The organism is Janthinobacterium sp. J1-1 (genome assembly GCF_030944405.1).
Classification (GTDB): Bacteria; Pseudomonadota; Gammaproteobacteria; order Burkholderiales; family Burkholderiaceae_D; genus Janthinobacterium.
Genome location: NZ_CP132339.1, coordinates 2,846,314 through 2,902,812 on the forward strand (window position 1 = coordinate 2,846,314; position 56,499 = coordinate 2,902,812).

Below are 56,499 nucleotides of genomic sequence, written 5' to 3' on the forward strand. Positions count from 1 at the left end.
GAAGATCATCGACGCGGCCAAGAAGGAAGGCAAGGTGGTGATCTACAGCGCCACCGACAGCAAGGCCGCCGCGCCGCTGATCAAGGATTTCAGCGCCCTGTACCCTGGCATTTCGGTCGAATACAACGACATGAATTCGACCGAAGTCTACAACCGCTTCATTTCCGAAGTGGCCGCCGGCGGCAACACGGCCGACGTGATGTGGTCGTCGGCGATGGACTTGCAGATGCGCCTGGCCTCGGACGGCTATGCATTGAAATACAAGTCGGTCGAAGCGGCCAAGATCCCCGGCTGGGCCATGTGGGACGACCAGGCCTACGGCACCACGTTCGAGCCGGCCGCCATCGTCTACAACAAGCGCTTGCTCGATCCGAAGGAAGTGCCGAAGAACCACGACGACTTCGCAAAACTGATCGCCACGCCGAAATTCAAGGACAAGGTCACCACCTACGATATCGAAAAGTCGGGCGTGGGCTTCATGTTCATGTCGCAGGACGCCAAGGAATACCCGCAGTTCCTGGCGCTGCAGAACGCCTTCGGCACGGCCAAGGTGCGCGTGCAGTCGTCGACCGGCACCATGATGGAGCGTATCTCGTCGGGCGAAAACCTGATCGGCTATAACGTGCTGGGCTCCTACGCCCTGGTGCGCGCCAAGACCGATCCGTCGATCGGCGTGGTACTGCCCAAGGATTACACCCTGATCCTGTCGCGCGTGCAGTTCATCAACAAGAACGCGAAGAACGTCAACGCCGGCAAGCTGTGGCTCGACTACATCCTGTCGCACCGCGGCCAGACCATCATCGCGAACGGCGCCAAGCTTTACGCGATCCGCGCCGACGTCACGGGCGAGACCACCTCGGCCGACCTGATCAAGGAAATCGGCGCCGCCAACATCAAGCCGATACCGGTCCATCCGATCATCCTGCAATTCCTGGGACCGGCCAAGCGCATGGCCTTCCTGAAGCAATGGAAAGAAACAGCCGGCAAGAAGTAACGCCGTCCTGGCCAGCCGCGGGCGTTCGCCGGCGGCTGGATGCCGCACCCCTCATTCATTGGATTCATCATGCAAACTGCCATCTTGCCGCTGCCTGCACGGTCGCGCTCTCCCTTGTCGCGCCTGAACTGGCCGCGCGGCGTGGTCGTGGCGATCACCCTGGTCGCCATTTTCCTGCCGCTGTTCCTGATTTTTTATCAAAGCTTTTTGTCCGCGCCGTTCTTCATGCCGGTGCGCGAATTCGGCTTCGATTCCTACCGTTTCATCTTCGATGATCCCGATTTCTCGATGGCCTTCAAGAATGGCCTGATGCTGGCCTTCGGCCTGACCGTGATCGCCGTGCCGCTGGGGGGCATGCTGGCGTTCCTGATGGTGCGCACCGATCTGCCGGGCCGCGGCTGGGTCGCGCCGATGCTGCTGGTGCCGATCTTCGTGTCGCCGATGGTGATGGGCTTTGGCTATGTGGTGTCGATGGGGCCGGTGGGCTTTTACTCGACCTGGGCCAAGGAGCTGCTCGGCTTCGTGCCCTGGAATATCTATTCCTTCACCAGCATCGTCATCATCGCCGGCCTGACCCACGTGCCGCATGTGTACCTGTACGCCTCGTCGGCGCTGAAAAGCCTGGGGTCGGATGTCGAGGAAGCGGCCCGCGTGGCCGGCGCCTCGCCGGTGCAGGTGATGATGAATGTGTCGCTGCCGATGATCATGCCGGCGCTGGCGTATGCTGGCGTGCTGGTGTTCTTCCTCGGTTTTGAAGTGTTCGGCCTGGTGCTGGTGCTGGGCGACCCGGAAGGCCACCTGGTGCTGCCGACCTATCTGTACAAGCTGACCAATAAACTGGGCACGCCGTCCTACCACCTGATGGCCGCCGTTGCCGTCTGCCTGGTGATGGTGACCATGCCGCTGGTGATGATACAGCGCTGGCTGCTCAAATCGGCCAACAAATACGTGTCGATCAAGGGCAAGGGCGCGCGCAGCAAGGCGATGCCGCTGGGCCGCTGGAAGTGGCTGGCATTCGCGCTGCTGGCCGGCTGGCTGATCTTCACCATCATCCTGCCGTTGACGGGCATCGTGCTGCGCTCGTTCGTGCAGTACTGGGGCGAGGGCGTGCACCTGGCCGACGTGTTGACCCTGCAGCACTTCCGCGATATTTTCGACCAGCCCTCGCTGGTGCGCGGCATCGTCAATACCATCCTGATCGGCGTGGTCGGCGGCGCGCTGGCGGTCGGCTGCTACAGCTTCATCGCGCTGGCCATGCACCGCAAGCAGGACGGCATCACCCGTTTGCTCGACTACAGCGTGCTGGTGCCGCGCGCCGTGCCGGGCCTGCTGGCCGGCCTGTCGTTCCTGTGGGTGTTCCTGTTCGTGCCGGCCTGGCTCGACGGCGTATTGAAAGGCATGGACAACGGCGTGGCCCTGTGGCTGAGCGGCCATGTGATCCCGGTGCTGCGCGAAGTGCGCTCGACCATCTTCGCCCTGTGGCTGGCGTATTCGGTGGTGTGGATGGCCTACGGCATGCGCCTGATCTCCACCGCGCTGCTGCAGGTGGGGCCGGAGCTGGAAGAGGCGGCGCGCGCCGTCGGCGCGAACCGTGGCCAGGTCACGCGCGACGTCACGCTGCCGCTGATCAAATACGGCCTGCTGGGCGCCTGGCTGATGGTGTTCCTGATTTTCGAACGCGAATACTCGACCGGCGTGTACCTGCTGTCGCCGGGCACCGAAGTGATCGGCGCGATGCTGGTGTCGCTGTGGGCCGGCGGCTCGACCGACCTGGTGGCGGCGCTGTCGTTCATCAACATCACCCTGGTGGCCATCGGCCTGGGCATCGCGCTGCGCTTTGGCGTGAAGTTACATAACTAAAAAGAGATTGAGACCATATCATGAATGAACTGACCGTCAATGAGCTGTACCTGGACTACGGCACCGGCGCCGCCGCCAACCAGATCCTGAAAGGTGTCTCGATGCACCTGAAAAAAGGCGAAGTGGTCGCCTTGCTGGGGCCTTCGGGCAGCGGCAAGACCACCTTGCTGCGCGCCGTCGCCGGGCTGGAAAGCCCGAAGGCGGGCACCATCGAAATCGGCGCGCGCAATGTGTTCGACGGCGCGAAACATTTCGAGATGCCGGCCGAGCAGCGCAACCTGGGCCTGGTCTTCCAGTCGTATGCGCTGTGGCCGCACAAGACCGTGTTCGACAACGTCGCCTACGGCCTGAAACTGCGCAAGATGGGCACGTCCGATATCGCCGGGCGCGTCAAGGAAGTGCTGACGCAACTGGGCCTGGGCCATCTGGGCGAGCGCTATCCGCATCAATTGTCCGGCGGCCAGCAGCAGCGCGTGGCGATCGCCAGGGCGCTGGTGTACAACCCGCCCGTGATCCTGCTCGACGAACCGCTGTCGAACCTGGACGCCAAGCTGCGCGAGGAAGCGCGCGCCTTTCTGCGCGAACTGATCGTGCGCCTGGGCCTGTCGGCCCTGATGGTGACGCACGACCAGGGCGAGGCTATGGCCATTTCCGACCGCATCCTGCTGCTCAATAACGGCAAGATCGAACAGCAGGGCACGCCGCAAAGCATGTATGAAACGCCGGACACCTTGTTTACGGCCGAATTCATGGGCAGCAACAACCGCCTGCCGGGCAAGGTAACCAGCCGCGACGGCAGCCGGGTCAGCCTGCGGATCGACGGCACGCCTATGCAGGGCGTGGCGCGCGGCGTCAATACGGGTCTTGACGTGACCACCATGATCAGGGTCGAGGAAGTGAAGATCAGCGCCACCCAGGTCGAAAACGCGATCGAGCTGCCGCTGTTGACCTGCATGTACCTGGGCGACCGTTGGGAGTGCCTGTTCGAGCGCGGCGGCGGCGCCGATAACCTCAGCCTGCGCGCGTATTCGCGCCATAAACTCGAGGCCGGTAAATACTGGCTGCATATGCCGGCCGATAAACTTTGGGTGTTTTAAATAGCACGGCGATGCGCGCTATTGTTGCGTATCGCCCGCTCGCATGATAATCAGGCAATGTCGGCTTTATTTTCAGCCGGTATTGCATCAAGCGCATCGTTGCTTATCCGCAACATCATTTTCGGGCAGGCGGTTTGTACCGCGCTTGCCTGTTTCCCCGCTCGCGCAAGGGGCTGGCCGCAGGCTGCCAGCGCATTAAATCCATAAATGTTACTAATAGTAACAATGTGGCCTTGGCAGCGCATTTCCCTGATTTGATTTTTGCCTTCTAAAAAGTTTCCCCACGACCATTTATCTTAGTTGTTTTGACTCCCTTCGTTTATAATTTGAAAAGAACGACGGCGGGGCTTTTCCATGCAGTTCAGACGCGAGTTCAACTTTTTATTCTGTTCGCGGGAAAATGCATATGTGCGCCGAGGGTGTCCGTTTTTCAATTGCCAATCAGGTGGCGTGGGCGCCTGGACTGGAAACGCCGCAGCAATGGCAGGCGTGGACGCACACCCCATTTCACATCGCCGCCAACGGCGAGCCTGGCGTGCGCCAGATGGCGCCGCTGTTGCGCCGCCGCGCCGGCCAACTGGGCAAGATGGCGCTCGAAGTCGCGTACGCCTGCCTGGGCGAGGCGCGCAATATTCCGATTGTCTTCTGTTCGCGTCATGGCGAGGTGGTGCGCGCCATCGATTTGCTGTCCAGCCTGGCGCTTGGCGAACCGCTGTCGCCGACGGCCTTCGGCATGGCCGTGCATAACGCCAGCGCCGCCCTGTTTTCCATCGCCCGCAATGATCAAGCCAATCAGCTGGCGCTGGCCGCCGGCGCCGCCAGTGTCGAAGCGGCGGTGATCGAGGCGTGCGGCCTGCTGGCCGATGGCGCGCCGCAGGTATTGCTGCTGGCGGCCGACAGCCCGCTGCCGGAGCTGTTTGCGCCGTTCGACGATGAACATGGCCAGGCGCATGCGTTTGCCTGGCTGCTGCAGGCGGGCAGCGGGCAGGGCGGCGACATCAGCCTGGCCTGGCGGCCGCGCGCGGCGCACGACACCATCAGCAACAGCGCGATGCCGGCCAGCTTGGCCGCCCTGCGCTTTGTGCTTGGCGAGGCGGCCGTGTACGAACATGTGGCCAACCGCCAGTGCTGGCGCTGGAGCCGCCATGCGTGAGCGCCGCTCGCTGGCCGTTGCCGTGTCGGTTACCTGGCGCACCCTGGCCACCGCCATCAGCTTTGCCGCCTTCGGCATCGGCGGCCTGCTGCTGCGGGTGCTGGTGTTCCCGCTGCTGCAGCTGCTGGTATGGCGGCGCGAAGCGCGCGTGGCCGCCGCGCGCGCCATCATCCGCTGGAGCTTTCGCGCGTATATCGGCCTGATGCGCGCGCTGGGCGTGCTGCGCTATGAATTGCACGGGCTGGACAAGCTGGAACGGGGCGGCATGCTGATCCTGGCGAACCATCCGACCCTGATCGACACGATCTTCCTGATGGCCCATGTGAAGCGGGCCGACTGCATCGTCAAGGCGGCCCTGTGGAACAATCCGTTTACGGGCGGCCCGGTGCGCGCGGCCGGCTATATCAACAATGCCGGCGGCGCCGAACTGGTCGACGCTTGCGTGGCCTCGCTGGCGCGCGGCAATAACCTGATCATTTTCCCGGAAGGCACGCGCACCCCGCACGGCGGCAACATCACGCTCAAGCGGGGCGCGGCCAATGTCGCCGTGCGCGGCCGCTGCGACGTCACGCCGGTGCTGATCCGCTGCCATCCGCCGACCCTGGGCAAGGGAGAACCATGGTGGCGCGTGCCGGCGCGGCGCGCGCATTTCGAGATCGCGGTGCAGGACGACCTGGCGATCACGGCCTTCACCGGCGACGGCGCGTCCGACGTCATGGCGGCGCGCCATCTGACCAATTATCTGCAACATTACTTTAGCTCGATACAGGAACAACATGCTTGAACAGGAAGTGAAGGAATTGATCATCGAGGCGCTGCAACTGGAAGACATGAGCGCCGCCGACATCGATACGGATGCGCCCTTGTTTGTCGAAGGCCTGGGGCTCGATTCGATCGATGCGCTGGAGCTGGGCGTGGCGCTGCAGAAGAAATACGGGATTTCCCTGTCGGCCGATTCGGCCGATACACGCCGCCATTTCGCTTCGGTACGGGCGCTGGCGGCCATGGTTGACAGTCACAGAAAGAAGTAAGGAGCTGCAAAATGGTAGACATGAGTGTAATGAGCCGCGATGAACTGACCGCGTGGGTAGTCAAGCTGCTGGCCGAGATGTTCGAACTCGATCCGGCGGCGCTGACGCCGCAGTCGAACCTGTACTCGGAACTCGACATCGACAGCATCGACGCGGTCGACCTGGCCGTCAAGCTCAAGCAGCTGACGGGCAAGCGGCTGCAGCCGGAAGTATTCAAGACCATCCGCACCATCGACGATGTGGTCGAAGCCTTGCGCGCGATGTCGGCGGCGGAGCAGGCGGTATAACGCGCATGCTGCTCAATGTGGTGGCGGTGCTGTTGACGGTGTTGTACCCGCTGGCGATCTGGCTGGGCCAGGGCCAGGTCGAGCCGCGCTGGCTGGCCGGTTTGCTGCTGCTGGCCGTGGCCTGCCGCCTGCCTGCGCTCAAGCTCCAGCGCGCCGCGCGCTGGTCGGTGGCCGGCGCGCTGGTGCTGGCCGCCTGCGCGCTATGGAGCAATCTGCTGCTGCCGCTGAAACTGTATCCGGTGCTGGTCAACGCCGTCTTCCTGGCCGCCTTCGGCTACAGCCTCTATGCGCCGCCTTCCGTGGTGGAACGCCTGGCGCGCCTGCGCGAGCCCGATTTCCCGCCGGCCGCGGTACGCTATACGCGCCGCGTGACGCAAGTCTGGTGCGGCTTTTTTGTCATCAATGGCGCCATCGCGCTGGGCCTGGCGCTGTGGGCCAGCGATGCCGCCTGGTCGCTGTACACGGGCGTGATCGCCTATGTGCTGATGGGCCTGTTATTTGCCGGCGAGTATCTGGTGCGCCGGCGCTTCAAACGTCTGCATCATGCCTGAATCACTTTCCTCCCTCGCCAGCCTGGCCCAGGCCATCTGCAGCCGCCCGCCCGCCATGCCGGCGGGCTGGCGCGACGGCGCCTGTATCAGCCATGGCCAACTGGCCGCGCGCATGGCCGACTGGGCCGGTTTTCTGACGCACCTGCCGGGCCGCCATGTCGCGCTCTATCTCGATGACAGCCTGGAGTTCGGCGCCGCCTTGCTGGGCGCCTGGCAGGCGGGCAAGACAGTCTGGCTGACGGCCGACGTGCTGCCGGCCAGCTGCGCCGCGCTGGCGGAGCATGTCGACGCTTTCCTGGGCCAGTTCCCGCCCGGGCATGCGCCGTCGACGGCGCCGGCCGGCAGTGGCGCGCAACCGCATTGGCGCGTGCTGGACGACGATTTCCCCGCGCTGGTGGTGCATACCTCGGGCAGCACCGGCGCGGCGCAGGCGATTCCCAAGAAGCTGTCGCAGCTGGGCAGCGAAGTGGCGACCCTGGAACAGCTGTTCGGCCGTCATGCGGCCGGCGCCGCGGTGCTTGCCACCGTCACGCACCAGCATATCTACGGCTTGCTGTTCAAGGTCTTGTGGCCGCTGGCGGCAGGGCGCCCCGTGCATGCGCACAGCGTGGCGTTTCCCGAGCAGCTGGCCATGCTGCTGGCGCAAGGCCCGTGCGTGCTGGCGGCCAGTCCGGCCCACCTCAAGCGCCTGCCCGAGCACCTGGACTGGCGCGCGGCCGGCACGCAGCTGCGCGCCGTGTTCTCGTCGGGCGGCCCGCTGCCGTTCGACAGCGCGCTGGCCGCCGGCGCCTTGCTGGGGCGCGTGCCGTTTGAAATCTATGGCAGCTCCGAGACGGGCGGCGTGGCCTGGCGCCAGCGCGCGGCCGCCTTGCCTGATGACGACAGCTGGCGGGCATTTCCCGGCGTGGCCTGGCGCCTCGATGACGGCGAGGCGCTGCAGGTGCGCTCGGCGCACCTGGCCGACGACGGCTGGCTGCCGCTGGCCGACCGCGCGCGGGCGGTGGGCGAGGGACCGGATGGTGACCGCTTTGTGCTGCTGGGGCGCAGCGACCGCATCGTCAAGATCGAGGAAAAGCGCATCTCGCTGTCCGCCATCGAAGCGGCGCTGCTGGCCATGCCGCAGGTACGGGAAGCGCGCGTGGTGCTGTGCGATGCGCCGCCCGGCGAGCGCCAGAAGGTCGCCGCCTTTGTCGTCTGCAGCGCAGCCGGACGCGCGCTGCTGGCGGCCGAAGGCAAGCTGGCGCTGAACCGGCAACTGCGCCAGGCGCTGCACGGCCAGGTCGACGCGGTGGCCATGCCGCGCCGCTGGCGCTACCTGGAGCAACTGCCGATCAACGCCCAAGGCAAGACCACGCAGGCGCTGTTGCTGGCGCTGCTGGAACGGATAAAACCGCGCCTGCCCGAGGTGCGCGCCATGGAAGGCGTCGGCAGCGCGGTCACGCTGGACCTGTTCGTGCCGGCCGACCTGTTTTATTTTGACGGCCATTTCGACGGCGCGCCGCTGCTGCCCGGCGTGGTGCAGGTGGACTGGGCGCGCCACTTTGCGCGCCTGCACCTGGCGCTGCCGGCACGGTTCCGGGCCATGCACGCCCTGAAATTCCAGCAGCCCGTGTTGCCGGGCAGCGCGTTGCGGCTGGAGCTGCAATACGACGCGCTTAAAGGCAGCCTGCAGTTTCGCTATCTGTCGGACGCCGGCCAGCACGCCAGCGGCCGTCTCTTGTTTCATCCTGACGTTGTGGCCAATACCGGCCCTGGCGAACCTCCACCTGCAGCGAGCGCATGTTAGATAAAAAATTCTCACCCGAGCGCCAGAGCGCCTTTGCGGCCCGTTTCGACGCGCAAAAGATCGCCTTCGGTCCCGTCGTGTTCCAGTGCGTGCGCTACGCGTGGAAACGCGGCATGCTGCAGGCGCTGGCGGACACGGGCCACAGCGGCCTGACGGTGGTGGACATGGCCGCGGGCGGCCGCTGGACCGAGTACGCGCTGAAAGTGGTGCTGGAGTCCTGCCTGTCGGCCGGCGTGGTGTATGTGCGCGACGGCGCCTATGTGCTCGACAAGGTGGGCTATTGCGTGCTGACCGACAGCATCACCCAGGTCAACCTCGATTTCAACCACGACGTGTGCTACCAGGGCCTGTTCGACCTGGACCGCTCGCTCGACGCCGAGCAGCCGCTGGGCCTGGCCGCCTTGGGCGACTGGCCGACCCTGTACCAGGGCCTCTCAAGCATGCCGGAGCCGGCCAAGACCAGCTGGTTCGCGTTCGACCATCATTATTCGGACACCTCGTTTCCCGAGATTTTCCCCGACGTGTTCGCCACGGCGCCGCGCCGCATCATGGACATCGGCGCCAATACCGGCAAGTTCGCCAGCGCCGCGCTGGCGTATCACTCCGGCGTCGAGCTGCACCTGGTCGACCTCGAGCGCCAACTGGCGGTGGCCGATACCACCCTGCAGGATGCCGGCGTGCGCGCGCGCGCCCAGCTGCATCCGCGCGACCTGCTCGACGACGCGGCGGCGCTGCCGGCCGGCATGGACCTGGTCTGGATGAGCCAGTTCCTCAGCTGCTTTTCCGAGGCGGCGATCGCCAGCATTTTGCGCCGCGTGGCGCAATCGCTGGGCGACAATGGCCAGGTACTGATCATGGACACCTTCTGGGACCGCCAGCAATACGATATCGCCGCCTACTGCCTGATCAATACCTCGCCGTATTTCACGGCCATGGCCAGCGGCAACAGCAAGATCTACCAGAGCACCGACTATATCCGCCTGGCCGAAGCGGCGGGGCTGGAACTGCTGACAGCGCGCGACGGCATCGGCTATTGCCATTCCCTGCTGCGCTTTGGCCGCGCCGGAGCGCGCGGTGACTGAGCTGGCCTTCAAACCCTGCATCGTGATTCCCGTGTTTAACCATGAACACGCGATCGGCGCCGTGGTGGCGCGCCTGCTGGCGCACGGCGTGCCGCTGATCCTGGTCGACGACGCCAGCCTGGCCGCCGGCGCGCGCAGGCTCGATGCGCTGGCCGCCGCCCATCCGGCGCAAGTGACCCTGCTGCGCCACCCGCGCAACCTGGGCAAGGGCGGCGCGGTGATGACGGGCTGCCGCCACGCGCACGCGCAGGGCTACAGCCACGCCTTGCAGATCGACGCCGACGGCCAGCACGATACGGACGACGTGCCGCGCTTCCTGGCGCAAGCCCAAGCGGCGCCCGACGCGGTGATTGTCGGCCATCCCGTATACGACGCCTCGGTGCCGGCGGCGCGCTTTTACGGCCGCTACGCCACCCACATCTGGGTCTGGATCAATACCCTGTCGCTGCAGATCCGCGACTCGATGTGCGGCTTTCGCGTCTATCCGCTGGCGCCCCTGATGGCGCTGGCGTGCAAGCGCATGCTGGGCCAGCGTATGAATTTCGATACCGACGTGCTGGTGCGCCTGTACTGGGACGGCCTGTCGATGGTCAACCTGCCCACGCGCGTGGGCTATCCCAGCGATGGCGTGTCGCACTTCCAGCTGTGGCGCGACAATGTGCTGATCACGCGCATGCACACGCGGCTGTTCTTCGGCATGCTGTGGCGCGCGCCGCGCCTGCTGGCACGCCACTGGCGCGCGCGATGACGGCGGCAGCGAAATCAAGCGGCCACTGGGCCGGTTTCAACGAAGTGAGCTTCGTGGCCGGCATGCGATTGCTGTTCTGGATCTGCCGCGTGTTCGGCCGCTGGCCGTTTCGCGTCGTGCTGTACCCGGTCCTGCTGTGGTATGTGCTGAGCAAGCCGCGCGCGCGGCGCGTGTCGCGCGCCTACCTGCGGCGCGTTGCCGCCTGCGGTGGCGCCGCTGACGCCAGCCTGCCCGGCGTGCTGCGCCACTTCGGCGCGTTTGCCGAAACCATCCTCGACAAGATGCTGTTGTGGGGCGGCCTGTTCGATACCAGCACCGTCAGCCTGCATGGCGCCGGCCTGGACGGCATCGAGCGCTGCCTCGACGAAGGCCGCGGCGCCCTGCTCATTTGCGCCCACCTGGGCAACCTGGAACTGTGCCGCGTGCTGTCGCTGCGGCGCGCCGGCCTGAAGCTGACGGTGCTGGTGCACACGCGCCATGCGCAGGCCTTCAACCGCATGCTGGCGCGGCTGAACCCGGACAGCCAGCTCAATCTGCTGCAGGTGACGGAAATGACGCCGGCCACCGCCATGCTGCTGGCCGAGAAAGTGGCGCAGGGAGAGTTCGTCGTGATCGCCGGCGACCGCGTCCCCGTCTCGCCCCAGCCACGGGTGGCGCTCGCGCCGTTCCTGGGCGCGCCGGCCGCGTTCCCGATCGGCCCGTACGTGCTGGCCAGCGTGCTGCAATGCCCGGTCTACCTGCTGTTTTCGATGCGCCTCGGCCAGCGTTCGGAAGTGCATTTCGAGCCGTTCCGCGAGTCGCTGCACCTGCCGCGCAAGGCGCGCGAAACGATGTTGGCCGAACTGGCCGGCGACTATGCGGCACGGCTGCAGCACCATTGCCTGCGCGCGCCGCGCGAATGGTTCAATTTCTACGATTTCTGGCAACTCCCCGCTACTTCACGACTGGATACTTCCGATGCATCTCGCTGACCTGAAAAACACCCGGCGCGCCGTCCGCTTCGACCGCGAACGCCTGCGCATCGAAGACATCGCCGATATCGCGCACGGCCGGGCCAGCGCCGAACTGTCGACCGATCCGGTATTCCGCGCGGCGATCGCGCGCGGCGCCGATTTCCTCGACCGCCTGCTGCGCGAGGACGGCACCATCTACGGCGTGACCACCGGCTATGGCGATTCCTGCACCGTCACCGTGCCGCCGGAACTGGTGGCCGAACTGCCGCATCACCTGTACACCTACCATGGCTGCGGCCTCGGTGAATTCTTCACGCCGGCGCAGACGCGCGCCATCATGGCCGCGCGCCTGGCGTCGCTGTCGAAGGGATACTCCGGCGTCAGCGTGGACTTGCTGGCGCAGATCGCGCGCCTGCTCGACGCCGGCCTGCTGCCCCTGATTCCCTCGGAAGGCTCGGTCGGCGCCAGCGGCGACCTGACGCCGCTGTCCTACCTGGCGGCGGTGCTGTGCGGCGAGCGCGAAGTGTGGCGCGACGGCGAGCAGGTGCCGGCCGCGCAGGCGCTGGAAGAGGCGGGCATCGCGTCGCTGCGTTTGCGCCCGAAAGAGGGCCTGGCCATCATGAACGGCACCGCCGTGATGACGGCGCTGGCGTGCCTGGCGTATGAGCGGGCCGAATACCTGGCGCGCCTGACGACCCGCATCACGGCCATGGCCTCGTTCGCGCTGGACGGCAACGCCCACCATTTCGACGAGACGCTGTTTTCCGTCAAACCCCATCCCGGCATGCAGCAGGTGGCCGCCTGGCTGCGCACCGACTTGCCGACCGACAGCTGGGAGCGCAACGGCAAGCGCTTGCAGGACCGCTATTCGATCCGCTGCGCGCCACACGTGATCGGCGTGCTGGCCGACGCCTTGCCGTGGCTGCGCTCGTCGATCGAGAATGAACTCAATAGCGCCAACGACAACCCCATCATCGACGCCGAAGGCGAGCGCGTGCTGCATGGCGGGCATTTCTATGGCGGCCATATCGCGTTCGCCATGGACAGCATGAAAAACACCGTCGCCAACCTGGCTGATCTGCTGGACCGGCAGATGGCGCTGCTGGTCGACAGCCGCTACAACCAGGGCCTGCCGGCCAATCTGTCGGGCGCCACCGGACCGCGCGCGGCCATCAACCATGGCCTGAAAGCGCTGCAGATCAGCGCCTCGGCCTGGACCGCCGAAGCCTTGAAACTGACCATGCCCGCTTCCGTGTTTTCGCGCTCGACCGAATGCCACAACCAGGACAAGGTCAGCATGGGCACGATCGCCGCGCGCGACTGCCTGCGCGTGCTGGAACTGTGCGAACAGGTCGCCGCGGCGCTGCTGATCACCGTGCGCCAGGGCGTGTGGCTGCGCTGCCAGCTGGCGCCGGACGCGCCGCCGCAGGCACAGATCACGGCCATGCTGGCCGCGCTGGCCGACGATATCGCGCCGGTGGTGGAAGACCGCCGCCTCGACCCGGAACTGCGCGTGCTGCTCGAACGCATCCGCACGCAGGCCTGGCCGCTGTATGGAGCGGAGCATGCATAAGGTGCGCGGCAACAGCGCCGCCCCCAGCCGCTGGCATGCGCAGGTGGAGATGCAGGTGCAGTTCTTCGACCTCGACCCGATGGAAATCGTCTGGCATGGCCGCTACGTGAAATACCTGGAAGTGGTGCGCTGCGCGCTGCTCGACAGCATCGGCTACAACTATGTCGAGATGAAGGCCTCCGGCTACGCCTGGCCGGTGATCGACATGCATCTGCGCTATGTGGCGCCGGCCACCTTCGGCCAGCGCCTGACCCTGCGCGCCGACCTGGTGGAGTGGGAAAACCGCCTGAAGATCGAGTACACGGTGAGCGACAGCGCCACCGGCAAGCGCCTGAACCGCGCCAGCACCACGCAGGTGGCGGTCGATATCGCCAGCGGCGAGATGTGCTTTGCCTCGCCGCCCGTATTGTTTGAAAAACTGGGATTGGACCCTGTATGAAAGTTATGTTGAAGGCGGCGCTGGCCGCCGTGTTCCTGCTGATGGCGCCCGCGCAGGCCGCCGCGCCGGTGGCGAAGATCGAGGCCATGCTGGCCAAGCCACAGCAATTGTGCGGCCGCTTCGACCAGAGCAAGCAGCTGGCCGGCATGAAAAAGCCGCTGGCGTCGAACGGGCGCTTTTGCGTGGTGGCCGGCAAGGGCGTGCTGTGGCGTACCTTGCAGCCGTTCCCGAATACCTTGCGCCTGACGCGCGACGAGATCGTGCATTTCCAAGGCGAGCGCGTGGCCATGCGGCTGGACGCGAAGACCGAGCCGGTGGTGAAAATGATCAACAGCGTGCTGTTTTCGCTGCTGGCCGGCGACCTGGCCCAGCTCGACACGCTGTTTGAAGTGGACGGCAGCATCGACGGCAATACCTGGCAGGTGGCGTTAAAGGCGCGCCAGCCGGCGCTGGCCAAGGCGATCGGCAGCATCCGCCTCGATGGCGGCGCATTCGTGAAAAACATCAGCATCAGCGAAGCGAGCGGCGACCGCACCAGCATCGTGTTTTCGGCGATTGAAACGGGGCCGGCGGCCATCACGGCGCAAGAGGCGGCGCTGTTTTGAGGCTCCTGAAACATCAGGGCCGCCTGCTGGCCATCGCCTGGGCGCTGGTGGTGGCGCTGCTGCTGGCGCATAACGCCTATCTGTGGGGCGTCAAGCGCATCGCCCCCGAGACCGACATCCTGGCGCTGCTGCCGGTGCAGGAGCGCGACCCGGTGCTGCAGGCGTCGTTCACCCACATGGTGGACGCGGCCCAGCAGCGCCTGGTGGTGCTGGTCGGCGCGCCCGACTGGAACGACGCCAGACGCGCGGCCGATGCCTATGGCGCGGTGCTGGCGCGCCATGCCGGCCTGTTCGCCGCCACGCCAATCGACGAACAGACGCAGAACGACTGGCTGGCGCTGTTCCAGCAGCACCGCTTGACGTTGCTGACGCCGCCGCAGGAAGCGCAGTTGCGCAAGGAGACCCCGGCGTTCTGGCGCGACTCGGCCCTGAGCCAGCTCTACAGTCCATTTGGCGGCCCCAAGCTGGGCGCCTGGCAGGACGACCCGTTCGGCCTGTTCGGCGGCTGGGTGCAGGAGCGCGCGCAGGAAACCCCGGTGCGCCCGCGCGACGGCCATCTGTTTGTCGCCGACGGCGCGCGCCAGTATGTGCTGCTGCCGATGACCTTGACCGTGCCGGCCTTTTCGCTGGCGGCGCAGGAAACCGTGCTGCCGCTGCTGGCGCAGGCGCAGGCGGCGGCGCGCCAGGCGGTGCCTGACGTGGAGATCATCAGCGCCGGCGTGATCCTGCATGCGGCCGCCGCCAGCAGCCAGGCGGCCGGCGAAATGTCGACCATCGGCCTGGGCTCGCTGGCCGGCATCATCTTGCTGACCTGGCTGACCTTCCGCTCGGTCAAGCCGATTTCATTGATACTGCTGTCGATCGGCATCGGCTGCCTGGGCGCCCTGTCGGTGTGCTGGCTGCTGTTCGGCCGACTGCACCTGATGACGCTGGTGTTCGGCGCCAGCCTGATCGGCGTGGCGCAGGATTACGGTATTTATTTCCTGTGCAACCGGCTGGGCGCCGATCCCGCGCTCGATTCGCGCGCCTTGCTGCGCCGGCTGCTGCCGGGGCTGTGCCTGACCCTGCTGGCGGCGGTGATCGGCTACATGGGACTGGCGCTGACGCCTTTCCCTGGCCTGCGCCACATGGCCGTGTTTTCCGCGCTGGGCCTGGTGTTTGCATGGTTGACGGTGGTGTTCTGGTTTCCCATGCTGGTGCGGGGCGGCACCTTGCGCAGCGGTGCGCTGGTGCGCCGCTATGGCGCCGCGCGCGCGTACTGGCCGCAGGTACGCGCGAACCGCGCCACGCTGCTGTGCGTGCTGGCGTTTGCGGTACTGGCCGGCGCCGGCATGGCGCGCCTGGGCGTCAATGACGATATCCGGCTGCTGCAGACGCCGCCCGCGCATCTGATCCGCGACCAGCTGAAACTGAGCAAGCTGCTCGACGCGCCGACGCCGGTGCAGTTCTACCTGGTGCGCGGTGACAGCGCCGAAACCGTGCTGCGGCGCGAGGAAGCGCTGAAGCGCCGCCTGCAGCCCTTGATCGAGCAGCGGCACCTCACTGGCGTGCAGGCGATGTCGAACTGGGTACCGTCGCTGCAATCGCAGCAGGCGCGGCGCGCGCTGCTGGACGATACCATCCTGAAACCGGGCGGCGCGCTCGACCTGCTGGCGCGGTCGGTCGACGAAGACCTTGCATGGGCAGATCAAGTGCGTGCGCAGCTGGCGCAGGCCGGCGCACCGTTGCTCATCGATGACTTTCTGAAGGTGCCGGCCAGCGAACCGTGGCGCCACTTGTGGCTGGGTGAAGTACAGGGCGGCTACGCCTCCATCGTCGCCCTGCGCGGCATGCAATATGCGGCCATTCCGCTGCTGGCGCAGGCCGGCGCCGGCATGCCAGGCGTGCAGTGGGTCGACAAGGTGGCCGAGATTTCATCGGTGCTGGGCCGCTACCGCATCTACATGGGCGCGGTGGTGCTGGGCGCCTACCTGGTGGTGTTCGGCCTGTTGATGCCGCGCTACGGCCGCCGTACCTGGCGCGTGCTGGCGCCGACCGCGCTGGCCAGCCTGGCGGCGCTGGCCTTGCTGGGCTATCTGGGCCAGCCGCTGCAGCTGTTCCATGTGCTGGCGCTGATGCTGCTGCTGGGCGTCGGTGTCGATTACGGCATCTTCATGCAGGAGCATCCCGAGCAGCGCAACCATACGCCGTGGCTGGCGGTCGGCCTGTCTGCCGCCAATACCCTGTTGTCTTTCGGCCTGCTGGCCCTGAGCCACACGGCGGCGCTGCAGGCATTCGGCCTGACCATGCTGATCGGCACGGCGCTGGTATGGCTGCTGTCGCCGTGCTTTGTCGCCCCTGACCTACCTGAGCAACCTGACGCGGCCGATGCCGCAGGAGTGGCCTGATGGCTGTGAAACATGTAATGGCGGCCTCGATGCTGCTGGCGCTGGCTGGCTGCGCCAGTGCGCCGCCTTCGGCTCCGGCCCGCCTGGGCCTGAAACTGGCGCCGGCGGCGCTGGGCGCGACGGTCAGCGTGCAGCAGCATCTGCGCGTCGAGCGGGCAGGGCGCATCGACGAACTCGATGCGGCGCTGGAGGTCGATGCCACGCACCTGGACCTGGTGGGCCTGGCCTTCGGCCAGCGCGTGCTGTCGCTTCACTACGACGGCAAGGAGGTCACCTCGTGGCGCCACGTGATGCTGCCGGCGCAGGTGCGCGCCGAGGACGTGCTGGAAGACATGCAGCTGACCCTGTGGCCGCGCGAGGCGATCGCGCAAGCGCTGCCGGCCGGCTGGCGCATCGAGGACAGCGGCTTGCGCCGCACCCTGCTGCTGGACGGCGAGGCCGTCACCGTGATCGACTACAGCGCCATGCCGCGCTGGAGCGGCACGGTGGTGCTCGACAACCTGCGCTACCGTTATCGGTTGACGATACAGAACGCACCGGAAAGCCAATGATGATTGCGCCGACCGTGTACCTGAATCACTGCGGCGTCGTCTGCGCGCTGGGCGAGACGCGCGAGCAGGTAAGCGCGCGCCTGTTTGCCGCCGACAGCGGCGTGGCGCCCACCGCGCGCCACTCGCCTGGGCGCGAGCTGCCGCTGGGCGTGGTCGATGCGGTGTTGCCTTCGGTGTCGCATCACGTACCGCCCGCGCGCAGCCGCAACAACCGCATGGCGCTGGCGGCGCTGGCGCAGATCCGCCCGGCCGTGGAACAGGCCATCGCGCGTTACGGCGCCCACCGCTTGGCGGTGGTGGTCGGCACCAGCACCTCGGGCATCCTCGAATCGGAAGGCGCAATCGGCGCCCATGTAGCGGGCCAGGACCTGCCCGAACGATTTCATTACGGCCAGCAGGAGATGGGTTCGCCGGCCCTGATGCTGGCCGAGGAGCTGGGCATCGATGGCCCGGCCTGGGTCCATTCGAGCGCCTGCTCGTCCAGCGCCAAGGCAATGGCCAGCGCGGCGCGCCTGCTGCGCATGGGCTTGTGCGACGCCGTGCTGGCGGGCGGCGTCGATACCCTGTGCGCCTTTACGGTGGCCGGCTTTTCCGCGCTGGCCTCGGTCAGCGCGCAGCGCTGCAATCCGCTGGGCGAGGGCCGCGACGGCATCAATATCGGCGAGGGCGCGGCGCTGTTCCTGATGACGAAGGAACCGGCCGCGGTCGCCCTGCGCGGCTGGGGCGAATCGTCGGACGGCCACCATATGTCGGCGCCCGATCCGCAAGGCGGCGGCGCGCGGCTGGCGATACAGCAGGCGCTGGCGCGTGCCGGTGTCCAGGCGTCGCAGGTCGATTACGTTAACCTGCACGGCACCGCCACGCAGCAGAACGACGCGATGGAAGCGCGCGTGGTGGCCGACCTGTTCGGCGGGCAGGTCTACGCCAGCTCGACCAAGCCCTTGACGGGCCATGCGCTGGGCGCGGCGGCGGCCATCGAAGCGGCTCTGTGCTGGCTGGCGATGCAGCTTGACAACCGCGAGGGCCTGTTGCCGCCGCACCTGCTCGATGGTGCGCTCGATCCCGCCTTGCCGCCGCTGCGCCTGGCCTTGCCCGGTGCGCGCCTGGGCCGGCCGATCGACTGGGCGCTCAGTAATTCGTTTGCCTTTGGCGGCTCGAACGCCGCGCTGCTGCTGGGGAGGGGAGCATGAGTTTTCCGGATATTGATGACCTGGTGCCGCACTCCGGCGCCATGAGCCTGCTCGACAAAGTGGTGTCGGCCGACGCCGAGAACCTGTGCGCCGAGGTGCGCATCCATGCCCGCAGCGTGTTTTACGATGCGCAGGAAAATGGCGTGGGCAGCTGGATCGGCATCGAATACATGGCGCAGGCGATCGCCGCGCACGCGGGATATCTGGCGCGCCAGGCCGGCGCACCGGTCAAGATCGGCTTTTTGCTGGGCGCGCGCCGCTACGAGGCGCAGCTGCCACTGTTTGGCGAGGGCAGCGTGCTGCAGGTGCATGTGCACCGGGCGCTGCAGGGCGACAATGGGCTGGGCGCTTTTGAATGCCGCATCGAGGCCGCCGGCGTCGTGCTGGCGCAGGCGACGGTGACGGTGTTCCAGCCCGAGAATGCAACACAATTTCTGCAAGAGAGTTCGAATGGAGCGCAGCATGAGTAACAGTGTATTGGTAACGGGATCGTCGCGCGGCATCGGCAAGGCGATCGCCTTGCGCCTGGCGCGCGACGGCTTTGACGTGGTGCTGCATTGCCGCAGCGGCCGCGCCGAAGCGGCGGCGGTGGCGCAGCAGATCGTGGCGATGGGACGCGCCGCGCGCGTGCTGCAATTCGATATCGGCGACCGTGCCGCGGCGGCAAGCGCGCTGGAAGCCGATATCGCCGCACACGGCTGCTATTACGGCGTGGTATGCAACGCCGGCGTGGCGCGCGACAATGCGTTTCCCGCCATGTCGGGCGAGGACTGGGACATCGTCCTGCAGACCAATCTCGATGGTTTCTACAATGTGCTCAACCCGCTGGTGATGCCGATGGTCCAGCGCCGCAAACCGGGCCGCATCGTCACCATGGCGTCGGTCTCGGGCCTGATCGGCAACCGGGGCCAGGTCAACTACAGCGCCGCCAAGGCCGGCATTATCGGCGCGACCAAGGCGCTGGCGCTGGAACTGGCCAAGCGCGCCATCACCGTCAACTGCGTGGCGCCGGGCCTGATCGAGACCGATATGATCAGCGAGGTGCCGCTCGACGAAGCGTTGAAGATGATCCCCGCGCGCCGCGTCGGCACGCCCGAGGAAGTGGCGGCCGCCGTCAGCTTCCTGGTCGGCGCGGAAGCCGGCTACATCACGCGCCAGGTCATTTCCGTCAACGGAGGCATGGCATGAGCCGCCGCGTCGCCGTCACCGGCATGGCCGGCATCAGCCCGGTTGGCAATGACTGGCCGGCCATCCGCCAGCGCCTGGGCGAGTACCGCAACGCCGTGGTGCGCATGGCCGAGTGGGCCGATTACGAGGGGCTGAACACGCAGCTGGGCGCACCGGCCGCGCCGTTCGAACTGAACGACCGTTATCACCGCAAGGCCGTACGCAGCATGGGCCGCATCGCGCTGATGGCCACGCGCGCCAGCGAACTGGCGCTGCAGGACGCCGGCCTGCTCGACCATCCGCTGCTCAAAGGCGGGCAGATGGGCATCTCCTTCGGTTCCTCGGCCGGCACGCCCAGCGCCATCGGCGACTTCGGCCGCATGATGGAGGAGCGCACCACCAAGGGCATCAACGCCACTACCTACATCAAGATGATGGCGCATACGGCGCCCGTCAATATCGGCGTGTTCTTCGGCGTTACCGGGCGCGTGATCACCACGTCGAGCGCCTGCACCTCGGGCAGCCAGGGCATCGGTTATGCCTACGAGGCGATCGCCGGCGGCAAGCAGCTGGCGATGATCGCCGGCGGTGCCGAGGAACTGTGCGCCACCGAGGCGGCCGTGTTCGACACCCTGTTCGCCACCAGCACCCGCAACGACGCCGGCCACACGACGCCGCGCCCGTTCGACGCCAGCCGCGACGGCCTGGTGATCGGCGAAGGCGCCGGCTGCCTGATCCTGGAGGAACTCGAACACGCCCAGGCGCGCGGCGCCACCATCCACGCCGAACTGGTGGGCTTCGGCACCAACAGCGACGGCTGCCACGTGACGCAGCCGAACGCCGCCACCATGCGCCAGGCGATGCTGCTGGCGCTGACCGACGCCGGCCTGCAGCCGTCCGACATCGGCTACGTGAACGCGCACGGCACCGGCACGCAGCAGGGCGACATCGCCGAGTCGCAAGCCACCTTCGAGGTATTCGGCGGCCAGGTGCCGATCAGCTCCCTGAAAAGCTACATGGGCCACACCCTGGGCGCCTGCGGTGCGCTGGAAGCATGGATCAGCATCGAGATGATGCGCGAAGGCTGGTTTGCGCCGACCATCAATCTGCAGGACGTCGACCCGCAATGCGCGGCGCTCGACTATATCGCCGGCGAGGGCCGCGCCATCGACTGCGATTACGTGATGTCGAATAACTTTGCGTTTGGCGGGATTAATACCTCGCTGATTTTCAAGCGTTACCGGCCATGAATCTGATGCGGGCAAGTGTGCTGCTGATGCTGGCCATGTTGACCGCTTGCGGCACCTTGTCGCGCATGGAAATCGACGCCGACAAGGTGTCGGCGGAGCGCTACGCCGCCAGCGGCGACCTGCGGGCCGAAGTCGATGCGCTGGCACGGCCGCTGATCGATGGCGGAACCACGCCCGGCCTGGTGGTGGGCGTTTTATTGCCGGATGGCAGTGTGCAGTGTTTTGGCTACGGCACCACGGAACATGCCATCGGCGGTCGCCAGCCCGATGGCGATACCTTGTTTGCCGTCGGCTCGGTGAGCAAGGGTTTTTTGAGCGCGACGACGGCAGTGCTGGTGCAGCAGGGTGTCTTTGCATGGGATGACACGCTGGAGAAGTTATTACCTGCCGGTACACCATTGAGTCCCTCCGCACGCAAGATCACCTTGCTGCAGCTGGTCACGCATACCTCCGGCTTGCCGCGTCAGCCATTCACGCCGCAAACCTTGCTGTATTTTGTCGAATATCTCTTTACGGGCGAGAGCTTCTACCGGCATTTCGACCGTGACTATCTGGTGGCCTATCTGGCCGATTTCAATGCGCCAGCGACCAGCACGCCGATGTATTCCAATATCGGCTATGGCCTGCTGGGTCATGTGCTGGAGCTGCATACCGGTAAAAAGATGGATGCGCTGGTACAGGAAACCATCTTGCGTCCCCTGGCGCTCGACAGTACCGGCTATCGTCCGCAGCAGCTGCCCGGTTTTTCCACGCGCGCGCATGGCCATGTCGGCGACCAGCCGAAATTCATGCGGCGGGGAAGCGAAGCGCCGGATTGGGAATTTACCGATGTCCTGACCGGTTCGGCAGCCTTGTATTCGACGGCAAATGATTTGTTGCGCTATGCAAAAATCAATATTGAAGGCAGCGGCAATGCGCTGCTGGACCGCGCATTGCAGGATACCCTGCATGTCAGGGTAGACCGGCCACTGGAAGCGGCGGCGCTGGCCTGGCTGGTGGACGATATCGATGGCCATAAAATTACCTACCAGGTTGGTTTCGTGGCAGGTTATTCCAGCTATATCGGTCTGGATGTGAAAAGCCGGACAGGCATTGTGGTACTGCAAAACAGTTTTAATTGGACCAATAGTATCGGTCATCGTTTGTTGCTGAGAATTGCCAAGCAAAAATCCTCCTGATCATGAAATGAATCGGAGCTAATCCATGGAGATCCATATGAAGCCAGGTTTTAAATTAGCCGCTGTCGCACTGTGCGTGGCAGCTTTCGCCGGATGCAAAAGCCGGCCAGTCGAGCACACGGCATACCAGACCACCTTGCCGCAGGTCGGCACCGTGGCAACCATCGGCATCGGCGAGAAGATGCTGACAAAAAGCGATGCCGTGGAAACGCGTGCAATGATACTGGCGCAGGATCAGCCGATTGGCGAGTTTATCGTTCGCAAAGGTACTTACTCGCAAATTGCAGACAAGGATGAATATCAGACTTTTGGTGGCGTGCTGATCACTAGTGCTGTTGGCTTGCCCGTGAAACACAATAAAATCCATCTGTTCAGCAAAGATGGATCCATCTGTATCGGACGCGCACCGTGTGCAAAATTTGATTATGTAATGGGCGTGACGACCAATTACCAGATGGCGAGTTTCCAGAGCACATTGATCTACAGCGGCCGGATCGGTAACAGAATTACGCTCGGTTATCGCGAATTTCAACGCAATGTCGCCCGTCCGGCATTTAATAATGACGTGGCTTATGATTTGTCGGAATCCATGATCGTGGGCTACAAGGGCGCGCGACTGGAAGTGCTGAGCGCTACCAACACCGAAATCAGCTATAAAGTGCTTGCAGGATTCGATTGATCGGCGTTCAGGCCAGCATCTGGCTGCTCGATGCGCGCAGCATCGACGATGCCTTGCTTCCCGGGTTTGAATCCTGGCTGTCGCCACAGGAACTGGCGCGCTACCGGCGTTTCATGCGGCCGCAGCGCCAGCGCCAGTTTTTGCTGGGGCGCGCCTTGCTGCGCACCTTGCTGGGCCAGGCGCTGGCTCTGCCGGCCGCATCCATCGTGCTGGAAGAGCGGCCCGGGCAGGCGCCGCTGGCGCCGGCGGGCGCGCCCCATTTCAGCCTGTCGCACAGTGGGCACTGGATCGCCTGCACGCTGAGCGAACAGATTGCGGTGGGGCTCGATATCGAAGTAATGGATCAGGAAAGAGACCTGCCGGCGCTGGCACGGCAGGCCTTTGGCGACGCGGTTGCCGAGGGACTGGCGGCCATGGCGCATGCGGAGCAGGTGGTCTCGTTTTACCGGCGCTGGAGCGAATACGAGGCGCGCTACAAGCTGGGAGCTGCGGCTGGCGAGGCGGCCAGCTGCGTGGCGCTGGCCCATGCCGAGTTGTCCATCGTGCTGTGCAGTGCGGCACCGCTGGCGCAGCCGCCCCAATTGCGCAGGGCGGCGCTGGCGCTGGCGCCTGGCTAGTCGCCGCGCACCACGATTTCCTGTAGTTGCGGTTCGCGCTGGCGCATGAAGCGCACGATGGAGTCGACGCTGACGACGTCGATCTGGCGCGTCATGCGGCGCTCGAACGGGTGGTCGTCAAAGGCGATATTGGCGCGGAACATGCGCGCGCCCAGGCGGGTGGCGGCGGGAATGCTGAGCGTCTGCGGCGCGTAGCTGGCGCTGCGCAGCCAGCCTTGCGCTTCGGCCCGCGTTTCGATTTTGCCCGGTTCATTGCTGGCGGCGGCCAGGGTTTCCAGCACCCACTGGTTCGAGTTCTGGTACTTGGTGGAAAACGGGTAGGCCAGCATATTGTAGTGCGTCTCATGCAGGCGCTTCGGCGTGTTCGACGCCAGCAGGCGCGCCAGTTGCTGCTGGATTTCCTGGGATGGCACCAGGATCAGCGTTTCATACATGAACACGTCATCCATGAAGAAGGTAAGCGATCCATAAACCCCAACCTTGCCCGCTAATCTTCTTGCCGGCATGATGGTGGCATTGAAGTCCATGCCTCACGAACCAGGCAAGGTCGTTCAGGTTCGCTTCGCGGGCTTCGGGATCGGAGTGAATGCGATACAGTTGACGAAGTTCATGGCGGCGAGCATAACGTAGTTGTCGGTCGCTTCGGGTGTGATGCCGGCCAACCATTTGTTGAGCTCGTCGGTGACATAGGCGAGCAGCGGTTTTTCCGGATGGGATTCGAGATATTGCGTCATGGCGCGCTGGCGTTGTGCCAAGGCCAGGTCTTCACCAAACCGCACTGTGGCGACATAGCGTCCTAATTGCTTGTCCAGGTCAGCCTCGGTGATCAATGGCCAGCGTAGCCCCGACTGCTTCATTGACTGGAAGCAGATGAACAGCAGATCAAGCACCACCTCGATTTTTGCCGGGGCGACACCCATGCGGTGGAGTGCGAGCGCCGAGCCGAACAGGTTTGGCTGCCGCTCGAACAATTCGTTGGCCAGTACCTCTTTTTGCTCGATGCCCATGGCCCTTACGACTTTGATGGCGTCGGCGAGCGTCGGCGATGAGATCCGGCTCATTGCAGCACGCCCATCGGTGTCACGCTCTGGCCGTGGTCGAGTGCGCTCACATTCCACGGCAGCAGCGCCTCGACCTGATCCACGGTGTTCGCCGCCGGCAGGTCACGCAGCACGCGCCGCAACCAGGTGTAAGGTTCCACCCCGTTCGCCTTGGCCGTCTCCAGCACCGAGTAGATGACGGCGCTGGCATTGGCGCCGGCCACCGTGTCGCTGAACAGCCAGGCCTTGCGACCGACGACGAACGGGCGGATCGCGTTTTCGGCACGGTTGTTGTCAATCGGCAGGTCCCCGCGCTCCGTGTAGCGTGTCAGGCGCGGCCAGTAATCGCGCAGGTACGACAGCGCCGTGCCGAGCGCACTCTTCGGCGTTACGCCCGGCAGCGTCTGGTCGAGCCACGTCCGCAGCGCCGCCAGCACCGGCACGCTGTGGGTTTGCCGTGCCAGCAGGCGCGTGGCGTCATCGGCATCCTGGTGGTCGCGCTCGATGCCGTACAGCTTGCCGATCATGGCAACGGCCTCGTCGGCCAGCCCGCGCTTGCCCTTGGGCTGCACCTTGACCGCCTCGACGAACCGGCGACGCACGTGCGCCCAGCAAATGAGCTGCTCGATGCCATCGGTACGCATCAACTCGTTATAGCCGCTGTAGCCGTCGGTCATCACGTAACCCCGGTAGTCGTGCAGCAGGCGCAGCGGCACCTGCCCGCTGCGGCTCGCATCGTAGTCGAACACCACCACCGGCCGCCCCGGCGGCCCGCCCGTTTGCACCCACATATAGCTGTTCGAGGTCGGCGTCTTGCCCGCTTCCTTGAGCACCTGCACCACCGTTTCGTCGACGTGCAGGAACGGGCCGTCGAGCAAGGTGTCGCGCATCAGGTTGAGCAACGGCTGCAGCACGCCGGCCGCGCCGATGACCCAGCGCGCCAGCGTCTGGCGCGGCACCGTCACGCCGTGGCGAGCCAATATATGTTCAAAGCGCGCCAGTGGCAGGCCATCGATGAACTTGACCACCAGCAGCATGGCCAGCAAATCGGCGCTGGCGTTGCTCTTGGGCAGGGGTTGGGGCGGCAACGCCGCCGTCACCGGCGCGTGGGCACTGCCGGGGCAGCCGTAGCGCTTGCGGATGTGGCGCAGCACGCGCACCTGCATTGGCACCAGGTCGAGTTGCTCGCTGACGTCCTCGCCGACTTCCACCATCGGCGTGCCGCACGGGCAAGTACGTTCGGCGGCTGGCACATCGTGCACGATATCGACGCGTTTTAACTCGGACGGCAACGGGCTGCGCTTGCCACGCCCCGGTTTGCTGTTCGATTTGGCATCCTGCTTGTTATCCGGCGGCAGCGGCGCCACATCCTGCGTTGCATCACTGCCAGCGGCCAACGCCTCGGCCTCGTCGAACAAGCGGCCTTGGGCTGACGACTGTTCCGAGCTGGCGCCGAACATGCGGTGGCGCGCCAGGACGAACTGTTCCAGCATGTGCTGCATGTGGTTCATCGCCTGTGTCTTGACGTCGTGGTGCGCGGCGATGACCGAGTGCAGCAACGCCGTCAGGCCCGCCGCGTCGGTCGGCAACACGGCAGGTAGCGTCAGCTCTGGAAGGCTGTAGCGCGGCGGCAGGTTGGACGGTTTGGCGGTGGTGGCAGGCATGCCGTAGTTTACCAAATTCTCCTATGAAACAGAACTGAAATGCAGGGTTTTATGGGGTGGTTTCTGCCACACATCGAAGCCTTCCAGCAGCCACTCGAACTGCTGCAGCGTGACGCCTTGCGTGGCGCCGTCGGCGTCGCGCGGCCACGCGAATTTCTCCGCTTCGAGCCGCTTGAGCCACAGACAGAAGCCGTTACGGTGCCAGTACAACACCTTGATCTTGTTGCGGTCGCGGTTGATGAACACGTACAGCGCGTTGCCGAACGGATCAAGTCCCAGCGCCTGCTCGACCAGCACCGACAGACCGCCGATGGACTTGCGGAAGTCGACCGGGTCGCGGCATAAAAACACCTGGTCGATGCGGCAGCCCGGGTGCATCAGCGCACTCCCGCGTGGGCTTGGTCGAGGGCCAGCAGCCAGGCTGGCGGCGGCAGCGCGGCCAGCTCCAGGCACAGACCGGAACGCAGCACCAGAGTGCACGTGCCGGTTGCGGTGCCAACTGCCATATCAACCACGCGCAGGGCGACAAATTGCTTCGCCGCGCCATCGGCGCCGGTTACTGCGGCCCGCGTCAACTTGCGCCGCCAGTAGTACAGCGACGCCAGCGTCAGGCCATGCTGCCGTGCATATACGCTCGCCGCCATGCCTTCACGGCGGCAGGCCTCGATATGTGAGGTCCAGAATTCGGTGTCGCCTTCCATGCTTGCTCCCGTTCAAATTGAAACGGCAAGCATGCGGAAATCGGGATTACGCCACAAGGCTGTGGTTTATGGAGCGCTTACTGAAGAAGTTGCCAAGGCCTTCGTTGTACAGCGACGATTGCGCCGTGCCGCATTCGTTCAGCTCATGCACCACCAGCCAGCGTCCCTGCGGATGGTCGCGCCAGGCCAGCGCCATGTGCGAATAGCGCAGCTGGTATTTCGACAGGTCCTGTCCGGCGCGCGCCACCAGCGCCACCTGCGCGCCCGAAGCGTCGAGCGCCTGCCAGGTCTTTTGCGCCAGCGCCATCGATTTGACGAGCGTATTGGCGTCGGTCGGCTTTTCTTCGCAGGAACGCCCCGCATGGGCGGCGCCGGCCAGCAGCAGGCTGAAAACGAGTATCGTCAGGCGTTTCATGGTGTCATACCTTTGAATGATGGATCAGGGCCTTGCCCACTTCGTTCGGGATAAAGGCGATGGCCTTGCCGGACAGCACCAGCATATGGCCGGTCGACAGGGCCACCACGCTGACCACGGTGCCGGCCGCCAGCGACAGGCCTTCGGCCGCTTTCGCGCTCATCCGGATCGAGGCGCCGCCCGCTTCGGACGCACCTTTCAGCACCACCACGATGCCTTCGCCCACTGTTTCGACGCTGGCGACAACGATTGCGCCCGAGCCGGCCAACATCGACAGCGTGCCGCCCACGACCACGGCGGAGCCTTCGCTCAGCGCTTCCGAGCCGCGCGACAGATTGCGCGAGCCATCGGCGTGGGCCAGGCCCGGCACCGTGGCCGACAGCGCCAGGGTGAGGTAAAAGGGCAGCAGGTATTTGTTGGTCAGCTTCATTGATGTCTCCTTCATGTGTGCCAATTGGCAACGTCATCATTGTCGATGGCCGCTATTTGGTCAATCAAAATGCTACTCGTAGTGGGCGGTCATACTGCGGGTATCACTTTTTGATACCATGTTGTTCTTTATTAAGCAAAGGATGGCCATGCAGCAAACCCATGCCCTGATCGAAGCCCTCAAGCGCCTGCTCAAGGCACGCTGCGTGACCTACGCCGAACTGGCGCGCAGGATCGGTGTGTCCGAGGCCAGCGTCAAACGCATGTTTTCGCTGAAACAATTTACCTTGCAGCGGATGGAGCAGATCCTGGTGGCCATCGACAGCGATTTCCAGCAGCTGGCGCTGGCGGTGCAGGCGGCGCAAGCGGCGCCGACCCTGATCACGGGGCTGACCTATGCGCAGGAAAAGGAAATCATCGAAGACACCAGGCTGTTCATCGTCGCCGTCTCGGCCCTCAATCTGCTGCCGCTGGAACAGATCATCGCCATCTACGACATCAGCGAAGCGCAGGCGGTCAGCTGTTTGCTGCGCCTGGACAAGATCGGTTTCCTGGAACTGCTGCCGAACAACAGGGTCAAGCTGCTGGTTGCGCGCACGTTTGCATGGATACCGAATGGCCCGATCCATGCGTATTTCAAGCAGGAAGCCTATGACGATTATCTGAACTCGCAGTTCGATGGCGACAGCGAACTGCTGCGCCTGGTGAACGTGATGCTGTCGAAAAAATCCACGGCGGCGCTGCTGGAACGGCTGCAGCAGGTGGCGGTGGAGTTTTCGCGCCTGCACCAGGAAGACGCGCGCCTGCCCGGCGAGGAACGGCTGGCGATCAGCTTCATGCTGGCGGCGCGGCCGTGGATGCCGCAAACCTTCAAGGCGCTGCTGCGCCAGTAGGGTTTATTGCGGCGGTTGCTCTTCCTTCATCTGCGACAGCAAGCGCCAGGCAAAAAAGCCCAGCACGCCCACGCCCAGCAGCAGGGCGGCCCACAGCGCGGCCATCCGCCATGGCGCGCCCGTGCCGGCCTTGGCGGGCGCGGCATCGGCGGCGCCGGCAAGCGCCGTCAGCGTACCCACGGTGGCGATCGGCAGCGCCTGCAATTCGCCATCGCGGTAGCCGGGCGCCACCTGTGACAGCGGCTGAGCCGCCGGCTGGGCGTCTGCCTTGCCGAACACCAGGCGGTACGGCCCCTTGCCGCCGGCCAGGAACACCAGCGTTTCCGGCGTCCAGCCCAGGCGCAGGACAGGGGCGGTGGCCGGCAGCGCCGTGCCTTCCGTCTGTGGGCGCAATACCCATTGCGTGGTCTGCACCACCGGCATGGCCAGTTCGCCCGACACTCTTTCCTTGCCGGCGTCGCTGATGCGGTAAAAGCTGGTGCTCAAGAGCGGGTCGAAATACGCGCCCGCAGATGGCTGCGGCCGCGTTTGCTGGTGCAGATGCAGCCGGCGCTGCGGCACGTAAGTACTCTGGCGATAGACGCCGAGGGTCACCGGCAGCACCACGTTCGCTTGCGCAAATTGCAGCGCGATGCTGTCGGCGGGAATCGCGACCGGCGTGGCGTACACCCATTCCCCGGGCTGCTTGCCGGCCACGCCTTGCAGCACGATGGCGGCGCGCGGCGGCGCCGCCTCGGTTTCGCTGACGGCCTGCGCCGCGATGGACGCAAACAGCAGCGGCTGGCCGTCCTGCCAGCTCAGGCGTGCATAGCGGAAGGCGCGCGGCGCAAACACGATGCTGTCGTTGGCCAGCGTCTGCGTGTCGCTGTTGCTGAGCCAGTTCAAGGTCGTGGTGCCGACCGCGTCCCATTGCTTCAGGTCGTCGCTCACTTCCAATAGCACCTGGGCGCTGTAGTCGCCGGCATCGGCGGGCGGCGCAAAGCGCAGCGCGCCGATGCGGCTGCCTGGCGCCTGCTGGCCGATATCGAGGATCAGCGCCTGCAGGCTCTTGCCTGCCGCGGCGGTCCCGGTCCCGGCAGTGGCGCTGACCGACAGCAGCCGGCCGTCGCTGCCGGTGCGGATCTCCACGTTTTGCAGGCCGCCGCCGCCCGCCGCGCTGCCCGTCACCGGGAAGATGCGCGCGGCGATGCTGCTGCGCTGCGTGTTCGCTTGCGCCGGCGGCGTGCTGATGGCGAACGGCAGGCGCTGGCCGTCGCGGTCGACCAGGCGCACATCGGCCAGGTTGCCGGTGCGCGCGTGCAGGTAGACCTCCCTGGGCAGCGGCAAGCGGGCCACGCCGGCGCCGGCCGGCACGCTGACCGGCATGCTCCAGCCGTAGCGGGACGGGTGGTCCGGTACATTCTGTGCCAGCGCAGTGCTGCAGGCCAGGCACGTGACGATCGACAGGGCAATTTTCATGCGCTCTCCGGTTTTGGTTCTGTTACGGTTTCCGCCTTGGGAAACGGCGCCAGGTAGCCGATCAACAGCATCAGCAGGCCCACGCCGACAAACGACACGATGCGGGCGATGCCGCCCACGTTCGACAGGTCGACCAGGAACAGTTTCAGCACCACCAGCACCAGCAGCACCGCGCCCAGGCTCCATTGCTGGCGCCGCTGGCGCTGCGCCGCATGGCGCATCAGCAGCAGGGCAGTAATGCTCCACACCAGCGACAGCATGGCTTGCACGAACTGCGAGGCCATCAGGTCATCGAATTCGTAGGGCACGCCCATGTAGTTCGAGACCGTGCGCAGCAGCAGCAGGTTGAACCAGCCGTAGACAAAACAGGCGGCCACCACTGGCACGCGCGCTTGGAACTGGTCCAGCCACATTGGCTGGCCGGCACGCAGCAGGCGCCAGGCGGCAATGCCCAGCAGGATGGCAAAGCCGCTGCTGATGTCGAGCGGATTGAGCAAAGGCAAATAGGGCAGGGGCGCCATGGCGCCGTTGTCGATCAGGTTCCAGACGGCGATCAGCACCAGCGACCATGCCGCCCCCAGCGGTATCAGCGTGCGCTGGTACCAGCCGGCGATCGGCGCCACCGGCCAGCCACCGGCACGGCAGCGGCGGATCAGCAAGGCCAGCGCCAGCATCATGGCCCAGGCCGGCAAATAGCGCGACCAGGCCGGGCTGACAGCGTCGCCCTGGCCAGCCAGCCAGGCGTCCAGGTGGATCGCGCCTACCGGCCACAGCATCAGCCATGGCGCCGCCGTGCGCACCGTGTGCAGCAGGCGCAGCACGCGCAGGTTCAGGTGCCAGCCGGCGCGCGACCAGGTGCGCAGCATGAATTCACCGCTGGCCAGCATGCAGGCCAGCGCCAGCCAGGACAGGCCGGTCGGCAGGTATTCGCGCAAATACAGGGCCATCAGCATGTTGGCGCTCCACAGGCCCAGGCCGATCCAGACGGCCGGCGTGAACCAGCGCAACTGCGGCCAGGCCAGGCGGCGCGCCAGCAGCGCGAACAGCGGTGTGGCGATGCTGACCAGGATCAGGTACAGCGCCAGCCAGTGTTCGCCCGCATGCGGATGCATGCTGTCCTTGCCATCGACCAGGCGCAGCAGCCAGCTGGTGAGCGGGAACAGGATGCCGACAAACCACAGCAGGCCGCTCCATTGCAGCAGCGGCAGCGCGGCCAGCGACAGTTTTTCATTGATCTCCACGCGCGCCTGGCGTTGCGTGAACCAGCTGCTCGCCAGCGCCGCGGCGCCCAGCAGCAGCGCGCTGACAAAGGTGCCGTGGAACAGGTTGCTTGGGTGCTCATTCCAGTCCAGGCCCATGCGCAGCAGCAACACGATGCCGGCCAGCAGTTGCACCACCAGCAGCAGCAGGCGCGGCACCGTCCATTGCAGGCGCTGCGCCAGCCAGAACAGGCCGCCGGCAACCGCCAGCGCGCTGACGGTCAGCAGGTTCAACTGCGTGATGGCGTCGGTGCGCAGCAGGATTTCGGTCCACAGCCCACCGAGCAGCCAGGCGGTGGCGCCGGTCAGGAACACCACCGACAGGCCCTGCATCAGTTCCGGTTCCAGGCTGGCGTGCACGACGCCTTGCTGGCGGCGGAAGTTGATCGCCATCAGCAGGGCGGCGGCGGCCAGCAGCAAAAAGCCCAGCCACAGGTTCGATTGCAGCGCGGTCGGCGTGTCCATGTCGGCCAGGATGCCGAGGAAGGACAGCCAGGCGGCGGCCTGCACCAGCAGACCAAAGGCCCAGGCCAGCGGCTGGCGCTGGCGCAAGCCGACCCAGACGATGCCGGCGCCTTCCAGTGCCCAGGCGGCGGACGTCCAGCGGCCGTCGAGCGCAAACGGAATCGCCAAAGTACCAAACACGACGCCCAGCGCCAGAAAGGCTTCGGCCAGCAATTTGAAGTGGCCGCTGTGGCGGCGCCACAGGGCCACCGCCAGGCCGGTATAAAACAGGCCGGCGACCATGGCCGAAAACGCCAGGCCGAAATGCAGGTCCTTCACCAGGCCATACTGCAAGCCCATGGCGGCCAGCGGCGTGCCGAATACCAGCGTGCCGTCCACATAGTGCTTCAGGCGCGGCGCCTGGCGTGCGCAGTAGGCGATCGCGATGCCGACATAGAACAGCACGAACAGGATCAGGAACAGCTGGCTCGACAGATAGTTTTCCGGCGTATAGCGCAGCAGGCCCCAGGCGGTGGCGACCACGAAGGTAAAGCCGAAGCTCAGCACGTTCAGCACGCGCCAGGCGCGTTTCAGGGCGATGGCGAACACGCCGGCGTTGAGCAGCGCGTAATAGCTGAACAGGCCGATATGGCTGCCACCGCCGGTCGACACCAGGATCGGTACGGCAAAGCCGCCGATAATGCCGAACACGGCCAGCCAGACGGCGTTCTGCAGCACTGCCAGCAGGCAGGTAAAGGCGGTCAGCACGAACAGCAAAACGAAGGCCAGGCCGGCAGGCATCAGTTCGTACAGGCGGAAGGCGCCAAAGGTGACCAGCATCAGTATCGCCAGCGCCGTGCCCTGCAGCGGCAGGCTGATGCCGGGGCGCGCCACGCGGATGCGCCAGGCCCAGGCCAGCAGGGCAATATCGGCCAGCGCAATGCCGGCCAGACGCAGCTCGATCGGCAAGGTCACTTGCGCCGACACATATTTGAGCAGGAAGCTGACGCCGAGGAACAAAATCAGCAAGCCCAGCTTGGCGACCAGGTTGCCCGTCAACAACCAGGTTTTTGCCTTGGCAAACAGCTCGTTGCCAGGGGCGACCCAGGCGGGGGTATTCGGCAGGTCTGGCGCCGGCGCGACCGGTTTGGCGGGCTGCGCAGGAGCTGCCGGCGGCAGTGGCACCGGCTCGGGAGCGGGCCGCGCTGCGGGCTTGTCGAGCGAAATGGTAATCGCCGGTGGCACAAACTCGGGCGCAGGTGCAGGCACCGGCACCGGCACTGGGATGGCCACGGGTACAGGCACCGGCGGCGCGGCCTCGGCTGGCGGCGCGGGTTCCGCCCTCGCTTCCGTCCTGGTCTCCACCCTGGCTTCGGCGTGTGCGCGCGGCAGGGCAGGGCCCAGTTCGAGCACCTGCAGGCGCTCCTGGATACTGTCGACTTCGCGGCGCAAGCGCGCCGTGACGGCTTCGAGCTCCATCACTTTGCGGCGGCTTTTCATGGCGACGACAAAGGCGGTAATCAACAAGCCCAGCAATACCAGCGGTATCAATACAAACATAGGTCGGCTTTCCTGGCAGGACAGGGCGCGAGCGGCGCCCGATGTATGCGCACCTTACCTTATTATCAAGAAACGGGGTTTTCTTATAGCCATGTGGCAATTCCTCCGAAGAAGTGGCCAGCATGCAATGTGCGGTCCTGGCCGGTATTGATTGAAAGCAATACCACGACATTCAGATTGTCGTGCGCAGGATAGTGCTGTATTTTAGCAATTCGTTCACTTCCCATTTCCACGCCATGAGTCAGAGCAGCCAGTTTTCCTTGTTGTCGCAGCGCCGCTTCGGGCCGTTTTTCTGGACCCAGTTCTTTGGCGCCTTCAACGACAATCTGTTCAAGACGGCGCTGATGGTGATCCTGGCCTACGATGCGCTGAGCTGGACCTCGCTCGATCCGTCCACCATCACCAACCTGATCCCCGGCCTGTTCATCCTGCCCTACGTGGTGTTCTCGGCCACCGCCGGCCAGCTGGCGGACAAATTCGAAAAAGCCGGCCTGGCCCGCTTCGTGAAATGGATGGAACTGGCCATCATGGCGATCGCCGCCGCCGGCTGGATGACGCACACCCTGTGGCTGCTGGTGGCGGCCGTGGTCGGCATGGGCATCCATTCGACCCTGTTCGGCCCCGTCAAGTACGCCTATCTGCCGCAGCAGCTGAAACCCGAGGAACTGGTCGGCGGCAATGGCCTGATCGAGATGGGCACCTTTGTCGGCATCCTGCTCGGCGAGATATTGGGCGCCGTGCTGATCGTGCACAAGCCGCTGGGCGTGGAACTGGTGGCCGGCGCCACCATCGCCGTCGCCATCTTCGGTTTGATCGCCAGCTACCGTGTGCCCCGCACGCCGGCGCCCGAGCCGGACCTGAAGGTCAGCCTCAATTTTGTCGCCGAATCGTTCCGCAACCTGAATTTTTCGCGCAAGAACCGTCCCGTCTTCCTGGCCATGCTTGGCAACTCCTGGTTCTGGTTCTATGGCGCGCTGATCCTGGCCCAGTTCCCCGTCTATTCGAAAGACTTTTTGCATGGCGACCATAGCGTGTTCGTGCTGCTGCTGACGGTGTTTTCGGTCGGCATCGGCACCGGTTCGCTGCTGTGCGAGCGCCTGTCGGGCCACAAGATCGAGATCGGCCTGGTGCCGTTCGGCTCGATCGGCCTGTCGCTGTTCGGCATCGACCTGTTCTTCGCCAGCAATGCCTACGCGAATACGCAAATCGTCGATGCGCTGGCCTTTGTCAGCCAGGCCGGCGTGCCGCGCATCCTGTTCGATATCGTCATGATCGGCGTGTTCGGCGGCTTCTTTATCGTGCCCCTGTTCGCGCTGATCCAGACCCGCTGCGACCCGAAACATATTTCGCGCACCATCGCCGGCATGAATATCCTCAACGCCCTGTTCATGGTGGCGGCGGCCGGCGTGGCCATCGTGCTGCTGGGGCAAGGGTTTACCATCCCGCAGCTGTTCCTCGTCACCGCCATCCTGAACGCGCTGGTGGCGGCGTATATCTTCTCGCTGGTGCCGGAATTCCTGATGCGCTTCCTGGCCTGGATATTGATCCAGACCGTGCACCGCGTGAAAGTGGTCAATGGCGAACGGATTCCCGCCGAGGGCGCGGCCGTGCTGGTATGCAACCACGTCAGCTATGTGGACGCCATCGTCATCGTCGCGGCCAGCCCGCGCCCGATCCGCTTCGTGATGGATCACAAGATTTTCAAGATGCCGCTGATGGGCTGGTTATTTCGCACCGCCAAGGCGATCCCGATTGCCTCGGCCAAGGACGATCCTTTCCTGATGGAGCGCGCTTTTGTCGATATCGCCCAGGCCCTGCATGAAGGCGACCTGGTGTGCATCTTCCCGGAAGGCAAGCTTACCCGCACCGGCCAGATCAGCGAGTTCAAGGGCGGCATCGCCAAGATCGTGGCGCGCAGCAAGGTGCCGGTGATCCCGCTGGCGCTGCGCGGCCTGTGGGGTCACTTGCTCAGTCACCGCAACGGCCATCTGTTCGAGCGCGCCTTCAAGGCCGGCCTGCGTTCGCGCCTGTCGCTGGCCGTCGGCGTGCCGGTGGCGCCCGAGGACGCCACGCCGGAGTTGCTGCAGCAAAAAGTCCAGGATTTGCGCGGCAAGTGGAAATAAGCTTCAGTTCGGTGACGCGCCAGCCAGGTGCCGCTCCAGCAGCGCGACAATCGCCGTATAGTCGACCGGCTTGGTGAGGTGAAAGTCGAAGCCCGCCTCGACGGTGCGCTGGCGGGCTTCGCCCTGGCCCCAGCCCGTCAGCGCGATCATCAGGCAGTCGCGCCCGTTGGCCAGCTGGCGTACCTGGCGCGCCGTTTCATAACCATCCATGCCCGGCATGCCCAGGTCCATCACGATCAGCCGCGGCCAGGCCAGCGCGACCTGGACCAGCGCCTGCTGGCCGTCGTAGGCCACGGCCGCCGCATGGCCATCGAGCTGGAACATGGTTTGCAGCGCATCGGCCGCATCGCGGTTGTCGTCCACCACCAGGATTTGCAGGGCGGCGCCGGCGGGCGCGGTCGCCGCGCTGGCCGCGGTCACCGCTTCGGCTGGCGGCACCGGCATTTCCTTGGCCGGCAGGGTGACCACGAAGCGGCTGCCTTGTCCCGCGCCGGCGCTATACGCCTGCACGCTGCCGCCATGCATTTCGGCAAACTGGCGTGACAGGCTGAGGCCTATCCCCAGGCCGCTGGCCAGCTGGCCCGACACCGTGCGGCTCTGTTCGAACATGGAAAAGATGCGCGGAATCGCCTCCGCATCGAGGCCGATGCCGTTGTCTTCCACGCTCACCTGCAACTGCTCGTCCGCCATCTGCGCGCCGATATGGATGCGCCCGCCCGGCGGCGTGAACTTGATGGCGTTCGAGACGATATTGGCGAAGATCTGCACCAGGCGCGCATGGTCGGCGTGCAGCAGCACGGGGTGCGGCGGCAAGTCCACCGTCAGGGCGATCTGCCGCGCACTGGCCGGTTCCTGGCACAGTTCCACCACATGCCCGATGACCTGCTCGAGCAGCACATCCTGGCGCTGCAAGGCCACCTTGCCGCTGGTGATGCGCGCCACGTCGAGCAGGTCATCGACCAGGCGCATCAGTTGCGTGACCTGCCGCTCGATCACGTCCCTGACCTTGCCGATCTGTTCGGAACCGGGATACAGGCGGTTCAGCAGGGCGGCCGAGGTGCGGATCGGCGCCAGCGGATTGCGCAGTTCGTGGCCCAGGGTGGCGATGAATTCATCCTTGCGCCGGGCGCTTTCGCGCACCTGGTACTGGCGCGCACGGGCCCGCTGCATGGCGTGGGCCGAGGTGATCAGGGTCAGGGCGTGCACCGGGCGTTCCAGCAGGGTCAGGTTGCCGAGGGTGGAAATCGCCTGCCGCAGCGGCAGCGAGTCCTGGCCGCTGCGCGTCAGCAGCAGGATCGGCAGGTCGGACCAATCAGGTTGTTGCTGCGCGTAATCGTTGAGCACCTGCCAGGCGCCCGCATGCAGGGCTTCCTCCACGGTCAATACGCCGCCCGCGCCCAGGCGCAGTTGCTGCGCCAGGTCGCCGACCGAGTGACACGCCAGGCTGTCGATGGTCGCGCTGGCCAATACCTTGACGGCCAGGGCGGCATCCTGGCCGGCCGGCGCGTGGATCAGGATGCGCTGTTCCATGGCCTGTCCTAGGGGAAAGGCGTGCCGCCGACGGTGGGCATGCCCGACAGGATGCCGTGAAAGCCGGCCAGCGGCGGACCGATGCGGATGCCCTGCGGGACGATCTCGAAGCGGCGTATGCTGCGCTCGTGCGCGCTGCCGCGCTTCTTGAAGACGGAAATGGCTTGCCGCACTTCGCCTTCCGCCTCGTAATAGCGCAGCATGATGACGCTGTCGGCCAGGTAGCTGGCGTCGGCCGAGGTGGTCATCGCCGTGCCGATCATGTTTTGTTGCACCCCCACCAGCAGAGTGGCCACGCCGCGCTGGCTCAGGTAGTTCAGCAGTTCGTGCAGATAGGTGCTTTGAAAGCGTTCGTCGGGCACCGCGTTCATGTAGCCGTTCAGGCTGTCGATGACGATCACGCGCGCGCCCCGTTCGGCCGCATCGACCACGGCCTGGGCGAATTCGCCCGGCGTCAGTTCGGCCGGGTCGATCTGCTGGGCGCTCAGCAAGCCGTTCTGCATCGCCTCGCGCAGGCGCATGCCCACGCCGTCGGTGCGGTTGAGCAGCTTGCTGCGCGCTTCTTCGAACAGGAACATGGCGCACGGTTCGCCGCGCAGGGTGGCCGCGTGCACGAACTGCGCCGCCAGGGTCGACTTGCCGCTGCCGGCCGGCCCGGAGATAAGGGTGCTCATGCCTTCTTCCAGGCCGCCGCCGACCATCGCGTCGAGTTCCGCCACGCCGCTCGACAGGCTGACGCGGCCGGCCTCGCTGCGGCTGTCGGCCGCCACCAGGCGCGGATACACCACCAGCCCGCTGCGGGCGATCTTGTAGTCGTGCGCGCCGCCGCGAAACGGCACGCCGCGGTATTTCACCACGCGCACGCGGCGCCGGTCATTGCCGTACGCCTGGTTCTGCAGTTCGAGCGAGATCACGCAATGGGCCACGCTGCGCACCTGCAAGCCGTCGTCCAGGGCCGAGCGGTCGTCGATCAGCACGGTGGTGCAGTGGCGGCTGGCAAGGTATTGTTTCAGCGCCACCACCTGGCGCCGGTAGCGCAGCGGGTTTTCCGCCAGCAGCTGCAATTCCGACAGCGAATCGAGCACCAGCCTGGCCGGCCGGTGTTTGTCGATCGCCGCCAGGATGCGCTGGTTGGTGGCCGCCAGTTCGATCTCGGACGGGTGGAAGATGGTGTACTGGCGGTCCGGGTCCAGCATGTCGTCGCTGGGCGCCACTTCCTCGATGCCGATGCCGGCCAGGTCCCAGCCGTGCGACAGGGCCGCGCCGCGCAGCTCGATTTCGGATTCGGCCAGCGCCATGTACAGCACCGGTTCGCCCAGGCGCACGCCCTCCATCAGGAACTGCAGCGCCAGCGTGGTCTTGCCGGTGCCCGGTTCGCCTTCGAGCAGGTACAGGCGATCGGGCACCAGGCCGCCGGCCAGGATGGTATCGAGGCCGGCCACGCCGGTCGAGCGCGGGGCTGCCGCAGGCTGCGCCGCCTGTGCCGCCTGTGCCTGCTTGGGTGCCGGTGTCGTCATCGCCGTTCGCTTTCCCGGCCTGGCATGCTGCCTCGGCCGTCATGAAGCGGCCTGTCTGTCCAAGGCCGGTGCATATGGTAGCGCATTCGCCGCAGCATGTCTTTTCAATACGATTGGTAAATAACCATGCCGATTTGCGTGTTTTTTGCGCCGCCGCAACGCTTGCCATGCTGGCAAGCAAAGAAAGCACGACCCTGATACAGTAGCTGCAGCAACCACTTCTTCGCCTTGCCGTTTTATCGTCGCCCGCCAGCCTTGCTTGATGCAAAGCAAGCCCTGCGGTGACTGCATCCTTGCCGGATCGATGCGTCAATGAAATCAAAAAGTTTCCATGTATCAATTGTAAATCTGCTTGACCATTTTAGAATGATCGTTCATTCTTTGATCTGCGTTAATAAATTACCTCATTTCTAACGACACTAAGCCCGCTTCTTTTTCAGAAAGTCCAAGATGCAACCAACATTTTCCCTGACGTCGCCGCGTACGAGCGGCGCTATTGCCGTTCTGTGCGCCACTGTAATCATGGCCGGCTGCAGTAAAAAACAGGCCGCGCCGCCGCCGCAGCAAGCGCCGCAGGTTGTCGTGTTTACTGTTAATCCGGCCGCGTTGCCGATGGTGGCCGACCTGTCCGGCCGGACCAATGCGTATCAAGTGGCCGATGTGCGTCCGCAAGTGGGCGGCCTGATCCAGAAGCGCCTGTTCGTCGAAGGCGCCGATGTGAAAGCCGGCACGCCGCTGTACCAGATCGATTCGGCCAGCTACCAGGCGTCCTACAATTCGGCCAAGGCCGCGTTAACCAAGGCCAAGGCCAACCTGCTCACTTCCGGTCCGAAAGTCGCGCGCTACAAGGAACTGGTGGCCATCGAAGGCGTCAGCCGCCAGGAATACGACGATGCCGTCGCTACCTACGAGCAAGCCAAGGCCGACGTGGAAGCGGCCACCGCGGCGCTGGAATCGGCCAATATCAACGTGCGCTACACCACCGTGACGGCGCCGATCAGCGGCCGTACCAGCCGCTCGACCGTGACGGCCGGCGCGCTGGTGACGGCTGGCCAGGCCGAAGCGCTGACGACAGTGCAGCAACTCGATCCCATCTATGTCGACGTGACCCAGTCGAGCACCGACCTGCTGCGCCTGAAGCGCCAGCTGGCCGACGGCAGCCTGAAGAAAGCCGGCGACGGCCAGGCCAAGGTCAATCTGATCTTGCCAGACGGCACCAAGTACAGCGAACCGGGCAAGCTGCAGTTCTCGGGCGTCAGCGTCGAGCCGACCACCGGCAACGTGGTGCTGCGCGCGCTGTTCCCGAACCCGAAAGGCGAGTTGCTGCCAGGCATGTTCGTGCGTGCCCAGCTGGAAACGGGTATCGATGACAAAGCCATCACCGTGCCGCAAGTGGGCGTCTCGCGCAACCAGAAGGGCGAAGCCACCGCCATGGTCCTGAACAAGGAAAACAAGGTCGAGCAGCGCATCATCACCACCAACGGCACCTCCGGCACCAGCTGGATCGTGACGTCCGGCCTGGCCGCCGGCGACCGCGTGATCGTGGAAGGCTTGCAGAAAATCAAGCCGGGCGCGCCTGCCGTCGCCGTGCCTGCCGCTGCGCCTGCCGCCGCCGGTGGCGCACCAGCCGCACCGGGTGCAGCACCAGCCGCGTCAGCACCAGCCGCCAGCGCCCAATAATTCAGGAGAATATTAATGGCCCGTTTTTTCATTGACCGCCCGATTTTTGCCTGGGTGGTCGCGATCGTGATCATGCTTGCCGGCATAATCTCGATCCTCAGTTTGCCGATTGCGCAGTATCCAAGCATCGCCCCGCCGTCGATTTCGATCAGCGGCTCCTACCCTGGCGCCTCGGCCAAAACGGTGGAAGACGCCGTGACCCAGGTCATCGAACAAAAGATGAAGGGCATCGATGGCTTGCGCTACATGTCCTCGTCCAGCGATTCGACCGGTGGCATCAGCATCACGCTGACGTTTACCAACGGCACCAATCCCGACATCGCCCAGGTGCAGGTACAGAACAAGCTGCAACTGGCCACGCCGCTGCTGCCGACCGCTGTCACCCAGCAGGGCCTGGTGGTGGCCAAGGCCACCAAAAACTTCATGATCGTGTTCGGCTTCATCTCCGAAGACGGCAGCATGAACCAGACCGACTTGAGCGACTACGTGGCCGCCAACGTGGTCGACCCATTGAGCCGCGTGCCCGGTGTCGGCGACGTGACCCTGTTCGGTTCGCAGTATGCGATGCGCATCTGGCTCGATCCGGCCAAGCTGCAAAGCTTCCAGCTGACCCCGGCCGACGTCATCACCTCGATCCAGGCGCAGAATGCCGAAGTATCGGCCGGTGAACTGGGCGGCGCGCCAGCTGTTGCTGGCCAGCAGCTGAACGCCACCGTCTCGGCCCAAAGCCGCTTGCAGACCGCCGAGCAGTTCGGCGCGATCCTGCTGAAAACCACCACCAGCGGCGCGCAAGTGACGTTGAAAGACGTGGCGCGCATGGAGCTGGGCCGCGAGAACTACAACACGGTCGCCCGCTACAACGGCAATGCCGCCACCGGTATCGCCATCAAGCTGGCCACCGGCGCCAACGCGCTCGATACCGCCACCGCCGTCAAGGCCATGGTCGATACCCTGGGCAAGCAGTTCCCGGCCGGCATGAAAGCCGTGGTCGCGTTCGACACCACGCCATTCGTCAAGCTGTCGATCGAAGAAGTGGTGAAAACCCTGGTCGAAGCGGTGGTGCTGGTATTCCTGGTGATGTATCTGTTCCTGCAGAACTTCCGCGCCACCCTGATCCCGACCATGGCCGTGCCGGTCGTGCTGCTCGGTACCTTCGGCATCCTGAACGCCTTCGGTTATTCGATCAATACCCTGACCATGTTCGCCATGGTGCTGGCGATCGGCCTCCTGGTCGATGACGCCATCGTGGTGGTGGAAAACGTCGAGCGGGTGATGAGCGAAGAGGGCTTGTCGCCGCTGGAAGCGACGCGCAAGTCGATGACGCAGATTACCGGCGCGCTGGTCGGTATCGCCATGGTGCTGTCGGCCGTGTTCGTGCCGATGGCCTTCTTTGCCGGTTCGACCGGCGTGATCTACCGCCAGTTCTCCATCACGATCGTGTCGTCGATGGTGCTGTCGGTGATCGTCGCGATGGTATTTACGCCGGCGCTGTGTGCCACCATCCTGAAACCGGTTGAAAAAGGCCATCACGCCACCAACAAGGGTTTCTTCGGCTGGTTCAACCGCAGTTTCGACCGCAGCAGCGAAAAATACCAGGGCTTCGTGGGCAGCATGATCACCCACCGCCTGCGTTCGATGCTGATGTATGCCGTGCTGCTGGTGGCGCTGGTGCTGGTGTTCATGCGCCTGCCGACCTCCTTCCTGCCGGAAGAAGACCAGGGCATCCTGTTCACCCAGATCCAGCTGCCGACCGGTGCCACGCAAGAGCGTACGCTGGGCGTCATCAAGCAGGTCGAAAAGCATTTCATGACGAATGAAAAAGCCACCGTCGCTTCCGTGTTTGCGGTGGCCGGCTTCAGCTTCGGCGGCAATGGCCAGAACACCGGTATCGCCTTCGTGCGCCTGAAAGACTGGTCCGAACGCAAGGCCGGCGACGCCAAGGCTTCCGCCGTGGCGGGCCGCGCCATGGGCGCTCTGCTGCAGCTGAAAGACGCGATGGTGTTTACGTTTGCCCCGCCAGCCGTGCTGGAACTGGGTAACGCCACCGGTTTCGACATGCAGCTGCAAGACACGGGCGGCGTGGGACACGACGCCCTGATGGCGGCGCGTAACCAGCTGCTGGGCATGGCCGCGCAAAATCCGATCATGGTCGGCGTGCGTCCGAACGGCCAGGAAGATACGCCGCAGTACAAGATCGACATCGACCAGCAGAAAGCGACGTCGCTGGGCCTGAAGATCGACGAGATCAACCGCGTGCTGAGCGTCGGCTGGGGTAGTGCGTATGTGAATGACTTCATCGACCGCGGCCGCGTCAAGAAGGTCTACATGCAGGGCGAAGCCAATTCGCGCATGCTGCCGGAAGACCTGAACAAGTGGTATGTGCGCAATACCGCCGGCGAAATGGTGCCGTTCTCGGCCTTTGCCACCGGCAAGTGGATCTATGCTTCGCCACGCCTGGAACGCTACAACGGCCTGCCATCGATGGAAATCCTCGGTACGCCGGCGCCTGGCCAAAGCACCGGCGCGGCCATGAATGCGATGGAAGAAATGGTCGCCAAGCTGCCGCCTGGCATCGGCCTGTCGTGGACCGGCACCTCGCTCGAAGAGCGCGAGTCCGGCTCGCAAACGCCGCAGCTGTACGCCATTTCGCTGCTGATCGTGTTCCTGTGCCTGGCCGCGCTGTATGAAAGCTGGTCGATTCCGTTCTCGGTGCTGCTGGTGGTGCCACTGGGCGTGATCGGTACCGTGCTCGGCACGTGGCTGTTCGGCCTGTCGAACGACGTCTACTTCCAGGTGGGCTTGCTGACGGTGGTGGGCTTGTCGGCGAAGAACGCGATTCTGATCGTCGAGTTTGCCAAGGAAATGCAGGAATCGGGCATGTCGCTGCTGGATGCGACCCTGCACGCGGTGCGCCTGCGCCTGCGTCCTATCTTGATGACCTCGATCGCTTTCGGCCTGGGTGTGTTGCCACTGGCAATTTCCAGCGGCGCCGGTTCGGGCAGCCAGAACGCCATCGGTATCGGCGTGCTGGGCGGGATGCTGTCGGCCACCTTCCTCGGTATCTTCTTCGTGCCGGTGTTCTTCGTGCTGGTGCGCGGCTTCTTCTCGAAGTCCGACGACAAGACCACGCCAAGCACCCCGGCGACGGCGCCAGCCGTCACGCTTTCCAAGGATGCACATTAATATGAAAAAAACGCTACTTTCCATGGCGGCGCTGGCCTTGCTGGCCGGCTGCAGCCTGGCTCCCACCTACGAGCGTCCGGCGGCGCCGTCGCCTACCGCCTGGCCGACCGGCCCGTCGTACAAGGCCGATGCGCCCGCCGGCGCGACAGCGGTGTCCGACATCGCCTGGCGCGAGTTCTTTGCCGACGCGCGCCTGCGCCAGGTGATCGAACTGGCGCTGGCCAACAACCGTGACCTGCGCGTGTCGATCCTGAATATCGAGAAAGCGCGTGCGACGTATGGCATCGAACGCGCCGCGCTGATCCCGACCTTGTCGGCCGCGGGCGGCCAGACGGCGACCCGCATTCCGCGCAACCAGAGCGCCAACGACGAAGCGTCGATCACGCGCCAGTACACGGCCAACCTGGGGATCTCCGCGTACGAGCTGGACTTCTTCGGCCGCGTGCGCAGCCTGTCCGACAGCGCGCTGGAGCAATACCTGGGCACGGAAGAAGCCCGCCGCGCACAGCAGATCAGCCTGGTGTCCGAAGTGGCCAGCAGCTATCTGAACCTGGTGGCGGACCAGCAGCGCCTGCGCGTGGCGCAGGACACCCTGCGCAGCCAGCAGTCGAGCTACACCCTGGCCGAGCGCCGCTTCAATGCGGGCGCCACCTCGGGCCTGGACAAGTACGACGCCCAGACCAGCGTCGAGCTGGCCCGTTCCGACGTGGCCGTCTACACCAGCCAGGTCGCGCTCGACCAGAACGCGCTGGCTTTGCTGGTTGGCAGCAGCGTGCCGGCCGAATTGTTGCCACAAGCCGAATTCGGCGCCGTGACATCGCTGGCCGACATTCCGGCCGGCGTGCCGTCGGACGTGCTGCAACGCCGTCCCGACGTGCTGGTGGCCGAGCGTACTTTGCGCTCCGCCAACGCGAATATCGGCGCGGCGCGCGCGGCCTTCTTCCCGCGCATTTCGTTGACGGCCACCGCCGGCTCGGTCAGCAACAACCTGTCCGACCTGTTCAAGGCCGGCAGCGGCAGCTGGAGTTTCATTCCGCAGATCAGCCTGCCGATCTTCGATGGCGGCGTAAACCGCGCCAACCTCGATATCGCCAAGGTGAATCGTGAAATCTCGGTGGCGCAATACGAAAAGGCGATCCAGGTCGCCTTCCGTGAAGTGTCCGATGCGCTGGCCCAGCGCGGCACCATCGACGAGCGCCTGCAATCGCAGGAAGCGCTGGTCGAGGCGTCGACGAAGAGCTATACCATCCAGGATGCGCGCTACAAGCAGGGCGCGGAAACCTACCTGAACGCCCTGATCGCCCAGCGCGCGCTGTACACCGCGCAGCAAAGCCTGATCACGGCGCGCCTGGCCAAATCGACCAACCTGGTGACCTTGTACAAGGTGCTGGGTGGCGGTTGGCAGCCTGAGCAAACAGCCGTCGCAGCGGCTGGCGCTGCCCAGTAATCACGGGCACGCCGACGCCGGTCTTGCCCGCAAGGGCAGGGCCGGCGCGCAACGGGAAAAATCATGACTCAAGAGAAAAAACATCCTAGCCTGGAGCGCGCCAACAGCCGCCGCAAACAGGTGCTGGATGCGGCCGCCTGCTGTTTCAGCCGGCATGGCTTTCACGGCGCCAGCATGGCGGAAATTTCGAAGACCGCCGGCATGAGCGCCGGCCATATCTACAACTACTTCGACAGCAAGGACGCCATCATCGCCGCGTTTGTCGAGCAGAACATGGAACGCGTGTCGAACATCATGCACGACCTGGCGCAACGGGAAGATCCGCTGCAGGCGATGATCGACGACGTCGAGAAGCGCGTGCAGGAATGCCTGGACCCGAGCATCTGGGCGGTGCCGCTCGAAATCCACTCGGAAGCGTCGCGCAACCCGAAGATCGCCGCCACCATGCAGGCGGCCGACAAGCGCTCGCGCGGCCAGCTGTTCGCCATCGTCACGGCCGCCCGCGAAAAGCGCGGCCTGCCCGCCGGCGCCGACCTGGTGGAAGGGCGCATCAACGCCATGATCGCCATGTACCAGGGCCTGGCCGTGCGCCATGTGCACAATCCGGGCGTGCTGAACCCCGGCCTGGTCGAAGGCATACGCACCGCCATGCGCGCGTTGATGCTGGGCGAATAAAGCAGCCGATGCGGGTTCTTGATTTCAGCAATGAATCGCGTGGAAAGCATGGCAAAAACCCAAATCCGTCTGCTATAATCTTTACCTCGTCGGGGCGTAGCGCAGCCTGGTAGCGTACGTGCATGGGGTGCACGGGGTCGGAGGTTCGAATCCTCCCGTCCCGACCATAAGAATCAAGGACTTGCAGCGAAAGCTGTATGTAAACCCAGCGCTGTATATTATACGATTGTATAATATACAGCGCTGGGTTTTTCCGTTTACGTGCTTCATTCCAGCCAGGGGAGCGACATCGGGATTTCCGACACATCAGGGATTACTTCCTTGATATAAGTGTCCGTTGTCTTGGCGGACGTGTGAACCAGTCGCTTCTGGATATCTTTACGGTCTTCGCCGCGTCGTGCGGCTACCCGTATATCCATCGTCGCGGTGGCAAAGGAGCTGATCGTGTCGAAGTCCGCGGCCTACATCAAGAAGGTGTGAATCCATAAGGGCTGAAAGAACAGATGGCGCGGCTCAGCACGCTGCGGCCAGGCGTCTGACCGATATGTGCGCCCGCGCGGCGGATGAGGGCCTGCGTCTGCTCAGCCAGCTATGGCTTGAACGATAAGGGCCTACTTCCCGGAACACGCCCGGTGCCTGTATTATCGACAGACGATATCTTTCTTTTGAGGGGCTATGGGACCATTGCAAATAAATCAGTCAACTACAAATATCCATCAGGATGCAGGTGTCGGCTATGATCCGCTGTTGCAAGAGTTGGTGAGGGAGCTTAATGCTACCTGCAGTCAAGGGATCCCGATTACGCTCCAGATCCAAGCAATGCTCGTATCGGGGGTGATTATCAACGGTCGCGAGTATTACATTCAATTTGCCGAGCACCACATATCCTCTCTAGGCCTGGTGGATGCAAAATCGGAAGAGGTGCGGAAGCATTATGTAGATATGGCTCATAGTCTGTATCCAAGGGTGGATGATAGAAAAGGCCTGGAGACGCAGCAAATGCCGGCGATGATCCACTTGGCCGATGCAAGGCTATACACATTGCAAGGGCTGCCTATCACCTCGGGCATGCGGCTTTGGCGCGGTAAGATTGAAGCGGTTAGTGGATTTCTACTTGGGCGAATTGAAGAGTCGGTGCCTGTAAGATGAAATATCTGCCCCGGAATAAAGTGTCCGGTACAGTACCTCTTTGTATTTACCTGAGAACTGGGTCAAGCAGTTAATCACTCTGAAAAGCTTGCCACGCTGCGGGCTTTTTTATGTGCATCAGGCCGTGACAATCTCAAACTCTCGGCCAAGTGCATGCATGGCTTCTTCGATGGCGTCGATCTTTGTGGTGTGTGCCAGGTCCAGCAATCGCGTGACTTCCTGGGGCTTTACACCTAGGCGCCGGGCCAGCTCAGCCGGGCGCATATCCTGCGCGGCCATTTCATTGAGCAGCAGTACCTTGGCGCTGACGCTGGCCGGTAGGCTGATAAGGCGCTCGCCAGGCTGCGCCGCTGAAGGTACGGGCGTGGCGCGGCGGTCCTCGAAGTAGAAATCCATCGCACTTGCAAGGGCAGAGCGGGCTTCGGCCAATGCTTCGGCCTCATCATCGCCTTGTGCGATCGCTTCGGGGATATCACGGAACGTGACGACATAGCCGCCTTCTGGTGCCGGGGAAAAAGTTGCAGGGTATTTCATATAGCTCCTTTTCATGGGGAGAGTCGGCGCGGTGCCGGAAAGGCCCTTTCAGGGAATTTCCTCATTTCAGGTTGAGTTGTTTTTTGACACCTTCGACAAGTCCTGTTTTCAGTTCCTTGCCTGGATGCCTCGGTAAGATGGTCTGTTTGCCGTTTAGATAAACTTTCAAGTGATTTGTGCCTTCCTTGAAAGTCGCCCCTTTTAGCTTGAGCCATCGAACAAACTCACTCTGCTTCACCGCGCCCCCGATGCTTGGTTCGATGGAATGAGTATAAGCAAAAATGTTTGTATTTAAAAGTATTATCAACAAAATTGCTTATATTTTTTTGATCGGCCGGATGCGCGCGTGAGCATGCCACGCAGGAATTTTTGCACTTCGCGCCTATCGCTCATTTTTCTCTGTCAGTCGTTTTCAATACTTTTATCAGGTTGACCTGCGCAGGCCGCTCTTGCCGGGCACGTAGAGCTATACGTTTTACCACTTGGTGAGCGGGCCCTGCGCCACGGCAATCTCGCTGGCTTGGGGGGCAGGTCGCAACGTCCTGCTGGTTGGCGAGCAGGTGTGTGGGGCGACGTCGATTACCTCCGTTCTCGCCAAGTCAGGTTGCTGCTGGCAATGTTGATATCTCGAAGTGATATGGCAGGCAAGATATAATGCGTCGCTGCCCTTCAGCCGTGAAATAATCGATGTTGAACAGTGCCTCCTCAAGACAGATGTCACCGCGCCATCCTTCACGCTCGACTGTAATGAATACTTTGTTACTTCCGAGGCCGAGATTGCCACCGCAATAGAAGATCGTCGGACGAGGCCTGCCTGGCGGAATCTCTGGTAACACGTCCGGCCATGTTTTTCGGCGCGCAGCAGGTGGGTACCTCATTTCATCCTGCTGCAGCATCACACGCTTGACGATCAAGGTGCCTTGCCACAGTGGATATTGCTCGGGCAATACCTGGCGCTCATCAATGATGCGATCTGCATCGCCGCGAGTGAGCATGCAATACAACAGATCGTATTTCTCGGTCAGGATGTTGTACAGAGGTTCGCTGTCAGAGCCATTTGGATCCATATCGAATATCGTGCTCATGAGATACCTCCGTCAGCGACGGTCCAGCCATCGATGAAATTCACGAACTCCCCGATATCGTCGAGGTAGCGCATCGCTGCGCGTATCAAGGAGTTTGCGCGGTTGCCTTCGGGCTCGAATCGAATGCCCTCGTTAATTGCAAGAAACAAAAGTTCGCAGGCAATTGTGACGGCACAGTCAACATTACAGCGCTCGCCGCTGACAGTGGCGCGTAACGCGGCGAGTTCGTCGTCAGTGGCGCCATCAAAGGTATTTGTCCATGCATTCAACAGCGTGTCGTTAGCGGTAACGCCTTTGATTTCAGTGAAAATCTCGTCACGAATTTCATCGCGGCAGTTGTCGCGCCACTGGAGCAGAGTCGTTGTTGCGCGCAGATCATCTTCATTACGGTTCCACACGGCAGCCGCCTTCGTAGCGCGGAAGATCACGCTTTCAAGAGTAGGCTTTTGTATGCCGGGCTCATCGCTGAGCGAGCCGATTGGCGCCTTTCTGTCTTGCGACAAAGACTGGTCACTTGTGTCTGGTGGCAACATTATTCCATTGCTGTGATCTTCCATAATTTTTCTCCAAAAATTCAGGGTGTGATGTACCCTCCAGCGCGTGAACGCAGGGTGGATTTTTATTGATTGCGGCTGCAACCCTTGGTATTTTTTGCGCGTTAGAGCGACGCCCCTTGCGGCTTGTCAGGCGGTTTTAATAGTGAAGCCTGGATCAAATGAATGGCATATTCATGCCAATTAATCTGATCGCCGACTTGATGGTTTTTCGCTTGGAATGGGCGGGACTGGCACCTTGGCCATCCTGTTGCCAATGAAGTCGATGGCGCGACCTGCCTGCAGCCGCGCAGCAAGCATGCCGAAGCCAAAATCGCCAATCTCCCGTTTGCTATATCATGGTTCTCATCCATCAGGGAGGACCGGCCATGTCAGCTTACCAGCAGGCGCAGCAGCAGCGTGCGAACAAGAAATTGGCGGAAAAGCTGGCGCTGGAAGAGAAGGAAAGAGCGCGTCTTGCGGCCATTTCTGCCTTCCTGGCCGTCACCATCAAGGGGATGGAGCGGTTTGAAAAAATCTTTGAAGAGGAGCGGCAGACGATCGCCGGCGATGGCGGCACCTGCCAGGTGAAAAGCTCGCACTCCGACGCTTCCTACAGCACGGCGATGATTTTTTCGCTGGCCGCGAATACGGATATCCGGGGCGGCGCGCCGGTCGTGACGATTACCCTGACCGGCAAGGCCGATGGTACGGCGGTGTTGCACGGCAAGGCCAAGCTGAATATCGGTTCGACCTATGAGCCATCCCAGCTTGGGTACAAGGACGACCTGAAGCTGGCGTCGCCGACCTTCGAGCAGGATGTAAAGCAGTATCTGTGCGAGCTGTATATCAATGCCTTCGAATTCATCGATAAATACACGATCGCCAAATGATCCTTCGGCAGGGCCCTGCTGCGCCAGTCGCTGTCAAGCGCGCTGGAGGTTCATGGGGCGCCTGTCCCTGAATCTCAGCCTCAAAAAAATTATAAAAGTGAAACTATTGATATGAAAATACCATCATAATTATGATTTTTTTAATGACATCTGGTAACATTCGATTTCCAAATAAAAACCAAAGGGATCAATATGTTCGTGTCAAAAATCAAGGCCATCGTGCTGACCACTGTGCTGGCCATGGCTGCCGGCGGTGCGCAGGCGGAGGTGATCACATTTAACGATAGCACGGTTGCAAACCATACGGTTTTGACTTCCTACACCGAGAGCGGCTATGCATTCACCCTCAAATCAGGGTCGGCCTACTTGACCGATGCGAATGTCGGTGGTGGCGCCGCATCAAGTACCTTCACTTACAACGGCACGGATTTCCTGATACTGAACGGCTCGGTAACGATGACCAACGCCGCCCACACGCCATTTTCGGTAAGCAGCATCGATCTGGGTAATTTCTACTACGCGTATCCCAGCACGGCGATGCTGACCGGCACGCGGGCCGACGGCACCACCGTGAGCCAGAGTTTCACCTCCTCTATCACAAACCAAAGCAGCACGACCGACTTCACGACCCGGGCCTTGACGAATTTCACCAATCTGACCGCCTTCAATATCCAGCAGACTTCGGGCGTCTACTACGCGTCGGTGGATAATATCAACGTATCGGCGGTGCCGGAACCATCGACCTGGGGCATGCTGGGCCTGGGCCTGATGTTGGTCGCCGGCGCGCTGCGCCGCAAGAAATCGGCATAAGTTTTCGCCGCGCCCATCACCTGGCGCAGCGAGCCGACCAGCGCCCCGCGGGGCGCTTTTTGCTGGGCGGTCACTTTGATAGTGGCCAGGGTAGCACTTCTCCCGATCTGCGCACAAGCGACCCACCGTCCCGTCATATAATAGGATACCAATCTCATCCACTCATCGCATCGCCTTTTTGCCCGGTACAACCTCCGTGACTCAGCTCCTTGCCCCACCTTCGATCGCCCCGCTCAACCACGACCTGAACTGGCTGTCCGGCGGCGGCGAGATGGGTGCGCTGATCCGTACCATCGACTGGTCGGCCACCTCGCTGGGGCCGCTGGAAAGCTGGCCGCAAAGCCTTCGTACGTCCGTCAGCCTGTGCCTGTCGTCGACCTTCCCGATCCTGGTGGCGTGGGGGCCGGAGGACGTGCAGATCTATAACGACGCGTATCGCCCGATCTGCGGCGCCAAGCATCCGGAATCGATGGGCGAGCCGTTCAAGGTGTGCTGGGCCACGGCCTTGCCGGTGGTCGGCGACGCCTTCGACCGCGCGCATGAGGGCGAAGGCGCGTATATCCGCGACCAGCGCATGTTCCTCGACCGCTACGGCTACCTGGAAGAAGCCTTCATGACGTTCTCGTTTTCGTCGATCCGAGACGAATCGGGCAAGGTCGGCGGGGTGTTCCACCCGATCACGGAGTCGACCGGGCAGGTGCTCAATGCGCGGCGCACGCAGGGCTTGCGCGACCTGAGCGCGGCGATCGGCACGGCGCGCACGATAGGCGACATCGGCGCGCAGATGGCCGGCCAGTACGACAGCCTGGCGCTGGACGTGCCCTTTTTGCTGTTTTACCAGATCGATGCCGACAGCGGACAGCTGGCGCTGCGCGGCAGCGCGGGCATCGCCGTCGACAGCGCGCTGGCGCCGGCCAGCACCGCGTTTGACGATGTGGTCTGGCCGTTTGCCGCCACCGCGCAGGCCGGCGTGATGCAGCAGGTCGATGGCCTGGAGGCGCGCTTCGGCCTGCCGGCCTGTGGCCCGTACGAAGAGCTGCCGCGCAGCGCCATGGTGCTGCCGCTGGCCTTGCCGGGGCAGGAAGCGCTGTTCGGTTTCCTGGTGGCCGGCACCAGCGCCTGCCGCGCGCTCGACGATGATTACTTCAATTTTTATGCACTGTTGAAAGGCGCCGTCAACACGGCGGTCGGCAATGTGCTGGCGTATGAGCGCGAACAGCGACGCACCGAAGAACTGGCCGAGATCGACCGCTCGAAGACGGCGTTTTTTTCCAATGTGTCGCACGAGTTCCGCACGCCGCTGACCCTGATCCTGGGGCCGCTGGCCGAATCGCTGGGCGACACCCAGCATGCGCTCGGTCCGGTGCAGCGCCAGCGCATCGAGGTCACGCACCGCAATTCGCTGCGCCTGCTGAAACTGGTCAATTCCCTGCTCGATTTTTCGCGCATCGAGGCCGGCCGGGTGATGGCGACCTATGTGGCGGCCGACTTGCGCCAGGTGACGCTGGAGCTGGCCGGGGTATTCGAGTCGGCGATGGAAAAGGGCGGCCTGGCCTACACGCTGGACTTGCAGGACCTGGGCGAGGCGGTGCATATCGACCGCGACATGTGGGAAAAAATCGTGTTCAACCTGCTGTCGAACGCCTTCAAGTTCACCTTGCAGGGCGAAGTGGCGGTCACCTTGCGCCGCCACGAAGGCATGGCGCGCCTGTCGGTGCGCGACACCGGCAGCGGCATTCCCGCGCAGGAATTGCCGCGCATGTTTGAACGCTTCCACCGTATCGAGGGCGCGCCGGGGCGCACCTACGAGGGCACCGGCATCGGCCTGGCGCTGATCCAGGAACTGGTGCGCCTGCATGGCGGCACGATTGCCGTGCACAGCGTGGAAGGCGAGGGCACGCGCTTCGATGTCGACATGCCGTTCGGCAGTGATCACTTGCCGGCCGAGCGCCTGGGCCGCGATTTCGATGACGCCGGTTCGCAGCAGCAGGGCGCCTCGTTCGTGGAAGAAGCCTTGCGCTGGCTGCCTGACGCCGCCGATCCGGCGCTCGCGACACCGGACGCCGCGCCGCAGGTGCCCGATGCCGCGCCGGTGCGACCGCGTATCGTGGTGGCCGACGACAACAACGACATGCGTGCGTATATCAAGTCGCTGCTGGGCGCCTATGCCGACGTGACGGCCTGCGCCGACGGCGAAGCGGCGTTCGAGCTGTTGCTGGCCGACCCGCCCGATTTGCTGGTCAGCGACGTGATGATGCCCAGGCTCGACGGCTTCGGCCTGATCGCCCGGCTGCGCGCCACCGAGTCGCTGCGCCATGTGCCGGTGATGCTGCTGTCGGCGCGCGCCGGCGAGGAAGCCAAGGTCGAAGGCTTGCGCGCGGGCGCCGACGACTACCTGGTCAAGCCGTTTTCGGCCAATGAACTGCAGGCGCGCGTGCAGCGCCAGGTCAGCCTGGCGCGCGAGCGCCACCAGCAGCGCCAGGAAGCGATGAAGCAGGAAGCGTATTTCCGCACCTTGATCGACGCCTCGCCGGTGATGCTGTGGACCACCGACGCCACCGGCTACGCCACTTACCTGAGCCGGCGCTGGAGCGACTTTACGGGCCGCCTGCCGGAGCAGGAACTCGGTTTTGGCTGGCTGGAGAACGTGCACGCGGAAGACCTGCAGCGCACGCGTGACGAATTCATGGCCGCCAATGCCATTCACTCGCCGTTTTCCATCGACTACCGGCTGCGGCGCCAAGATGGCGAGTACCGCTGGGTGATCGACGTCGGCCAGCCGCGCGTCGACGAGGGCGGTGCGCCGTTCGGTTATGTCGGTACCGTGATCGACGTGCATGAACTCAAGCTGCTGCAGGAACGTGCCGAGGCGCTGGCGGGCGAACTGGGCGAGAAGAACCGCATGCAGAGCGAATTTCTGGTGACGCTGGCGCACGAACTGCGCAACCCGCTGGCGCCGATCCGCACCGGCCTCGAACTGATGCGTTCGGGCGCGGCCGCCACGTCGCGGCATGACATCGGCGGCATGATGGAGCGCCAGGTCAACCATATGGTGCACCTGGTCGACGACTTGCTGGACATGGCCAGGCTCACCAGCGGCAAGCTGACGCTCAAGCGCGAAGCGGTGATGCTGGCCGCGGTGGTCAACCAGGCGATCGAAATCAGCATGCCGCTGGTCAGCGCGGGCGGTCATCAACTGGCCGTCGACCTGCCGCCCGATAGCGTGGCGCTGCATGTGGATCGGCACCGGATCGCGCAGGTGCTCAGCAACCTGGTCAATAACGCCGCCAAGTACACGCCGAAAGGCGGCGCCATCAAGGTGGCGGCGCGCATCGATGCGGTAACGGGCCAGGTGGTGATCGATGTCGTGGACAACGGCGTGGGCATCGCCGCCGACGTGCTGGCCACGGTATTCGACCTGTACGCGCAGGCGCCCGGCAGCGAAGGCATGTCGCAGGGTGGCCTGGGCGTGGGCCTGAGCCTGGCGCAGCGGCTGGTGCAACTGCATGGCGGCCGGGTCGAGGCGGCCAGTGGCGGCATCGGGCACGGCAGCCGCTTTACCGTGTGCCTGCCACTGCCGGGCGATGCGCTGCTGCCTGCCGCGCAGCCCGTGCGCGCCGCGCCGGCGGTGCCGGTGACCGCCATGAAAGTCCTGCTGGTGGACGACAATATCGACGCGGCGGAAACCATGAGCGCACTGCTGGAGTTCAGCGGCTACGAGGTGATGCTGGCCCATGACGGCGCCAGCGCCCTGGAAAAAGCGGCACAATCACCGGTGCCGCTGGTGCTGCTCGATATCGGCTTGCCCGACATGGATGGCTATGCGGTGGCGTTGGCCATGCGCAAGATGAACGGCATGGCGGACGCCACCCTGATCGCGCTGACCGGCTGGGGCAGCGAGCAGGACCGGCTACGCTCGCAGCAGGCCGGCTTCGACCTGCACCTGACCAAGCCGGTCGATTTTACGGCCTTGCAAACGACCCTGGCGCAGGTGGCGGCCAGGCTGCCATAGCCACACTGCGGCGAAGGAGGCCATATGGATGTTGTACACCTGCGCCAGATGGGCAAGCCCCAGGCGGCGGGCCTGTGTTTCGTGTTCCTGTGGTTCTTTATCGGCGGCATCATGCACTTCGTGGCCACCGGCACCGAAGCGAGCATCGTGCCGCCGTGGATGCCGTGGCCGGTGGCGGCGGTGCTCATCAGCGGCGTGTTCGAACTGCTGGGCGCGGTCGGCATCCTGTACCCGCCGACGCGCAAGGCGGCCGGCATCGGCCTGTTCCTGCTGACCATCGCGGTCACGCCCGCGCATTTCTATATGCTGCAACGGCCCGAGCTGTTCCCGGTGCCGCTGTGGGCGCTGTGGCTGCGCTTGCCGGTGCAGCTGGGCTTGCTGTGGCTGATATGGTGGAGTACCTGGCGCGTGCGGCGGCGCCGGTCATGAATAAAAACGGCCGCTCCATGAAGCGGCCGTTTCCTTGTTCACACGGCGCCCGGTATCAGAACGTCGCGCGCAGGGTCACCACCACGTTGCGCGGGTCGCCGTAGTAGTAGCTCAGGCCCGTCGGGCCATACTTCTTGTAGTACACCTTGTCGCCCAGGTTGTTGACGTTGACCTGCAGCGAGTAGCCGTTGCGGAACTCATAGCCGGCCATGGCGTTGAAGACCGAGTAGCCGCCCTGGCTCGCCGTCAGCACGCCGGAACGCACGTACGAATGGTCCTGCACCGCCACGCCGCCGCCGAAGCTCAGGCCTTGCAGCGTGCCGGTGGCGCGGTAGTTGCTGAACAGGCGCAGTTGCTGGCGCGGGTCGATGCTGCGCAGCGGCTGGCCGAGGTTGGCCTTGGTCGGATCGTTCAGGTATTTGGTGCGGGTATTGGTATAGCCGCCCGTGACCTGCCAGCCCGGCATGATTTCGCCGGCCACTTCCAGTTCCCAGCCTTCGCTCTGCGTCTTGCCATCGGCGATGCGGCAGTAGCCGGTCGGGTTGGACACGCCGCATGGATTGCTGGAGGTCGTGTCGTCGACCGCGCGGCCTTCGTTGTTGATGCGGAAGATGCCGGCCGAGGCGGTCAGCTTGCCGCCCAGGAACTCGCCTTTCAGGCCCGCTTCATAGTCTTCGCCGGTGATCGGTTTCAGCAGCCGGTTGTTGACGTCCTTGACGTTTTGCGGCGTGAAGATTTCCGTGTAGCTCAGGTAGGCGTTGATCTGCTTGGTGATGTCGTAGGTGACGCCGGCAAACGGCGTGATCTCGTGCTTGATCTCGTAGTTGGTGGCGGGCGAGGCGGACGCCTTGTAGTCCCACCAGCTGGCGCGCGCGCCGATGATCACGGCCAGCGGATCGCTAATCGACAGACGGGCCGTGCCGAACAGGCCCTGCTGGCGCGTGTAGGTCGGCGTCAGGTTGTTGACGGCGGTCGCATCCTTGTCGATATAGCTGGTGTACGGGTTCCAGTTGCGGATATCGACGTTGGTCAACGGGTTCAGGTTGAACAGACCGGCCGTGCCGCGCGTCTTGGTGCGCAGGCTTTCGCCGCCGAACACCAGCTGGTGCTTGCGGCCGAACAGGGTGAACGGGCCATTGGCCGTCAATCCGGTGGCTTCCTGGTCGCCGGCGTCGCCCGTGTACAGCGACGTCGTCACGCCGAACAGGTAGGGATTGGTGGTCGACGAGCGCGTGAAATAGCTTTGCTTGAAGCCGTTGTCGTCCATGCGCATGCGCGTGTATTCGCTGCTCAGCTTGACGGTCCACTCGTTCTCGAAGCGGTGCTCCAGTTCCACGAAGGCCTGCTGGTTGTAGCGGTTCCAGCGGTTCCAGTCGGCGCCCAGGTAGGTGTTGCGCGGCAGGTTCAGCGAGGAACCGTCGAAGTTGCCCGGCAAACCGCCCCAGGCGCCGGTGGCGTCCAGGTCGGTGTGCTGCAGGCTGGTGGTCAGCGTGGTGCTCTTGTTCAGGTCGATCGCCAGCACGCCGTACAGCACCTTGCGGTTTTCGTCCCTGGCATCCTGGAAGAACTCTTTTTTATCCTTGACGGCGACGATACGGCCGCGGATGCTGCCGTCTTCATTGAGCGGGCCGGACACGTCCGCTTCCAGGCGGCGGCGGTCCCACGAACCGAGCGACAGGCCCAGGTTGGCCTGGAAGGTCCTGGTCGGGCGCTTGCGCACCATATTGACGGTGGCCGACGGGCTGCCCGAACCGCGCAGCATGCCGGAGGCGCCGCGCAGCACTTCCACGTGATCGAGCACGGCGGTGTCAGGCTGGATGAAGATCGAGCCGCCCTGCGTGATCGTCAGGCCGTCGAC

51 protein-coding genes and 1 tRNA gene (2 of these 52 cut by a window edge) are annotated in these 56,499 nt (G+C 64.2%); 36 read left to right on the forward strand and 16 right to left on the reverse strand.

Annotated features, from left to right (window positions below):
- The 24 genes from Q8L25_RS12895 to Q8L25_RS13010 all read left to right on the forward strand — a co-directional run.
- On the forward strand, nucleotides 1-994 hold the 3' portion of the coding sequence (locus Q8L25_RS12895; protein ID WP_308925202.1) for an ABC transporter substrate-binding protein. Its footprint begins 104 nt before the window's first position; only the last 994 of its 1,098 coding nucleotides appear in the window; its start codon lies off the left edge, out of view; it ends in the stop codon at nucleotides 992-994.
- A 69-nt stretch (nucleotides 995-1,063) separates the two neighbouring features.
- Nucleotides 1,064-2,854 carry an iron ABC transporter permease gene (locus Q8L25_RS12900; protein ID WP_308925203.1) on the forward strand — a complete coding sequence of 597 codons (1,791 nt, stop codon included), beginning with the start codon at nucleotides 1,064-1,066 and terminating at the stop codon, nucleotides 2,852-2,854.
- Between the two features lie 20 nt (nucleotides 2,855-2,874).
- Nucleotides 2,875-3,951 (forward strand): ABC transporter ATP-binding protein, encoded by a 1,077-nt coding sequence (locus Q8L25_RS12905; protein WP_308925204.1) that lies wholly within the window; start codon nucleotides 2,875-2,877, stop codon nucleotides 3,949-3,951.
- 445 nt (nucleotides 3,952-4,396) lie between these two features.
- A complete protein-coding gene (locus Q8L25_RS12910) occupies nucleotides 4,397-5,104 on the forward strand; it encodes a beta-ketoacyl synthase chain length factor (protein ID WP_308925205.1) in 708 nt (235 codons plus the stop codon).
- Nucleotides 5,097-5,888 carry a lysophospholipid acyltransferase family protein gene (locus Q8L25_RS12915; protein WP_308925206.1) on the forward strand — a complete coding sequence of 264 codons (792 nt, stop codon included), beginning with the start codon at nucleotides 5,097-5,099 and terminating at the stop codon, nucleotides 5,886-5,888. Before Q8L25_RS12910 ends, Q8L25_RS12915 begins: the two co-directional genes overlap by 8 nt.
- Nucleotides 5,881-6,135 (forward strand): phosphopantetheine-binding protein, encoded by a 255-nt coding sequence (locus Q8L25_RS12920; protein WP_308925207.1) that lies wholly within the window; start codon nucleotides 5,881-5,883, stop codon nucleotides 6,133-6,135. Before Q8L25_RS12915 ends, Q8L25_RS12920 begins: the two co-directional genes overlap by 8 nt.
- A gap of 29 nt (nucleotides 6,136-6,164) precedes the next feature.
- A complete protein-coding gene (locus tag Q8L25_RS12925; RefSeq protein WP_308925208.1) occupies nucleotides 6,165-6,422 on the forward strand; it encodes an acyl carrier protein in 258 nt (85 codons plus the stop codon).
- 5 nt (nucleotides 6,423-6,427) lie between these two features.
- Nucleotides 6,428-6,973: a hypothetical protein gene (locus Q8L25_RS12930; RefSeq protein ID WP_308925209.1), complete on the forward strand. Its 546-nt coding sequence runs from the start codon at nucleotides 6,428-6,430 to the stop codon at nucleotides 6,971-6,973.
- The gene (locus Q8L25_RS12935; protein ID WP_308925210.1) at nucleotides 6,966-8,759 is read left to right on the forward strand and encodes an AMP-binding protein; all 1,794 of its coding nucleotides are present in this window, start codon (nucleotides 6,966-6,968) and stop codon (nucleotides 8,757-8,759) included. Before Q8L25_RS12930 ends, Q8L25_RS12935 begins: the two co-directional genes overlap by 8 nt.
- Nucleotides 8,753-9,841 carry a class I SAM-dependent methyltransferase gene (locus tag Q8L25_RS12940; protein ID WP_308925211.1) on the forward strand — a complete coding sequence of 363 codons (1,089 nt, stop codon included), beginning with the start codon at nucleotides 8,753-8,755 and terminating at the stop codon, nucleotides 9,839-9,841. Before Q8L25_RS12935 ends, Q8L25_RS12940 begins: the two co-directional genes overlap by 7 nt.
- The gene (locus tag Q8L25_RS12945) at nucleotides 9,834-10,589 is read left to right on the forward strand and encodes a glycosyltransferase family 2 protein (protein ID WP_308925212.1); all 756 of its coding nucleotides are present in this window, start codon (nucleotides 9,834-9,836) and stop codon (nucleotides 10,587-10,589) included. Before Q8L25_RS12940 ends, Q8L25_RS12945 begins: the two co-directional genes overlap by 8 nt.
- Nucleotides 10,586-11,560, forward strand: coding sequence for an acyltransferase (locus Q8L25_RS12950; protein WP_308925213.1), 975 nt, complete (start codon nucleotides 10,586-10,588; stop codon nucleotides 11,558-11,560). The genes Q8L25_RS12945 and Q8L25_RS12950 overlap by 4 nt, the downstream gene beginning before the upstream one ends.
- Nucleotides 11,547-13,115: an aromatic amino acid ammonia-lyase gene (locus tag Q8L25_RS12955; protein ID WP_308925214.1), complete on the forward strand. Its 1,569-nt coding sequence runs from the start codon at nucleotides 11,547-11,549 to the stop codon at nucleotides 13,113-13,115. The genes Q8L25_RS12950 and Q8L25_RS12955 overlap by 14 nt, the downstream gene beginning before the upstream one ends.
- Nucleotides 13,108-13,554, forward strand: coding sequence for an acyl-CoA thioesterase (locus tag Q8L25_RS12960; protein WP_308925215.1), 447 nt, complete (start codon nucleotides 13,108-13,110; stop codon nucleotides 13,552-13,554). The genes Q8L25_RS12955 and Q8L25_RS12960 overlap by 8 nt, the downstream gene beginning before the upstream one ends.
- A complete protein-coding gene (locus tag Q8L25_RS12965) occupies nucleotides 13,551-14,159 on the forward strand; it encodes an outer membrane lipoprotein carrier protein LolA (RefSeq protein WP_308925216.1) in 609 nt (202 codons plus the stop codon). Before Q8L25_RS12960 ends, Q8L25_RS12965 begins: the two co-directional genes overlap by 4 nt.
- Nucleotides 14,160-14,164: 5 nt before the next feature.
- The gene (locus tag Q8L25_RS12970; protein ID WP_308925713.1) at nucleotides 14,165-16,546 is read left to right on the forward strand and encodes an MMPL family transporter; all 2,382 of its coding nucleotides are present in this window, start codon (nucleotides 14,165-14,167) and stop codon (nucleotides 16,544-16,546) included.
- Complete coding sequence (locus Q8L25_RS12975) at nucleotides 16,546-17,097, forward strand: DUF3261 domain-containing protein (protein WP_308925217.1); 552 nt, start codon at nucleotides 16,546-16,548, stop codon at nucleotides 17,095-17,097. The genes Q8L25_RS12970 and Q8L25_RS12975 overlap by 1 nt, the downstream gene beginning before the upstream one ends.
- A complete protein-coding gene (locus Q8L25_RS12980; protein ID WP_308925218.1) occupies nucleotides 17,094-18,287 on the forward strand; it encodes a beta-ketoacyl-ACP synthase in 1,194 nt (397 codons plus the stop codon). The genes Q8L25_RS12975 and Q8L25_RS12980 overlap by 4 nt, the downstream gene beginning before the upstream one ends.
- Nucleotides 18,284-18,757, forward strand: a complete 474-nt coding sequence (locus tag Q8L25_RS12985; protein WP_308925219.1) for a hotdog family protein — start codon at nucleotides 18,284-18,286, stop codon at nucleotides 18,755-18,757. Before Q8L25_RS12980 ends, Q8L25_RS12985 begins: the two co-directional genes overlap by 4 nt.
- Nucleotides 18,750-19,475, forward strand: coding sequence for a 3-oxoacyl-ACP reductase FabG (fabG, locus tag Q8L25_RS12990; RefSeq protein ID WP_308925220.1), 726 nt, complete (start codon nucleotides 18,750-18,752; stop codon nucleotides 19,473-19,475). Before Q8L25_RS12985 ends, fabG begins: the two co-directional genes overlap by 8 nt.
- Nucleotides 19,472-20,704, forward strand: a complete 1,233-nt coding sequence (locus Q8L25_RS12995; RefSeq protein WP_308925221.1) for a beta-ketoacyl-ACP synthase — start codon at nucleotides 19,472-19,474, stop codon at nucleotides 20,702-20,704. Before fabG ends, Q8L25_RS12995 begins: the two co-directional genes overlap by 4 nt.
- On the forward strand, nucleotides 20,701-21,882 hold the full coding sequence (locus tag Q8L25_RS13000; protein ID WP_308925222.1) for a serine hydrolase domain-containing protein: 1,182 nt from the start codon (nucleotides 20,701-20,703) through the stop codon (nucleotides 21,880-21,882). The genes Q8L25_RS12995 and Q8L25_RS13000 overlap by 4 nt, the downstream gene beginning before the upstream one ends.
- A gap of 37 nt (nucleotides 21,883-21,919) precedes the next feature.
- Complete coding sequence (locus tag Q8L25_RS13005) at nucleotides 21,920-22,561, forward strand: hypothetical protein (RefSeq protein WP_308925223.1); 642 nt, start codon at nucleotides 21,920-21,922, stop codon at nucleotides 22,559-22,561.
- Nucleotides 22,558-23,178 (forward strand): 4-phosphopantetheinyl transferase, encoded by a 621-nt coding sequence (locus tag Q8L25_RS13010; RefSeq protein WP_308925224.1) that lies wholly within the window; start codon nucleotides 22,558-22,560, stop codon nucleotides 23,176-23,178. The genes Q8L25_RS13005 and Q8L25_RS13010 overlap by 4 nt, the downstream gene beginning before the upstream one ends.
- Here the strand turns inward: Q8L25_RS13010 and Q8L25_RS13015 are convergent.
- The 7 genes from Q8L25_RS13015 to Q8L25_RS13045 form a co-directional block, all read right to left on the reverse strand.
- Nucleotides 23,175-23,627 carry a DUF2145 domain-containing protein gene (locus tag Q8L25_RS13015; protein WP_374694267.1) on the reverse strand — a complete coding sequence of 151 codons (453 nt, stop codon included), beginning with the start codon at nucleotides 23,625-23,627 and terminating at the stop codon, nucleotides 23,175-23,177. The genes Q8L25_RS13010 and Q8L25_RS13015 overlap by 4 nt on opposite strands.
- Before the next feature lie 102 nt (nucleotides 23,628-23,729).
- Nucleotides 23,730-24,239, reverse strand: coding sequence for a hypothetical protein (locus Q8L25_RS13020; RefSeq protein WP_308923546.1), 510 nt, complete (start codon nucleotides 24,237-24,239; stop codon nucleotides 23,730-23,732).
- Nucleotides 24,236-25,882, reverse strand: coding sequence for an IS66 family transposase (locus Q8L25_RS13025; protein WP_308923545.1), 1,647 nt, complete (start codon nucleotides 25,880-25,882; stop codon nucleotides 24,236-24,238). The genes Q8L25_RS13020 and Q8L25_RS13025 overlap by 4 nt, the downstream gene beginning before the upstream one ends.
- 21 nt (nucleotides 25,883-25,903) lie before the next feature.
- Nucleotides 25,904-26,260 (reverse strand): IS66 family insertion sequence element accessory protein TnpB, encoded by a 357-nt coding sequence (gene tnpB / locus Q8L25_RS13030; protein ID WP_308923544.1) that lies wholly within the window; start codon nucleotides 26,258-26,260, stop codon nucleotides 25,904-25,906.
- A complete protein-coding gene (locus Q8L25_RS13035; protein ID WP_308923543.1) occupies nucleotides 26,260-26,583 on the reverse strand; it encodes a hypothetical protein in 324 nt (107 codons plus the stop codon). Before Q8L25_RS13035 ends, tnpB begins: the two co-directional genes overlap by 1 nt.
- 46 nt (nucleotides 26,584-26,629) lie before the next feature.
- Entirely contained in the window at nucleotides 26,630-26,998 is a 369-nt protein-coding gene (locus Q8L25_RS13040; protein ID WP_308925226.1) for a DUF2145 domain-containing protein, read from the reverse strand.
- Nucleotides 26,999-27,002: 4 nt separating this feature from the next.
- A complete protein-coding gene (locus Q8L25_RS13045) occupies nucleotides 27,003-27,428 on the reverse strand; it encodes a hypothetical protein (protein ID WP_308925227.1) in 426 nt (141 codons plus the stop codon).
- Between the two features lie 148 nt (nucleotides 27,429-27,576).
- Between Q8L25_RS13045 and Q8L25_RS13050 the strand changes: the two genes are divergently transcribed.
- On the forward strand, nucleotides 27,577-28,320 hold the full coding sequence (locus Q8L25_RS13050) for a helix-turn-helix domain-containing protein (protein ID WP_308925228.1): 744 nt from the start codon (nucleotides 27,577-27,579) through the stop codon (nucleotides 28,318-28,320).
- Nucleotides 28,321-28,323: 3 nt separating this feature from the next.
- Here the strand turns inward: Q8L25_RS13050 and Q8L25_RS13055 are convergent, their stop codons facing one another.
- The gene (locus Q8L25_RS13055; protein ID WP_308925229.1) at nucleotides 28,324-29,778 is read right to left on the reverse strand and encodes a DUF3999 family protein; all 1,455 of its coding nucleotides are present in this window, start codon (nucleotides 29,776-29,778) and stop codon (nucleotides 28,324-28,326) included.
- Nucleotides 29,775-33,041, reverse strand: coding sequence for a DUF2339 domain-containing protein (locus tag Q8L25_RS13060; protein ID WP_308925230.1), 3,267 nt, complete (start codon nucleotides 33,039-33,041; stop codon nucleotides 29,775-29,777). Before Q8L25_RS13060 ends, Q8L25_RS13055 begins: the two co-directional genes overlap by 4 nt.
- Before the next feature lie 236 nt (nucleotides 33,042-33,277).
- Between Q8L25_RS13060 and Q8L25_RS13065 the strand changes: the two genes are divergently transcribed.
- A complete protein-coding gene (locus tag Q8L25_RS13065; protein WP_308925231.1) occupies nucleotides 33,278-35,164 on the forward strand; it encodes an MFS transporter in 1,887 nt (628 codons plus the stop codon).
- Between the two features lie 3 nt (nucleotides 35,165-35,167).
- On the opposite strand, the gene Q8L25_RS13070 is transcribed toward Q8L25_RS13065, so the two are convergent.
- Nucleotides 35,168-36,694, reverse strand: coding sequence for an ATP-binding protein (locus Q8L25_RS13070; RefSeq protein WP_308925232.1), 1,527 nt, complete (start codon nucleotides 36,692-36,694; stop codon nucleotides 35,168-35,170).
- An 8-nt stretch (nucleotides 36,695-36,702) separates the two neighbouring features.
- A complete protein-coding gene (locus Q8L25_RS13075) occupies nucleotides 36,703-38,211 on the reverse strand; it encodes an ATPase domain-containing protein (protein WP_308925233.1) in 1,509 nt (502 codons plus the stop codon).
- Between the two features lie 450 nt (nucleotides 38,212-38,661).
- Here Q8L25_RS13075 and Q8L25_RS13080 point away from each other — a divergent pair, with 450 nt between their 5' ends.
- From Q8L25_RS13080 to Q8L25_RS13105, 6 genes are all read left to right on the forward strand, one after another.
- On the forward strand, nucleotides 38,662-39,891 hold the full coding sequence (locus Q8L25_RS13080; protein WP_308925234.1) for an efflux RND transporter periplasmic adaptor subunit: 1,230 nt from the start codon (nucleotides 38,662-38,664) through the stop codon (nucleotides 39,889-39,891).
- A 15-nt stretch (nucleotides 39,892-39,906) separates the two neighbouring features.
- Complete coding sequence (locus Q8L25_RS13085) at nucleotides 39,907-43,074, forward strand: efflux RND transporter permease subunit (RefSeq protein WP_308925235.1); 3,168 nt, start codon at nucleotides 39,907-39,909, stop codon at nucleotides 43,072-43,074.
- 1 nt (nucleotide 43,075) lies between these two features.
- Entirely contained in the window at nucleotides 43,076-44,521 is a 1,446-nt protein-coding gene (adeC, locus tag Q8L25_RS13090; RefSeq protein ID WP_308925236.1) for an AdeC/AdeK/OprM family multidrug efflux complex outer membrane factor, read from the forward strand.
- A gap of 63 nt (nucleotides 44,522-44,584) precedes the next feature.
- The gene (locus Q8L25_RS13095; RefSeq protein WP_308925237.1) at nucleotides 44,585-45,196 is read left to right on the forward strand and encodes a TetR/AcrR family transcriptional regulator; all 612 of its coding nucleotides are present in this window, start codon (nucleotides 44,585-44,587) and stop codon (nucleotides 45,194-45,196) included.
- Nucleotides 45,197-45,286: 90 nt separating this feature from the next.
- Nucleotides 45,287-45,363: transfer RNA gene (locus tag Q8L25_RS13100), tRNA-Pro, on the forward strand.
- A gap of 508 nt (nucleotides 45,364-45,871) precedes the next feature.
- Nucleotides 45,872-46,345, forward strand: a complete 474-nt coding sequence (locus Q8L25_RS13105; RefSeq protein ID WP_308925238.1) for a hypothetical protein — start codon at nucleotides 45,872-45,874, stop codon at nucleotides 46,343-46,345.
- Between the two features lie 117 nt (nucleotides 46,346-46,462).
- Here the strand turns inward: Q8L25_RS13105 and Q8L25_RS13110 are convergent, their stop codons facing one another.
- The 4 genes from Q8L25_RS13110 to Q8L25_RS13125 form a co-directional block, all read right to left on the reverse strand.
- Entirely contained in the window at nucleotides 46,463-46,879 is a 417-nt protein-coding gene (locus tag Q8L25_RS13110; protein WP_308925239.1) for a type II toxin-antitoxin system HicB family antitoxin, read from the reverse strand.
- A 61-nt stretch (nucleotides 46,880-46,940) separates the two neighbouring features.
- Nucleotides 46,941-47,186, reverse strand: a complete 246-nt coding sequence (locus Q8L25_RS13115) for a type II toxin-antitoxin system HicA family toxin (protein WP_308925240.1) — start codon at nucleotides 47,184-47,186, stop codon at nucleotides 46,941-46,943.
- Nucleotides 47,187-47,478: 292 nt separating this feature from the next.
- On the reverse strand, nucleotides 47,479-47,964 hold the full coding sequence (locus Q8L25_RS13120; protein ID WP_308925241.1) for a hypothetical protein: 486 nt from the start codon (nucleotides 47,962-47,964) through the stop codon (nucleotides 47,479-47,481).
- Complete coding sequence (locus tag Q8L25_RS13125; RefSeq protein WP_308925242.1) at nucleotides 47,961-48,521, reverse strand: hypothetical protein; 561 nt, start codon at nucleotides 48,519-48,521, stop codon at nucleotides 47,961-47,963. Before Q8L25_RS13125 ends, Q8L25_RS13120 begins: the two co-directional genes overlap by 4 nt.
- Before the next feature lie 365 nt (nucleotides 48,522-48,886).
- Between Q8L25_RS13125 and Q8L25_RS13130 the strand changes: the two genes are divergently transcribed.
- The 4 genes from Q8L25_RS13130 to Q8L25_RS13145 all read left to right on the forward strand — a co-directional run bounded on the left by Q8L25_RS13130 (nucleotide 48,887) and on the right by Q8L25_RS13145 (nucleotide 54,641).
- Nucleotides 48,887-49,390 carry a hypothetical protein gene (locus tag Q8L25_RS13130; protein ID WP_308925243.1) on the forward strand — a complete coding sequence of 168 codons (504 nt, stop codon included), beginning with the start codon at nucleotides 48,887-48,889 and terminating at the stop codon, nucleotides 49,388-49,390.
- A gap of 192 nt (nucleotides 49,391-49,582) precedes the next feature.
- Nucleotides 49,583-50,200 (forward strand): PEP-CTERM sorting domain-containing protein, encoded by a 618-nt coding sequence (locus Q8L25_RS13135; RefSeq protein ID WP_308925244.1) that lies wholly within the window; start codon nucleotides 49,583-49,585, stop codon nucleotides 50,198-50,200.
- A 196-nt stretch (nucleotides 50,201-50,396) separates the two neighbouring features.
- The gene (locus Q8L25_RS13140) at nucleotides 50,397-54,212 is read left to right on the forward strand and encodes an ATP-binding protein (protein WP_308925245.1); all 3,816 of its coding nucleotides are present in this window, start codon (nucleotides 50,397-50,399) and stop codon (nucleotides 54,210-54,212) included.
- A 24-nt stretch (nucleotides 54,213-54,236) separates the two neighbouring features.
- Complete coding sequence (locus Q8L25_RS13145) at nucleotides 54,237-54,641, forward strand: hypothetical protein (RefSeq protein ID WP_308925246.1); 405 nt, start codon at nucleotides 54,237-54,239, stop codon at nucleotides 54,639-54,641.
- Between the two features lie 55 nt (nucleotides 54,642-54,696).
- Here the strand turns inward: Q8L25_RS13145 and Q8L25_RS13150 are convergent, their stop codons facing one another.
- Nucleotides 54,697-56,499: the 3' portion of a TonB-dependent siderophore receptor gene (locus Q8L25_RS13150; RefSeq protein WP_308925247.1), read on the reverse strand. The gene runs 444 nt beyond the window's last position; 1,803 of the gene's 2,247 nt are visible here — the last part of the coding sequence; the start codon falls outside the window, past its right edge; it ends in the stop codon at nucleotides 54,697-54,699.

What these genes read in the sequence shown, in the direction of transcription:
- Q8L25_RS13040 (WP_308925226.1), bottom strand. Translation starts at nt 26,998, where the DNA reads ATGAAACGCCTGACGATACTCGTTTTCAGCCTGCTGCTGGCCGGCGCC.
- Q8L25_RS12975 (WP_308925217.1), top strand. Translation starts at nt 16,546, where the DNA reads ATGGCTGTGAAACATGTAATGGCGGCCTCGATGCTGCTGGCGCTGGCT.
- Q8L25_RS12915 (WP_308925206.1), top strand. Translation starts at nt 5,097, where the DNA reads ATGCGTGAGCGCCGCTCGCTGGCCGTTGCCGTGTCGGTTACCTGGCGC.
- Q8L25_RS12900 (WP_308925203.1), top strand. Translation starts at nt 1,064, where the DNA reads ATGCAAACTGCCATCTTGCCGCTGCCTGCACGGTCGCGCTCTCCCTTG.
- Q8L25_RS12930 (WP_308925209.1), top strand. Translation starts at nt 6,428, where the DNA reads ATGCTGCTCAATGTGGTGGCGGTGCTGTTGACGGTGTTGTACCCGCTG.
- Q8L25_RS13125 (WP_308925242.1), bottom strand. Translation starts at nt 48,521, where the DNA reads ATGGAAGATCACAGCAATGGAATAATGTTGCCACCAGACACAAGTGAC.
- Q8L25_RS13145 (WP_308925246.1), top strand. Translation starts at nt 54,237, where the DNA reads ATGGATGTTGTACACCTGCGCCAGATGGGCAAGCCCCAGGCGGCGGGC.
- Q8L25_RS13105 (WP_308925238.1), top strand. Translation starts at nt 45,872, where the DNA reads ATGGGACCATTGCAAATAAATCAGTCAACTACAAATATCCATCAGGAT.
- Q8L25_RS13130 (WP_308925243.1), top strand. Translation starts at nt 48,887, where the DNA reads ATGTCAGCTTACCAGCAGGCGCAGCAGCAGCGTGCGAACAAGAAATTG.
- Q8L25_RS12985 (WP_308925219.1), top strand. Translation starts at nt 18,284, where the DNA reads ATGAGTTTTCCGGATATTGATGACCTGGTGCCGCACTCCGGCGCCATG.
- Q8L25_RS12995 (WP_308925221.1), top strand. Translation starts at nt 19,472, where the DNA reads ATGAGCCGCCGCGTCGCCGTCACCGGCATGGCCGGCATCAGCCCGGTT.
- Q8L25_RS13045 (WP_308925227.1), bottom strand. Translation starts at nt 27,428, where the DNA reads ATGAAGCTGACCAACAAATACCTGCTGCCCTTTTACCTCACCCTGGCG.
- Q8L25_RS12905 (WP_308925204.1), top strand. Translation starts at nt 2,875, where the DNA reads ATGAATGAACTGACCGTCAATGAGCTGTACCTGGACTACGGCACCGGC.
- fabG (WP_308925220.1), top strand. Translation starts at nt 18,750, where the DNA reads ATGAGTAACAGTGTATTGGTAACGGGATCGTCGCGCGGCATCGGCAAG.
- Q8L25_RS13110 (WP_308925239.1), bottom strand. Translation starts at nt 46,879, where the DNA reads ATGAAATACCCTGCAACTTTTTCCCCGGCACCAGAAGGCGGCTATGTC.
- Q8L25_RS13025 (WP_308923545.1), bottom strand. Translation starts at nt 25,882, where the DNA reads ATGCCTGCCACCACCGCCAAACCGTCCAACCTGCCGCCGCGCTACAGC.
- Q8L25_RS13005 (WP_308925223.1), top strand. Translation starts at nt 21,920, where the DNA reads ATGAAGCCAGGTTTTAAATTAGCCGCTGTCGCACTGTGCGTGGCAGCT.
- Q8L25_RS13020 (WP_308923546.1), bottom strand. Translation starts at nt 24,239, where the DNA reads ATGAGCCGGATCTCATCGCCGACGCTCGCCGACGCCATCAAAGTCGTA.
- Q8L25_RS12950 (WP_308925213.1), top strand. Translation starts at nt 10,586, where the DNA reads ATGACGGCGGCAGCGAAATCAAGCGGCCACTGGGCCGGTTTCAACGAA.
- Q8L25_RS12965 (WP_308925216.1), top strand. Translation starts at nt 13,551, where the DNA reads ATGAAAGTTATGTTGAAGGCGGCGCTGGCCGCCGTGTTCCTGCTGATG.
- Q8L25_RS13015 (WP_374694267.1), bottom strand. Translation starts at nt 23,627, where the DNA reads ATGGATGACGTGTTCATGTATGAAACGCTGATCCTGGTGCCATCCCAG.
- Q8L25_RS12980 (WP_308925218.1), top strand. Translation starts at nt 17,094, where the DNA reads ATGATGATTGCGCCGACCGTGTACCTGAATCACTGCGGCGTCGTCTGC.
- Q8L25_RS12940 (WP_308925211.1), top strand. Translation starts at nt 8,753, where the DNA reads ATGTTAGATAAAAAATTCTCACCCGAGCGCCAGAGCGCCTTTGCGGCC.
- Q8L25_RS13070 (WP_308925232.1), bottom strand. Translation starts at nt 36,694, where the DNA reads ATGGAACAGCGCATCCTGATCCACGCGCCGGCCGGCCAGGATGCCGCC.
- Q8L25_RS13085 (WP_308925235.1), top strand. Translation starts at nt 39,907, where the DNA reads ATGGCCCGTTTTTTCATTGACCGCCCGATTTTTGCCTGGGTGGTCGCG.
- Q8L25_RS13120 (WP_308925241.1), bottom strand. Translation starts at nt 47,964, where the DNA reads ATGAGCACGATATTCGATATGGATCCAAATGGCTCTGACAGCGAACCT.
- adeC (WP_308925236.1), top strand. Translation starts at nt 43,076, where the DNA reads ATGAAAAAAACGCTACTTTCCATGGCGGCGCTGGCCTTGCTGGCCGGC.
- Q8L25_RS12935 (WP_308925210.1), top strand. Translation starts at nt 6,966, where the DNA reads ATGCCTGAATCACTTTCCTCCCTCGCCAGCCTGGCCCAGGCCATCTGC.
- Q8L25_RS13050 (WP_308925228.1), top strand. Translation starts at nt 27,577, where the DNA reads ATGCAGCAAACCCATGCCCTGATCGAAGCCCTCAAGCGCCTGCTCAAG.
- Q8L25_RS12925 (WP_308925208.1), top strand. Translation starts at nt 6,165, where the DNA reads ATGAGCCGCGATGAACTGACCGCGTGGGTAGTCAAGCTGCTGGCCGAG.
- Q8L25_RS13075 (WP_308925233.1), bottom strand. Translation starts at nt 38,211, where the DNA reads ATGACGACACCGGCACCCAAGCAGGCACAGGCGGCACAGGCGGCGCAG.
- Q8L25_RS13095 (WP_308925237.1), top strand. Translation starts at nt 44,585, where the DNA reads ATGACTCAAGAGAAAAAACATCCTAGCCTGGAGCGCGCCAACAGCCGC.
- Q8L25_RS12920 (WP_308925207.1), top strand. Translation starts at nt 5,881, where the DNA reads ATGCTTGAACAGGAAGTGAAGGAATTGATCATCGAGGCGCTGCAACTG.
- Q8L25_RS13080 (WP_308925234.1), top strand. Translation starts at nt 38,662, where the DNA reads ATGCAACCAACATTTTCCCTGACGTCGCCGCGTACGAGCGGCGCTATT.
- Q8L25_RS12960 (WP_308925215.1), top strand. Translation starts at nt 13,108, where the DNA reads ATGCATAAGGTGCGCGGCAACAGCGCCGCCCCCAGCCGCTGGCATGCG.
- tnpB (WP_308923544.1), bottom strand. Translation starts at nt 26,260, where the DNA reads ATGCACCCGGGCTGCCGCATCGACCAGGTGTTTTTATGCCGCGACCCG.
- Q8L25_RS13065 (WP_308925231.1), top strand. Translation starts at nt 33,278, where the DNA reads ATGAGTCAGAGCAGCCAGTTTTCCTTGTTGTCGCAGCGCCGCTTCGGG.
- Q8L25_RS13000 (WP_308925222.1), top strand. Translation starts at nt 20,701, where the DNA reads ATGAATCTGATGCGGGCAAGTGTGCTGCTGATGCTGGCCATGTTGACC.
- Q8L25_RS13060 (WP_308925230.1), bottom strand. Translation starts at nt 33,041, where the DNA reads ATGTTTGTATTGATACCGCTGGTATTGCTGGGCTTGTTGATTACCGCC.
- Q8L25_RS13055 (WP_308925229.1), bottom strand. Translation starts at nt 29,778, where the DNA reads ATGAAAATTGCCCTGTCGATCGTCACGTGCCTGGCCTGCAGCACTGCG.
- Q8L25_RS12955 (WP_308925214.1), top strand. Translation starts at nt 11,547, where the DNA reads ATGCATCTCGCTGACCTGAAAAACACCCGGCGCGCCGTCCGCTTCGAC.
- Q8L25_RS13135 (WP_308925244.1), top strand. Translation starts at nt 49,583, where the DNA reads ATGTTCGTGTCAAAAATCAAGGCCATCGTGCTGACCACTGTGCTGGCC.
- Q8L25_RS13035 (WP_308923543.1), bottom strand. Translation starts at nt 26,583, where the DNA reads ATGGAAGGCGACACCGAATTCTGGACCTCACATATCGAGGCCTGCCGC.